This is a genomic window from Nocardia sp. NPDC006982 (assembly GCF_042869435.1).
Taxonomy (GTDB): Bacteria; Actinomycetota; Actinomycetes; order Mycobacteriales; family Mycobacteriaceae; genus Nocardia.
Genome location: NZ_JBIAFV010000001.1, coordinates 1,490,063 through 1,546,779 on the forward strand (window position 1 = coordinate 1,490,063; position 56,717 = coordinate 1,546,779).

The window sequence follows — 56,717 nt, forward strand, 5'->3', positions numbered from 1 at the left end:
CTCGACCGTGCGCCGCACCACTGCGGCGATGTCGTCGTCGGTCACGGTTTCGCCGAGCAGACCTTTTTCGCGGACCTCGCCGTAGGCCAGCATGCCGAACTGATGAGAGGCCGCGTCGACGTCGGCGATCGCCAGCGTGCCGACGTCACACTGCTTCTGCAGATAGTCGGCCAGAGTGCTACGGAAGCGAGTCATGGTGTCCCGGTAAATCGCAGCCAGCTGCGGAAACCGGGCAGCCTCGGAGACGATCAGCCGATAGACCCCGATCGCCTCGGGAGTAGCCCAGGTCTTCGCCACCTGTGTTGCGAAACCGGTCAGCACATGCTCCGGCTTTGCATCGGAATCGGTGATCGCCGTCAGGACGCCTTCGTACGACCGTGTCGCGAGATCACCGGCGACGGCCATGAGCAACGCGTCCTTGTTCGGATATCGGGCGTAGATCGTCTTCTTGGAGACACCGGCGTCGGCGGCTATGCGGGACATACTGGCTTCGGCGTACCCCCGGTTGACGAACTCCGCGGCGGCCACGCCGAGGATGTGGCGAAGACGCGCAGCCACGGCCGAGTTGGGTGGGCGGCCAGGGCTCACCCCGCGGGGCCGCGGCCGCGCCGGGTCGGCTGGATTCTTCGATGTCACAGGAATGAACCTTTCCATAATGCCCGTTTTCCGAAATCAGCTACCTCTTGACAAAGGAACTTTGCCGTTCCTTTAATGGACGATACCGGCGGGGATGCCGTCGGGATTCGAGAGGAATCACGATGGCTTTTCACATATCGGTGCAGGCCGGAGTCGCAACCTTCACCCTGGACAATCCGCCGCACAATCGGCTCGGCACCGACCTGATGCTCCGCTGCGCCGCAGCGATCGAGCAGGTCAACAGCGACGACAGTGTGCGTGTCGTCGTGATTCGCGGGGCGGGCGAGAACTTCTCCTACGGCGGCGAGATCTCGTCCTGGAACATGGCCGAACCCGATCAAATGGTTCAGTTGTTCGCGGTGGGGCTGCAGGTGAGCAATGCGCTCGAACAATTGTCCGTGCCCGTCATCGCGGCCGTGCACGGCAACTGCTTCGGCGGCGGCTTCGAAATCGCCCTGCGGGCCGATGTCATCATCGCGACCGAGTCCGCCCAGTTCTGTCACACCGAAGCGGCAATCGGCATGTTCACCCTGCTGGGTGGTGTGCAGCGCGTTGCTGAATGCGCCGGCCGCGGCCGGGCGGCGCGGTGGGCACTGACCTCGGAGAAGGTGTCGGCCGCCGACGCCATGGCTGCCGGAGTCGTCGCCGAGGTGGTCCCCGACGACCAGCTCGATGCGGTCACCGCGCAGTGGGCCGCACGCCTGGCACGCGGCGCCACGGTCGCTCATGCGACGCACAAGGCGCTGCTGCGTGCCTGGGCCAACGGCGGCGTGCAGGCTGCCGATGACCTCATTCTGGCACTGGCCGACAAGCTCATCCGATCAGAGGATGCGCGGTACGGCGTCGCATCAGCCGTGCAGGCCGACGAAACCGGGGCCACCCGCGCTGATCTCGAATTCACCGGCCGCTGAAACCATTCGATAGGAACTGACTGCGATGACCGCCAAGACCGACGATCCCGCCACTGCCGCTCGCGCCGAAGTGACCGCGTGGTTCTTCGAAGACTATTTGCCGCGTTGGGTCGCGGCGGCCCAGGGCGCGGAGGCGCCGGAGTTCATTCACCAGTATTGGGGCACCCCGATGCATGTCACCGGCCTGGAGCAGTCGTTCTGGTGCCTGGACGACGCGAGCGTGCTCGGCTTCCTGGACTTCAACTGGGCACCCCTGCGCGCGGCGGGCTACAGCCACACCGTCGTGCCGGATCGCCGTGTGTTCGTCTACAGCTCGGTGGGCGCCGCGATCGAGGTGATCTGGTCACGGCGCAGCGCAGATGAAGTCGAAATCCAGCGTTGGGCAACGCATTTCGAAGTAGCCAAGTCCGAGCACGGGTGGCGCGTCGTCGGTATCCAGGCAACAGCCACCGACAAAAACAGCCTCGACGAGGTCTGGCCGCGCGGATCGGCGGTGGGCATCGATGGCTGAGGAGGTCTACCCACCGCTGGTCATGCCCGATGGCGTCCAGCGACACCAGACCACCGTCTGGAGCAGCACCGGCATCGCACTCGACGCCGACGTGTACCGGCCGACGACGATCGGTTCGCACGCGGCCCTGCCCGCGGTCGTGCTCTGTCACGGCTGGGGCGGCAACAAGCTCACCGCCGAACGCTACGCAGCCCTTTTCGCCTCGGCCGGCATGATCACCCTGTCGTTCACCCAGGGCAGTTGGTTCGGCTCGGGCTCACCGCTCGAACTCGTCGGCGACGCGCCCGAGGCGGATCACGCGAATGAGACGGTCGCTCGCGTGCGATATGTCCGCGATCTGGTGGACCCCTTCGCATGGACGACCAATCTCCGGGCCGCCATCGACTACCTCGAGGGCGAGCCGAATGTCGACCCCGCGCGAATCGGCCTGTGGGCCACCAGTTTCGGCGCCGGTATCGCCGTATACCAGGCCGCTCACGACGACCGGGTGAAGGCATTGGCCCTGCAGGTACCCGCGGTCGCGCCCCTAGGCGGACCGATCGCCGACTATGCCCGCAAGCGGGCGATCGAGATGGCACGGGGCGACGCTGCCGCGATCCCACAGGGTGTCGACGCGTGGCCGAACCTGGCCGGGACACCGCACCTGGGTGCCCTGGCGCGCTTCAACCCGCTGGCACAGGTCGACCGGTTGCGGATTCCCACTATGATCCGCGATGCGGGCGAGGAGGAGATGTTCCCGACCGTCGACAACGGACAGGCAGCGGCACAGATCCTGCGGACCGTTCCCGGCGCAGCGGTCGACTACGAGGTGATCCCTGGCATCGACCACTACGGGATCTACTTCGATGGCTACGAAAAGGGCAGCCAGGACGCGCTGACCTGGCTGGAGCGTCATTTGTGAACCACCCGAACCGCGACATGTCCGTGCCGACCACGCTGGGGTCGCTCGCTGTGCACGATTCCGGTCCCGCGGACGGCGACGTCGCCCTGCTGTGGCCGAGCCTGTTCAGCGACGGTCAGACCAGCTGGGGTGGGCAACTCGCCGGGCTGCATGAGCTCGGATGGCGGACACTGCTGGTCGAGCCGCCCGGAACCGGCAGTAGTGCACCGGCGTCGCGACTGTTCACCATGGAGGAGTGCGCGGAGGCGGCCATCCAGATTCTGGACGCCGCCTGCGCCGACCGCGCCGCCTTCCTCGGCCTGTCCTGGGGCGGCTTCGTCGGATTGCGGGTAGCGCTGGCCGCACCCCGGCGTGTCACCGCGCTGGTGCTGTCGAATACGAGCGCGCGGCGCATGACTTTCGTCCAGCGTCAGCGCAGTCGGCTCGAAGCCAACCTCGTGCGAATCGGGGTACCGGGCGGCGTGGGACGCTTGGTCGCGGCCGCCATGCTCAGCGACCACTCGCGCCGCACATACCCGGCTTTGGCGAAGCGGTTCGCCCACGGTGTCGACTCACTCGACGCCGCAAGCCTGTCTCGTGCCATGCGGTCGGTACTGGTGAACCGCACCAGTGTTGTCAACGTGCTGCATCGGATCACTGCCCCCACGCTGGTGATCGTCGGCGGCGAGGATCAGGCGTTGCCGCGCATCCACTCCGAGGAATTGGCCGACCACATTCCGGGTGCCCGACTCGAGGTGCTGCCGCGCGTCGGGCACCTGGCTCCCTGGGAGGCGCCCAGCGCCGTGGCCGCGCTCCTCGCGCAATTTCTCACACCGCAAGGGACACACAAATCATGACCCAGCTGCACTACCAGGTACTCGTCTCGGACGGGGTGCCACGTCACCGCCCCCAGCGGCTGCCCGACGGAAGCCCCATCGTGTCATCTCCGCTCACCTCGACGCTGATCATCGGAGACCGCGATGCCGTGCTGGTCGATCCCCCGTTCACCCACGAACAAACGCGTCGGGTCGGCGACTGGGTCGAATCGTCCGGCAAACAACTGACCCACATCTATGCCACCCACGGCCACGGCGACCACTGGTTCGGCACCGGCGCGCTGCTCGAGCGCTTTCCCGACGCCATCCCGTACGCCAGCGCGGGCACCATCGGCGTCATGCGCCGCAATGTCGAAGCGCGCGAACAGTTTTGGGATTCGGACTTCCCCGGCCTGATTCCCGACACCCCGCTCGTCTACCGGCCTATCCCCGCGAACGGGTTCGAGCTGGAGGGGCACCAGATCAGCGCCGTCGAGGTCGGACACACCGACACCGACGACACCACCGTGCTGCACGTGCCCTCTATCGGCCTGGTTGTCGCGGGTGACGTCGTCTACAACGGCGTACACCAAATGCTGCTGGAAACCCCCGGCGGGGGATTCGAATCGTGGCTGGCGGCATTGGACATCGTCGAGTCGCTCAATCCTCGCGCCGTAGTGGCGGGGCACAAGAACCGGGACCTGCCCGACAATCCGGCAATCATCAACCAAACTCGTCGCTACCTGCGTGACGCACAACGGTTGCTCGCCGAGAAACCTACTCCGCAGCGCTTCTTCGACGAGATGATCGCCCGTTACCCGGACCGGCTGAATATCGGCCCCCTCTGGTATGGCGCCCATGGCCTCTGGAAGTCCGCCGACGAACCGGCCGCAGACAAATCCATCCGCGTGAATGAATAGCGGCAGCAGATGACGCGCCCAACCAAGACACCCGCCGACCGATCCGGAATGTCCGCGCCAAAGCCCCTGTCCCGCAACAGCTTTCCAACGGCAATAATGCTGCGCTCGGCCGACGTTGCGGCCACCAACCGACCCAGCGAAAACCTTGCGCCATCTGATGGCCGTTCAGAACCGGGTGATCGTTCGGCCCGAACATAGCCGAAAAGATTCGGATCACACTGCAACAAAATTACGAAGACTGAGTCACGGAACGGATTAGGCAATGAGTGCGGAAGCAGCACCTACCGAAGCAACTCCTCCGGGATCGCGGTCGACCGGGATGGCCATGTCGGTCTCGTTCGCGACCACTCTCGACACCCCCGAGTACATCCGTATCGCGGAGGATCTCGGATTTCACCGCGCGTGGTTGTATGACACCCCGCAGCAGAGTCCGGACGTCTGGATGATGCTCGCTTCGGCCGCCGGTCGAACAACACGTATCGGTCTCGGGCCTGGCGTTCTGGTACCCACCCTGCGGCACCCGATGGTCAACGCGACGGCGACCGCAGCTCTCGAGTCGATGGCACCCGGACGAGTAGCCGTCGCCTTCGGAACGGGCTACACCGGCCGCAAGGCGATGGGCCAGTCTCCCGTGACCTGGTCGTACCTCAGCGCGTACGTCGCAACCTACCGCGCCCTGCTGAGAGGTGAATCCGTCGAGTGGGAGGGCGGATGGCTGAAGATGCTGCATCCACCCGAGAGCCTTCCGACGACATCGCTGGCGTCAATTCCCGTCTATATCGCGGCCATAGGACCGAAGGGAACGCGGATCGCCGAGACGCTCGGCGACGGACTGTTCGCGGTGCAGGGTGTGCCGCCGAACGCGGCGAACTTCTCGCACGTGATCTTCGGAACGACGGGCACGGTCCTCGACGAGGGAGAATCGCTGACCAGCGACAGGGTTCGCGCCGCCGCGGGTCCCGGAGTGGTGCAGGCATATCATGCGACGTACGAGCTTTTCGGCGAGGCGGCGGTGGCAGGTGTGCCCGGCGGTCCCGAATGGTTGGCCGTAGTTGACGAGGTCCCCTGCCACCTTCGGCACCTGACCATTCACAACGGCCACCTCATGTGGATGAATGCGGCCGACAACATCGGGTGGGATGCCGGCGGTAGCGCACTGCTGACCCACACGACGATGACCGGCACCGCGGCGGAGGTTCGCCGAAAGGCCGACGAGTTGGCCGATCGCGGAGTGCACGAACTCACCTTCCAACCGATGGGCGATATCCGGCGCGAACTGGAAGCATTCGCCAGAGCCGTGAAGCTGTAGCCAGCACAGCCCGCCAGGAGTCGCTCGAATGCTCGTCGAGGTGGCGAGTATGCCGGGCACTCTGCTTACTTCCCGCTTGCGCGCCGCGCTAAGGCTCCCATCAGGCGTACAACCTGTCGCCTCGGCAAGAATTTGGTTGCGACCGCAAGCGGGCGTCCGTTCGTGATCACCGACGGCGGAGCAGAGCGGCGGTCGAGGGTGTTCAGAGCGATCTTCACCACCTGCTGCGGCGTGGCCCGCTTGGTTCCGTAATCGGCTGAAGCACCGGCAGTCTCGAAGAACTCGGTTTCCATCGCACCGGGGCAGACCGCCAGAACTCCCAGTTCGGAGTCGCGTGTCTCCTCCCACAGAGATTCGGTGAAGCTGAGTACGAATGCCTTCGTCGCCCCGTAGACGCTCAGGTACGGCGTCGGTTGAAACCCGAGCAAGCTCGCGACGTTGATCAGAACGCCATTGCCCTTGGACAGCGGCTCGATGTACGCGCGGCTCAGGTCGACGAGAGCGTTGATGTTCAAGGTGATCATCGACTGCAGCTGGTCCGGGTCCTCGTCCCAGAAGCTGTTGTGTGTGCCGAAGCCCGCGTTGTTCACCAGGCTCGTGGCGTAGATGCCTCGTTCTTCCAACTCGGCGCGCAGGGCGCGCCCCGCATCCGGTGCCCCGAGGTCGCGGGCGATGACAGTGACGGTGACTCCGTGCTCTCGCGTGAGCTGCTCCGCGAGCGCCTCGAGGCGCTCGACGCGACGTGCGACGAGAACGAGGTTCGACCCTCGGGCGGCCAGCTGCGCGGCGAATTCGGCGCCCAGCCCGGAGCTCGCCCCGGTAACGATGGTGGTCTGCTTGGTGTAATCGACTTTGCTCATGGAATTCAGGATATGCACGTACATGCACCCCGTGCAAGTTGCAGCCCTCAGTGAAATTAAATACTCTATGTGCATGTCTAGGTCTGCGATTCCGATCCGTGAACAGACGCGCACAGTCGTGCGGTCCCTTATCGCCCAGGCTGCCTTCACCCTCTTCGCAGATAAGGGGTTCGACAGCACCACGATCGAGGAGGTCGCCGCCGCGGCGGGAGTCTCACGAAGAACGCTGTTCAACTACTTCAAGAACAAAGAAGATCTCGCGCTGAGTGGCCTGTCCGAACAAGGCAACGTGATCGCCGCCCGGTTCGCCGAACTTCCCGCGGACGAGGATGTCTGGACATCGCTGCGTACGTCGTTCCACGTACTCGAAGAGATCGACTCGACGCCGGAACGCCGACTTCAGTTCGCGCAGTTCATCTTCGGGCACGATTCGCTGCGCGCCGGTCACCTGGAAAAACAAGCACGATGGCAGGACCTGCTGACGCCGCTCATCGAGGAACGGCTACCACAGGGTCCGCACCGCAAACTCCAGGCTCAGGCGATCGCGGCAGCGGCGCTCGCGTGCCTGCACGTCGCGATGGTTCAGTGGAGCCGGAGCGAGGGCCGCGACAACGTCTTCGATCTCTATGATGCTGCGGTCGCTGCGGTCCGGTCCGCCTAGCCCGTGCCCGTTGCACTAAGTGCATTCAAGGTGGACTCGGCAACTCCCCTTGCCGTGTTCGAGCCGAGATCGAGTCACCACGGTGAGCGGAAGTGCTGCGGGCGAGTGCGCGGGAACCGCTGGCGAGTTCGGACGCACGGCCTCGAGGCGCTGATACGGTTCGGACTGGCTCGGACGCGGATCCATGTCCCCCTTGTTCGGCCAGAACGCGAACGCGCGCTCGGCCTGCGCGGCGATGGTCAGCGAGGGGTTCACACCGAGATTCGCACTGACGGCGGATCCGTCGACGACAGATATCCCGGGGTAGTCCGAATTGACCGGGCGACGAATGAAAAGACTCGACGGGCGCGGTGACACCTACTCCGCGATCGAAGGGCATACATGGTCTCCGTCAGGCTCCGTCCTCGAATAGACCGCCGCTTTACACGCCCGGCGGGCGGCGTCCGAGTGATCATCGGACCGAGCGACTGAGCGCCGACAGCCGACATTCACAGCACGCGTGACCTACCACACGCTCTCCAGCCCACACATTGCACTTACACAGCCTTGGTGTCATTGTTCAAACTAACAGTTGTTAACTTACGACTGTAAACCAAGGAGAGGCATGCAGATCACACGCGCATTCGGCCGCCATCCGGGCACCTGGATACCGCCCCTGTTCATCCTGCTGATGCTGGCAGCGACCCTGCCGGCCATCTATCTGGGCGGAACCCTGAACCCAGTCGGCAATTTGCGTGACCTTCCGATCGGGATCGTCGTCGAGCCGCAGACCAGCACTGCGATCGATGCCGCCGAGCAGGTCAGCGCCGCCATTCAAAAGGGTGTCAACCACGACGAGATCCAGCTCGTTCCAATGACCGCAGAAGCGGAAAAGGACCAGATCACCGGCGGCAAGATATCCGGGGCGATACGTATTCCCGCCAACTTCAATGCCGAGATCGCGAATTTGGTCAGCGGCACCGAAGGTGCACCCGCCCACGCCGTCGTGCACCTGGACACGAACCCCGCAGCCGGTGCGATGAGCGTCAGCCTGTTCACCGGCAAGCTGACGCCCGTGGTCTCGGCCGTAAACACCAAGTTCGGCAGCCTGCTGCCGCAGCACGCGACAACGACCGCGGCAGCCACTGCGCTCGCCACGCCGTTCTCCATCGCGACCGCGCCATTGGTGCCGCTGGCTTCCCACACCGGATTGGGAACCAGCGCCTTCTACTACGCGATGGTGCTGGTGTTACTGGGATTCGTCGGCGCCTCCGCGATCCACCCGATCGTCGATTCGGCGGCCGGCTTCCAACCGAGCGAATTCGGCCCGAAGGTACAGCGCCGCAATTACATTCACCTGCCTCGTTTGCACATGCTGCTGGTCAAGTGGGGCGTGATGATTGCCGCGGCGCCGCTGAGCGCGGCATTTGTTCAGCTCGTCGCAGGCTGGGGGCTCGACATGCCGATTCCCGCACCGCTCGAGCTCTACCTGTTCTCCACCACCACCGTCGCAGCCGTAGGCATAGGAGCGCTCAGCGTATTCGCGGTGTTCGGGGCCGTCGGCCCGATCATAAATATGTTCTTCTTCGTCGCCATGTCGATGACGTCATCCGCAGGTACGGTTCCACTCGAGGCGACGCCCCCGTTCTTCCGCGCTATCGCCACGTTCGAACCGATGCGTCCAATCGTCGCGGGACTGCGGTCGATCCTGTACTACGACTCCTCGCCTCTTTCCGATCTGCCGTCGGCATGGATTCGGGTGATCATCGGAGGCTGCGTCGGGGCGGCGATCGGGCTCACCGTCACCTACCTGTACGACCGAAACCCAGCTTTTTCCAGGCATCCCAGCCCTGCCGTCCAAGGAGCGTGACCACCGGTTGCGCAAGCCTCGGGCGGACAAATTCTAACGCGCGTTAACTTACAGGCGTTAACATAGCGTTATGGCAACTACCGCACGTACGCGCAACGCGCGCGGACAAGGAGATGTTCTACGCCAGGAGATCATCAAGGCGGCGATGGGCCTCATCGATGAGGTCGAGTCCGAGTCGTTGGTAACCCTGCGCAGCATCGCACGCGCGGCCGGCGTCTCAGCACCGTCGATCTATGCCCACTTCTCGGATCGCGAGGCCATCCTGGACGCGGTCGCCGAAGCAAGCTGGGAGCAGGTCGTGCAAATGATCGAAGGCTCCCTCAACTCGCATGATCCCCGGGAAAATCTGATCTCGGGCTGCGCCGCGTACATCGGCTTCGCCCGGCAGTACCCGCTGCGATACACCGTAATGACCGACCGGGCAGCCGGAACACCCGCAGCGCAGGACTCCCTGAACATCCTTACGCGGGGACTCGTTCGCTGCCGAGGCGGCGACGCGACTCCACAATCCGGAGTCATCGCCGCAGGACTGTCCGTCGCATTACATGGCATCGCCATGCTCAACCGCACCGAGTCGCCCGGGCTGTGGATCAGCACGTACACGACCGATGATGTTCTCGCCAGCCTGATCGACGCCGCGATCAATCAGCCGATCGAGTAGCCATTCAGAGCAAAGAAAAGTGCGAGCATGGCCAGTGAGGTCGGCCCCATCAGGCCAGCCGACAGTGGGGCTGTCGGCTCCGGGCCTCCGGGGGCCGATGGCCAGCACATGCACAACCGCCCCAACCGCCGGCGATACCGGCCGGTCGAGGCGGCCTTTTCAGGATTGACGTCGTGCAGGTCCCTCTAGCATCAGTCGAGCGTAATGACGACCTTGCCGGCTTTGACTTTGCCGCTCTCGACATAGGCGAGCGCGTCGAGGGTCTTATCGAACGCAAAGGTCGAGTCGAGGACCGGACGGAGATGACCCGCGTCATACAGGGCGCCGAGCTCACGGAGCTGCGCGCCACTGGCCCGCATGAAGAAGAACGAGTAGCGCACACCGAGCTTCTTCGCGGCCCCACGGACCTTGCGGCTCAGGAACGACATCACGAGCTTGAAGGGCGCGGGGGCGCCGAGCTGCTTGGCGAATCCGGAATCGGGAGGGCCCGCGACTCCGATCGCCAGGCCGCCGGGCTTCAACACGGTGAGCGACTTCAACACGTTCTCGCCGCCGAGCGAATCCAGCACGAGATCGTAGCCGGAGAGGACCTGCGAGAAGTCCTGCTTGGTGTAGTCGATGACGACGTCGGCGCCAAGATCGCGGACGAGTTTCTCGCTGGCGCCGGTGGCGGTGGTCGCCACGTACGCCCCGAGGTGCTTGGCGAGTTGGATCACGGTGGATCCGAGGCCTCCGGCGCCCGCGTGGATGAGGACCTTCTGCCCGGGCTTGACCTGAGCCTTTTCGACCAGGATCTGCCAGGCGGCGAGTGCGACCAAGGGAACGGCGGCGGCTTCGTGCACACTGAGTGAGGCTGGTTTGGGCGCGACATCGCTCTCGTCGATCGCGATGTACTCGGCAAAGGTCCCGATGCGCAGGTCGCGGGGGCGTGCGTACACCTCGTCGCCGACTTTGAATTCGCGGACGCCCGCACCGACCTTGGTCACCACACCGGCGACGTCGTGGCCGAGCACGAAGGGGGTCTTGTACTTCAGCAGCTGTTTGAACTCACCGTTGCGGACCATCTTGTCCAGCGGGTTGATGCTGGCAGCCCGCACCCGGACCAGGACGTCATTCTTGCCAACCTTCGGCTCGGCTACCTCGGCGGCGCGGAGGCCGTCTTTGCCGTACTTCGCGACGACGAATGCCTTCATGTCTGCCCTTTCCTCAGCGACTCGGTTGGAGGCACCGGTGTGACCCCGCGATGTAGCGTCGTCCTGATGCCGACTCCAGCAAGTATAACTTCGTTATTCAGCCATGCGCAAGGCGGCCTCCATCATGTTGCCGAACGTGTAATCGACCTAGATGAATGCGGGTGACGCCAGGTATCCGGCCAGCTCTTGGCCGAGCAGTGCCGCGAACTCGATGGTTGCGAGGTCGCCTCCGCTCGGTCCCATTGCCTGAAGTCCAATGGGGAGTCCGCTCTTGCCCCTTCGCACCGGGATCGCCGTAGCCGGGCCACCCGGAGACATCGGCAACCTTACACCTGACCCCGCAACCGCCCGACCCCGAACTCGCGGCTATTGCCACGCTTCCTGTAACTTCGTTATGTTAGGTCTGTAACTTCATTATCGAACGTCCGACCTCGTTCATCGTGGTCGACGCCATCCCCAAGAACGCGGTCGGCAAAATCGACAAGGTCTCGCTCCGGGCATCCCATACCGGAGACGCATCACGGTCGTGACAACCGGTGGCCACTACCAGCGGTTCCGGACAACTCGGGTGGGGCGATACCGCATTCCAGTCGATCCTGGATCGGTCGCACTCCCAGACCTCGGGCGAGGTCTGCCAAGAGCTCGTGCAGCTCTGCGTCGCCCGAATCGCCACCCGCAGGTGGCTCTTTATCCGTTGCGCGATATGCGCGAAGTACCCCGCTCACTGAAGGAACATCTATGACCCTGCCGCCTATCCTGGCCGAACGACTGCGCCTGCCCGCGGTCGCGTCTCCCATGTTCATCGTCTCCGGACCGGAGCTGGTGATCGCGCAATCGCGGGCTGGGATCGTGGGCTCGTTCCCGTCGCTCAACGCGCGGCCGCAGTCACAGTTGCGGGAATGGCTGGTGCGGATCAATGAAGAGTTGGCCAAGCACGATGCCGACAATCCAGATCAGCTCTCCGCTCCGTATGCGGTGAATCTCATTGTGCACCAAAGCAATAACCGGCTCGAAGAAGATCTGGCCACTCTAATCGACTTTCAGGTGCCGATCGTGATCACCTCGCTCGGCGCGCGGCCGGACGTCAATGCGGCCGTGCACTCCTACGGCGGCATCGTGCTGCACGACGTCATCAATAATGTCTTCGCGCGCAAGGCCGTCGAGCGCGGTGCCGACGGCCTCATCGCGGTCGCCGCCGGCGCGGGCGGGCACGCCGGCGCGCAATCCCCCTTCGCACTGATTCAGGAAATCCGTGACTGGTTCGACGGTCCGCTCCTGCTTTCGGGCGCTATCGCTCACGGCCGCTCCATTCTGGCCGCCCAAGCCGCCGGCGCGGACCTCGCCTACATCGGATCCGCCTTCATCCCCACCGACGAGGCCAACGCCGTCCCCGGCTACAAACAAATGATCATCGACTCGACCGCCGCCGACATCGTCTACTCGAACCTGTTCACCGGAGTCCATGGAAACTACCTCCGAAACAGCATCGCCGCTGCCGGAATGGACCCCGACAATCTCGGCCAATCCGACCCGTCCAGAATGGATTTCGGCACCGGCGACACTCTCGGAGAGGGCGCGAAGCCGTGGCGCGACATCTGGGGCTCGGGGCAGGGCATCGGCGCAATCACCGCCGTCACGCCCGTGGCCGACGTGGTCGACCGACTTGCCCGTGAGTACGCCGATGCGAAGGCCCGCCTCAGGCAGCTCTAAAAGAGCACCAGGATCCTGACGGCGGATCCGCAGGCGGATTCGACCGCGAAAGCACTCTTCCCCCGGAAATTTCGGGGTATAGCCGCGGCCATACCGGAAGTAGCCCGAGCAGCACAGCAGAAAGTTCGCCCCCGACACCGGACTTCTCGGCTCCGATGATGAGGACATCAACGACCCCAGTGCCGTTGGTCACGGAAGCTATCTATTTTCTATAACGAAGTTATACTTGACGAGTGGTGGCTATCAACACTCCGAGTTCATCGGACCGCGCGAGCAACTTGCAAAACGATAACTCGGCGCCTGACACTTCCATTCACCCGTCAAGCGTCCCGATGGAATCGGGAATCCCGGCAGACACGGAGCTGACTGCCCAGGCAAGGGGTGCGCTCCGGCGGAGGAAAACACTCACCGCGGCGAATGAAGTTTTCGTCTCACGCGGATTCCACGCGACCACAATGGACGAAATCGCGCAACGCGCGGGGTTGAGCAAACCCATTCTGTATCAAGCGTTTTCGGGAAAGCTCGAGTTGTATCTGGCGGTGCTGCAGCTCCATATCGACAATCTGACCGACAGCGTGGAGCGTGCACTGCAATCGACGACCGTCAATCGCGATCGGGTACGCGCAGCGATCAGCGCGTATTTCGACTTCGTCGACGACGAGGCAGAAGGGTTCCGCCTCGTCTTCGGCTCCGAAGTACCAAGCGAACCTGCGGTGCAATTGCGTGTCGGACGTGCAACAGACACTTGCGTAACAGCGGTATCCAACGTAATTCGTCAGGATTCCGACCTGGACCGGCACCAGGCGCGCCTGTTCGCCGTAGGCCTGGTCGGCGCCAGCCAACTCGCTGCACAGTACTGGCTCGATACAGGTCGCTCCGTTCCGAAGACCGATGCGATCGCCACCGTCGTCGCACTGTGCTGGGGCGGACTATCGCAGGTGTCGTTGCGCGATACAGCATGACCGATGGTGCGCTGTCACAGCGCGCCCTTTCCTTGTCCACCGCTCGAATCAGCAAGGCGTCTCACGTCGATGTGAGTCGTTTCTGGTTGTCAGCGAATATTTGTTGCGCCGACCGATGTTTGGAAGCATGAAGATCGTGAAAGCTCGCCCTTTGGCCTTGATCGACGACACCGATCGCCTCATCGAGTATTCGACCGCCATGGACCGGATGCAGGCACTGTGGCACGAGCGTGTCGAGGACCGCCGGCCCGATACGCTGTGGCTGCTCAGCCACGAGCCGACCTTCACCGTCGGCCGTCGCACCCCCGAGGCGCATCTGCCCGCACCAGGGACCGCCATACCTGTGATCGAGACCAATCGCGGCGGGCAACTCACCTATCACGGTCCTGGGCAGCTGGTCGGTTACCTCATGGTCAAGTTGCGTCAAGGCGAAGGTGTCGTCGATTACATCCGCGAGGTCGAGTACCGGATCATCGCGGCACTGGACACGCTCGGCATCGCCGCCGAACGCCGGGAAACACCACCTGGTTCCGACCCACTGACCGGGGTGTGGACCAGTAAAACCGGTCGCAAGATCACCTCGATCGGCATGCGGGTCGGCCGCAACGTCTCCACACACGGATTCGCGATCAATGTCGCCGGCGACCTGGGCCCGTGGCAGATGGCCACCCCCTGCGGACTGTCGGATGTGGACATGACATCGGTCGAGCGCGAACTGGCCAACCAAGCCGCGCCCACTGTGGATGAAGTCGCGATAGCGGTCGCCACAGCATTCGAAGCAAGTGATGCCACCGGGCCGGCTTCCGACGAGTAGCTTTCTGCGGCCACTGATTTGATACGCGCGGAACGGTCTACTCGCACGTCGTAGTCGGCCCTGTCCTGCGTTGACCAGGGCCGGCCGCGAATCGCAGGACACCGTCGTCGATCCGGTCGGTAACCATTTCCAGGGCTCCGCTGCGAATGGCCCCGAAACGTTCGCCGTCGGGGGTCCGGCACAGCGGCTGGTCCCACGGGTTGTAGCGCGGAGTGAAGTTAGTGCCGATATCGAACCCATCGGGGGGGCCGACGGCGTTGCCGGTGGCGGATCCATGCGCATCAAGCCCGGATAACGCCGGGACAGTTCATAATTCGCCGTTTCCTTCACTATGTTCTTCGCACGCACCAACGTATGAGCGGTGCGCCCCGGCCACACTCGGCGCAACGCATCCGCCATACGATCCCGCCTGGGTATGGACATCACACAGGTGGGCGAACGCTGCAGGATGCTGACCTCAGCCCCGTGTTCGACCAGCGCTGGTCCCAATGTCATTGCGGTCGCCCCGGAGCCCATGATCACGATTCACCGATCGGCTACCGCCAGGTCCGCCGGCCACTGCTGGGGGCGATCGAGGGGACGTGCAGCACGGTGGTGGCATCGGTGTCGGTATGGCCGACCTCGATGGGCAGGAGGCGCTCGCCCTCGATGTCGAATCCATCCTCCGGAACCGATTGGTATACCAGCGGAGACTTCGGAATCAACCCGGGAAAGCCTTTGTCAAGGCATCCTTCACCTCGGCGCCAACTGGGGCGAGTGAACTTCAGACATACGCCCTCTCATCTCGTCGGTGGACAACCACCAAAAGGAACGATACAGTTCCATTAATTAGAGGAACCCGAAAGTCCCATCTGTCAAGGTCATCGCCTGTCCCGCAGGCGCGGCACTTCGCTGTCGGCGCCGAGAACGCCCCCGCGCCGAACATGCTCGCGGCAATTGCCGCCATATAGCCGGGGATAAGACACCGCGGGCTGGGTCGTGAGCTCGACCCAACTGCCCGCCACCGACAGCTTCCAGCCGACGAGGAGAGGACACCGATGTATCCGTCGACCGACTTCACCCGTGGACTACTGCTCGCCCGCCTCCTGCCACGCTCGATCTTCGTCGGTCCGCGCAGCCTGCGCTTGTTCCGACTAGCGGTCCGCCTCGCGTACCCATCCTGGAAACCCCGGGGCGGGGCAGTCGAGCGCCTGGACCCGACGGTCTCCGTCCGCGTCTTCCGGCCGAAGTCACCCTCGCGCCGGCCGATACCCGGCGTTCTCTATATCCACGGCGGCGGATACGTCTCGGGCAACGCGGCCACAGGAGACAAGTTCTGCCGACGCGCCGCACGCGAACTTGGCGTGGTCGCGGCCTCCGTGGAATACCGGCTGGCACCTGAGCACCCGTACCCGACACCCCTAGAGGACTGCTACGCCGCCCTGCGCTGGCTGGCGGATCAGCCGGACGTCGAAGCCGACCGCATCGCAATCGTCGGCGACAGCGCCGGAGGTGGACTGGCCGCGGCATTGGCGATCCTGGCCACCGAACGCGGCGACGTGCGACCGGTGCTGCAAATGCTGTCGTATCCGATGGTCGACGACCGCACCGTACGGCGCACCGATATCGACGGCAGCCGAATCCGCCTATGGAACCAGCGGAGCAATCGCTTCGGGTGGCGTTCCTATCTCCGCGGGATCGATTCCGCGGAGATGGCGCACGGAGCCGTTCCTGCCCGGTGGGATGATCTGTCCGACCTTCCGCCGGCTTGGATCGGCGTAGGCACCAACGACCTCTTCCATGACGAGGATCTCGCGTATGCCGAACGGCTGCGCGCCGCCGGGGTCAGTTGCACGGTACATGTCGTGCCAGGGGCCTACCACGGTTTCGACGCGTTCGAGCCTCGCGCGGCGGTGTCCCGCGAATTCCTGCAGGCTCGCCTATCGGTGCTGGACAAGTACCTCAACGGCGACAAACTGAGTGCTGCCGCGTCGTAACCCGTCGGAACCGCTGCTGCTGGCCTGGCCACGGGGCTACATCCAGCGGCGGGACGTCAAGGGTTGATCGCGCATAATCGAGAGTCTTTCAGGCAGTCACCACAACTTCTCGACACGGATGCCACGGAACGGCATTCGCAGCGACCGTGGACGATGAGCACGATCACGGTGATGAGAGCAATGAGATCAGTTGATGGCCATGCAAGCCACGTTTTCCAGGGTCCGTAGCGTTCGGGCAGGTCACGCCACGGCGCACCCGGTCCGCAGCTTCCGCAGGATCGCGTTGATCACCTGCCGGTGATCCCGCCAGGGCCGGCCACGACCCGACACCGGGAGCAACCATCGGGTCGATTCAGGAGGGATACCGGCAGGTACTTTCCGCCGGTCCGGACACGTTGGCAGATGTCGTCGACGGCTTCATCCGACATCAGCTGGAGTGGATCGAGGCCAATCCCGTTCGGGCGCGATTCCTGTACTCGCAGGGCCAGATCGACTGGTCCATCGAGTACGGACGGCGAGTCCGGTCGATGAACAGCGACATCGCCGAGGCGTACCGCGACTGGCTCACCCCGCTCATCGCCCGAGGCGAGGTACGCGATCTGCCGATGACTGTGATGGTCGCCATCGTCACCGGCCCCGCGCACGCCCTGGCCGCCCAGTGGTTGGCAGGGCAGCTTCCGGGCGCTGTCATCGATTTCGCCGACGATCTGATAGATGCCGCCGTCGCCGGTCTCCGCGGCGTTCCCGCTCCGGCCGGCGAGCATGTTCGCCGCCGCGCCGAGGGCCGGGTGCGCGTGCAGTTACTGGATGCCGACGGAGCCGTCCTCGCCGAGACCGAGATCGGCACGAGCTTGAACCCGTCGGCCTGAAGCGCTCACTATCGGATGCGGCCCACAGATTCTCATCGCGGGTCGGCTTCTCGCCGCGCTCGGAGCGGGGCGCACGGTCGGCGAGCCGCTTCGGCAGAGGTGAGGTCCACAGATCCTCCGTCCTGGCGCGGATAATTTCAGGAGCCGAGGCGCCGCTCGATCGAAACGCCGACCATCGCCGGAACGTAGATCACCAGCCCTATCCAGGCCACCCCCGTCGTCACTTCGACGACGAACGCGTTGCCGTCGGTGCGGATACTGGCAACCTGCCCGAGTACTCCGTAGGCCAGCCCAGAGAGCCCCCCGGCGATGAATGCGACACCGAGCCAGAAGACGGGAAGATCGCGCGTAGGCCGATCCGTGCGGGCGCGATTGCGCCGACTGTCGATCGCGCCCCACACCGCTGCCGCCACGACGACGATGCTCAAGGCGAGCCACCGGGTCACCACACTGAACGGCGTCCAATACGCCACCGTGTACGCCAGGCCGGTTCGTGCCAGCACATGCACCAGGGCCAGCACAAACGCGCGTGGTAGAAGAGCTGTGGTGATCGCGCGCCACATCGAGGCTCGCCTGTCGACGGCGACCGCACTGTCGGAGTGCGATACCGAAATCCGCTCGACCATCAGATCGGATCGAATCCGGAGACCAGCCAGTGGCCGTCGGACTCGGTCAGCTGCACCCGAACCGTACTCGCCATCGCCGACGGCTGCGGATCCTGAGCGGTGGTGGTGATCTGGTTGACGAATACGAGCACGACGGCGTTGCTGGAATCGGCGGAAACCACTGCCGCGCCGACGGACTGGGCGTGGGTGTTCACCGACTTCTCCCTAGCGGTCGGGATGACGACATCCTTCGTGTACTTGTCGTAATAGTCTTTGAAGCTGCCGGTCAGCTTGGACGAGGCCGACGCCAGATCCTTGTCCACCGTTGCCGCCTGATAGGACAGCAGCGCGACTGTGGCGTTCTGCGCGATATCCGGTGCGCTCGCCACAATCGTCGCGGTGTCACGATCGCTTCGATAGTCATGGGCGTACTGCGTCCCGGTGAGAGCAACGAGAGCAGCGGCGAAGAAGACGAAAATCGTGCATGCGATCCGCAGAGCCCGCGGGCGCGCTTCGCTCGAACTTGGTGCACTGTCCGCACTTACCCGGGTCTCGGCGAGCTTGTCGGCGAAGGAGCGGCCGTGTTCGTCCCACAGCGGCCACAACCAGCCGAGCAGCAACGGGACGGTGTCGACGATATGAGCCACCTCCCGCAGCAGCGTTCGCGTGATTCCCGGCGCAGCCACGGTGCCTGCCGCAATGGTGCGGATGCCGACGACCAGCTTGCCGATCGTTCGGCCCGTCTTTCCCTGGCGGTAACCGGTATTCCACAGCACGAAGGCTGCGACGGCGACCGCGGCAACTGTGGATCCGATCTGCGCGTAAATATCTTGTGGATCATCGAGCACGATGAGACACACCGCGGCCAGGGTCGCGGCCGGGCAGATCACGTCGATCGCGTAGGCAAGCACTCGGGCCCGCCACGACGCATTCGCGAGTTCGTTCCTACCCCGTGTCTCCGCGAACTCGGTCGCACGCTCGTCCTTGTCGGTTCCGGCCGACTCGATAACCGTGTCTTCCATATCACCGGAATGTGTTGTGCTGGAGTGATTCTCGAGCTCGACCGTCATGACGCCACGTACTCCATCTTCGAGATCTTGAGTCTGTCGCCGGCGGGCGCCACGGTCACTCGTACCCGGAAGGTACGCGGTTCCTCATGTGCGCCCGCAGAGTTCGACACCTTCGAGTGCGCGGTGAGTAGAACCAGGGCGCTTCCGTCGTCGTTCACGTGCTCCAGTCCGGCCCCGGCGATCTCGGCCGTGGTCACGACTTTCGCCTCGCGCACGGCGCCGGCGAAGGGCTGTGCCTGCGGGGCGAACTCCGCGCGCCACTGCCCCGTAGCGTCGTCGAGGATGCGTTGCACATCGCTGTCGGCCGAATCATGATGCACGGTAAGGACATTGAGCACTTCTTGCCGCGCCGACTGCACGAACGCGAGACGGCGGTCGCTCGCCGCCTGCGCCGTGCGGTGGTGGTGCGCCAGGTAGCCGCTGCCGGCGGCCGCGGCCGCCGCCACGAGCGCCGTCACCGCCACAACGGCGGTCAGCACCCGGATGCGGTTGCGTGGCACCCGAGGCTCTCCCACCGTGTCCTCCGACAAGGTGGTGTCGTCCTTCGCATCGCCATCGGATCGGTCCTTCTCCGACGCAACCGCATCCGTCCTGGAGTCGTCCTCGTCGATCGAAGCGGCGTCTGCCTCGGCATCGCTCACCGTGCCGGGCTCATCATCGTCTGCCATGTCGACTCCCTTCCTGAGTTGGTGGCGACATCGGTCTGCCGATACGTCCTTCCGTCCGCACCGGTGTATGTGCCGTCCGTGCTGTAGGTCGCGGTACTCACCCCGGGCACGGGTGGGCCGTTCGTCCCGCCGCCGGGGCTCGTGTAAGCGGAGGGGTGGTATTGCGGGTTGTCCACATAGGCCTGCGACTCACCGATCCACGGGTTGGTACCCAGTGGGCGGTACGGCTCGTCGCTGTCGCACATTTCGACGGTCGGTGCGCGCTTACCAGGGTGTTCGGCACACGGATAGTTCCGCGCCCCGCGCACCGCGTTCGGGTCCGACTGCGGCAGCGCGCAATACAACGGCTGGACGGGCCGGGTCGGCTCGTCCTCGGCGCTGGCATCTCGCCGCTGCGACGCCGGCAGGTAACCCACCGTGCACGGCGGTGGAACGTTCATACCGAGTTTGAAGGACATGAAGTCACTGGGGGTACCGTTCCTGTTCGGATACGCCATGGTGTCCAGCACGGCGGCTCCGGCCGGCAACAGCACCAGTATCTGTTCCAGTGCGGCGTTGTAGGTGACCGCAACCTGACCCAGACCGACCATATTGGCCAGCAGCACCGGCAAGGTGGGCCGCAACTTCTCGAACAGCGCTGTGGCCTGGTCGGCCGCCGCGCGACCCTGCACCAGCAGGTCCCGCAGCGTCGCATCGCTATCCGCCAGCTGGCCGGTGAGGGTCGCGACATTGCCGGCCCATGCCCTGATCGATGCGTCGGAGGCAACGGTCGCATCGAGCACGGGCCCGGCGTTCTCGATGAGGTTTGTCATCGGGGTGATGTTCTCGCGGCCGTCCTTGCTGAGACCGGATGCCGCATCGAGCAGGCGGGCGATACTGGGACCGGTGCCGTCGAAACCGCGGTAACTCTCATCGATCAGCTTGTGCAGATTGTCCGACGGCAGCGCGGCGAGGCTGCGGTTGACCGTGTCGAGCAGGGTGCCGATATCCTGCGGCACCGTGGTCCGATCGACCGGTATTCGGCTGCCGTCGCGTAGGTAGGGCGGCGCCGAGGTGCGGGGTACGAGATCGACGTACTGTTCCCCGATTGCGGAGCGACTGTGCACATGCGCATCCACGTCGTCGGGAATCTTGGTGTCGCTGTCCATACTCAGCGTCGCCATCACGCCGTCGGGCGCGGGTTCGATGTCGGCGACCCGCCCCACCGTCTTGCCACGGTAGGTGACATTCGCTGTCTTGTAGAGATTTCCGTTCGTAGCCAGCTCGATCGTGACCTGATAGCGGCCGATGCCCAGCAGAGCGGGTATCTGAACGAACTTCAGGCCCATCACGGTGAGGGATACGACGGTGAGAATCGTGAACACCGTCAGCTGAATCCGGACGAATCGCGTGAGTCTCATCATCGGCCTCCGGAGACCGGACCGGTCAGCGGGTTCGGTGTGCCCAAACCCGGCTGCCTGTCTTTCGTGCGACCCAGCGCGGTTTCGAGCGCGGTCAGCTGCCCCTCCACAGGTGTGCCCTGCAACAACGAGTTGTCGATGCGACCGAGGGTCAGGTCGATGACGGCACTGAGGTTCGCGTAGTCGCCGCGAATCCACTTGTCCAGGTTGCGTTCCGGCCAGGGATAGGTGGCATAGATGCCCAGTGACCGGGTCAGGTCCTGGCCCGCATCTCCCAGAGCCCGCAGTGCGGGCTCCAGGTTGCGGAGATTCTGCACCACATCGGCACGGCTGGCGACCACCACTTCGTTGGCCTTCCGGGAGAAATCGCCGATCGCTGTCACAGCCTGCACGAGCTTGTCACGCTGGGTGTTCAGCACCACGAGCGCGGGCGGGATCGAATCCAGTGCATGCGACAAGGTCTCGTTTTGGCGGCTCACTGTCCCCGCGAGATGGTCCAGCCCTGCCATCGCCGCGATGATGTCCTGCTTCTGTTCGTCCAAGCCCTGGGTGAAAGTCGACAGCTGGGTGATGAAGTCTCGCACCGTTGTTTCCCGGCCCGACAGGGCGGAATTCAGTTCTTTGTCGATCTGCTGCAGTCGTCCGATCCCGCCGCCGTTGAGCACTACCGACAGCGCCGAGAGGGTCTGCTCCGTCGTCGGATACTGCCCGGCCCGCCGCAGTGGGATCACATCCCCGTTGTGCAACTGCCCGACGGCGGACTCACCAGGAGGGGGCGACAATTCGATGTGCTGGCTGCCCAACAGGCTCGTCTGACCGACCTTGGCGACCGCGTTCTCGGGCAGCTGGACATCGCCGTTCACACGGACGGTGACCACGGCATGCCACTGCTCTAGGTCGATCCGCGTGATCGTCCCGACATTCACGTCCGCCACTCGCACCCGCGAATTGGGTTGAATTCCAGCGACATTCGGCATTTCGATACGTATCTCGAACGAACCGGCGCTCTGCCCCTCGGTCCCGGGCAACGGCAGCGAGTTCACCCCACGCCAGGCACCGCATCCGGCCAGCACGATCGCGCAGCCGGCGAGTGCTGCCAGTCGCGCCGGCCGAAAGGCCCCGGTCCGCGTCGCGCCGCTCATCGGTGACCTCCCGGCAGCAGTCCCGCCAGGCCCGTCCCGGGCGCGACGACCGCACCGGAGGGAGGCGGGCCGTCCGGATACGGGTTCAGCGCCGGTTCGCTGTAGTCCACCTGGTTGGGCCGGGCGTCCACACCGTCGGCCACGTTGACGCCGACCGGCGGATAATTGAACTTCAGACTCTGCAGCACGGGACCGAGGTACTGCACGCACAGCTTCGCCGCCTCCGCGGCGCCCAAGCGGCTGGCGGCCTGCACGGCGCCGCAGATGAACTGCAGCGGGTTCTGCATCTGAGTAACGGCCAGCGCACCGGTGAGAGCCCCCTGAGCCGGGTTGTAGATGTTGTTGAAGTTTCCGAATGCGTTCGGAGCCGCGTGCAACAGGTTCTCGATCGCCGGCTTGCTCTGGTTCAGCGTGGTGGTGAGGGTCGTCAAGGCGTCGGCGGCGTGCTGTACTCCGTCACTGTTCTGGCCGATGAACGTTTTCAGATCGTTTGCAACACCGTCGAGTTGGGCCAGCGCATCGGACAGGTCGTGGTCGGTCCCCGTCAGCAGACCGCTCACCGATGCGAGATGGCCGTTGATCTCGACGATCTGCTGATTGCTCGCGGCCAGTGCCGAAACGAAGACTTGGAGGTTACGCACGACGCTGAACAGGTCACGACGGCCGTTGGACAACGTGGTGAGAGCGTCGGACAACTGGGTGATCGTCTGGTGCAGGCGGGCGCCGTTGCCGTCCAATGCCTTCGCACCGGAGTTGACGAAGGAGCCCAAGGGACCGTTCGGCTCGGTCGAGGTCGGGCCGAGCGACGAGGCGAGGCGGTCGAGTTGTTTGCGGAAGTCGTCCCATTCCACGGGCACGGCGGTGCGGTCGATCGGTATCACCGCGTTGTCCGAGAGCTTCGGACCCCTCTCGTAGGCTGGAGTCAGCTGAATCGCACGCGCGGAAACCAGTGTCGGAGACAGGATGACGGCCTTCGCGGTCGCGGGGATCTTCACCGAGGATTTGTAGTGGAAGGTGACCCGCATTTTGTCGCCATCTGTGCGGATCTCGTCGATCGCGCCGATCTTCAGTCCCAGCAACAAGACATTGTCACCCTGGTACAAACCATTGGAGTTACTGAAGTAGGCGATGACCGTGGTGCGGGTCAGATGCTGGTACACGCGCGCTCCGAGCAACGCTACGGCGCAGACCGCGATCACCGCCCCGATGCGGAGTGCGCTGCGCCGCGTTATCGTGACGCGCCGCAGGATGTTGATCGTTGTCATCGCAATCACCTGGCTCCGGGGATCGGAAGCGTGGGTACGGGAGGGAATGTCGGGAACGGCGGGGGCGGTGCGGCGGGCACCGGCGTGTTCGGCCCAGGAGCGGTGTCCTCGGGTGGCACCGTGCCCGGTGGGTTGTTGTATCCGCCGTCGATCTTGTAGGTCGGCCCGCCCAGGATCGACGGGTCCACTCCGGCGTCCTTGAAGGCCGCGTCGATGAACGGCTGCAGGAACTGTCCGGGCAACAGGTTGACGATGTAGGCCTTGAAGAAGGGCCCCGACGCCACCGACTCGCCGAGGGACAGCGCGTACTGGCTCAGTGGAAGCAGGGACTGCTGTATCTCGGACCGACGCCGATCCAGCAGGTCGAGGACATTGTTGAACCGATCCAGGACGGGGCCGAGCTGCTCCCGGTTGTCAGCTACCAGCTGCCGCAGTTGCTGCGACACCTGGTTCACGTTGTCGAGCAAGGTTGCGATCGCGGCGCCGCGCGCATCCAGGCCTGCCAGCAGGGTGTTGCCGTCGACAACCAGCCGATTCAACTGGTCGCTGCGCTTGGCCAGCACCTGCGTGACTCCGGAGGCGTGCGAGAGTAGCTCGGTGAGCATCCGGTCGCGGCTGTCGACCGATTCCGACAGGCGCGCAACGCCGTCCAGCGCGCCGGCCAGATCCGGCTGCACCGCGTCGACGCTCGAGCTCAGCACATGCAATGCCTGGGTGATCTGGTCGGTCTTCAGCCCGCTGATCGACGTCGTGAGATCCCCGAGCGTATCGGGCAGGACGTAGGGAGTGGAGGTGTGCTCCAGACCGATCGCCGAATCGGGGCGCAGCGCCGCGGTTCCTCGCGGACGCAGTTCCATCATCTTGGAACCCAGCACCGTCTTGGTCTTGATGGCCGCCTCGGTCTGATCGCCGAGCCGGACGCCGTTCGCGGTGAACCGGACCAGAATTTTGTTGCCCCTCAGGTCGAGGTTCGTCACCTGCCCGACCGTGACGCCGGCGACCTCCACCGGTGCGCCGGCCCGCAGCCCGGCGGCCTCCGCGAAATATGCCTCGTATTCCCGATGTGCGGCCAGATAGGGGACGTGGTCGTAATTCTGCGCGCTCAGCACGCCTGCGATCACGAGAACCGCGCCGATCAGGCCTGCGCGGAACGAGTTGGATTCCAGCATTCCGTTCATTTCGGTGGAGTACATCTTCCTGCGCGTTGGCCGACAACATTGATATAAACCGGATCACCCTTGGGGCCGTTGACCTTCAACGTCGCATCGCACAGATAAAACGAGAAGAAGTCGCCATAAAGACCCAGTCGGCTCAGGCGTTGATATCTGTCCGGCAATTGCGACAGCAGATTGTCCACATAGCTCCGGTCGTTGTCGATGTTCGTGCTTACCCGACCCAATTCGCCGACATCGGACCGGATCGTGCCGTGCGTTACGTCCAGCAATTGGGCGACCGAACTCGACACGCCGTCGACATGGGTCAATGCAGAACCGATCGGGTCCGTCTGCGCGGAGATTCCGCTGACCACTTTCTGCAGATTGTCGATCATCGAATCGAACCGACCGTTCTTGTCATCGATCGTCCCGAGCAGGGAATTCAAGTTGCCGATGACACTGCCGATCAAGGCGTCGCGGTCGGCCAGCGCCGAGGTAAGACTCGCCGTGTGGGCCAGAAAGTTGGAGATATCCGCATTCTGGCCTTGCAAGACGGCAATCAGTTCACTGGACAATTGATTGACCTGGTCCGGGTCCAGCGCCTTGAACAGGGGCCTGAATCCTCCGATGAGCGCGTCGATATCCAGAGCCGGAGCCGTCTTGTCCACTCCGATCGTCGCGCCCTTCGGTAGCGGCCGAGACGATCCAGCCCCCTGTGTCAGCTCCAAATACCGGTCGCCGACGAGGTTTTCGTAGCGCACCATCGGATGTGTACCGTCGGTGAGCACCACATTCTTGGCCACCGAGAAGGTGACCAGAGCCTTCGAGTCATCGACGACCGAAACACTGCGCACACGTCCGGCCTCGACTCCCGCGATTCGTACGAACTGGCCCGCCCGCAAACTCGAGACATCGCTGAAAATAGCGCGGTAATCGGTCTCCCGATCGAACCTCAAATTGCCGAATACCGTAACGATGGCGAACAAGAAGAAACTCATCGTAGCGATGAACAGCGTAAATTTTACGGCCGGGCCGGTGATCCGCATCAGCGACCACCTCCGGGCAAGGTGAATCCGAACATGAAATCGACGATTGTCGGATCCGCAGGGCGCGGATGATCGGTTCCCGGACCGTGGAGTGGAGCTCCGTTGTCTATTCTCAGATAGGGTGCCGGATACGTGTCCCAGGTGACCGGCGGGTAACATCCGGGCGTACCGCGCGGACCGCCCTTGCCCGCCACCACGGGCAAATTCTCGGGATATTTGTATGGATCGTCACCCAGCAACAGACCGGCATCCAGCCGCACCGAATAGTTCGTGACGTCGACCGTATCGGCCATATTTTCCGCGTCCATTGCGCCGAGGTGCAGCATGCAGACGAACTCAGGGCTGTATTTGCTCAACAGCGCAGTCGTGGGCGTCAGCAGCCGCAACGTGTCGATGATTCCTCGGCCGCTGTCGCCGAATATCGACCTACCACTGCGCCCCAGAGCCGCCGCGGAGTCGAGTACGCCGTCCAGGTCATCGCGACGGGCGACGACCGTATCCGAGGTCACCGACGCGTCTCGGAGAATCGTCATCAGATTCACGCCCGCGTCGCCCAGATTGGTTGCCGCATCGGCCGTTTCGCGCAAATCGGCCCGCAGCGCAGGCAGCTGCGGATTGAGCGCTACCAGCAACGCATCCGCATCGGTGAGAGTTCGGCCGAGCTGCGCTCCCCTGCCGCTCAGCCCCTCATCCAACGCCGCCAGCGTGGCGCTGAGCTTCTCGGGTTCGATCTGATTCATCACGCCGGTGAGGTTCTGGAATACCGTATTGACCTCAGTGGATACATTGCGCGCCGGTATCGCCGCGCCGGCGCTCAGGTGCGACCGCGCCGGGCTCTCCGGCACAACCAGCTCGATGTATTTCGAACCGAAGACTGTGGTCGGCTTGATCTCCGCCGCGACGTTCGAAGGAATCAGCGTCACCTTGCCGGGCTCGAGCTCGATATTCACCGTCGACCTCCCCGCTGCGAGGGAAACCGATTCCACGGTTCCCACTGGGACGCCATGCAGTTTGACCTTGGATCCGGGTTCCATGACCAAACCGGAACGATCCGAGACCACCTGCGCGCGGACGACCGAGTGAAACGCACCGCGGAAGGATGCCAGGCACAGCCAGACGACGCCGAGCAGCGCCGCCAGCAACAGGACACCGGCGCGCAGTACAGGCGGCTTCTTGTACTTCCCTTGGCGCGACTTTCGCAGAAATGCCACAGAAATCGTCCTCATCCCGCCAAGTCGAAGTTTCCGGACGTGCCGTAGACAGCCAGTGACACGAGCAGAGTTACCGAGACCACGGCGATCAGCGAGGCTCGTACAGCGCGGCCGACAGCGAATCCGACTCCCGATGGACCGCCCGAGGCGTGATAGCCGTAGAAGCAGTGGATCAGCATGACGGATATCGACATCACGATCGCCTGCAGGAAGGAGAACATCAGATCGGCCGGTCGCAGGAACGTATAGAAGTAGTGGTTGTAGACGCCGGCCGACTGGCCGGCGATATAGGTCGTGTACAGCTGCGCGGAGAGAAACGACATCAGCACTGCCATCGAATAGACCGGGATGATCACGATCAGGCCGCCGATGACGCGGGTGGATACCACGTAGGCGATCGACCGGATCGCCATGACCTCCATCGCGTCGATCTCCTCGTTGATGCGCATCGCTCCGATGCGCGCGGTCGCACCCGCACCGATGGTGGCCGCCAAGGCGATTCCGGAAGTGACCGGTGCGGCGATCCGCACGTTGATGAATGCCGCAAAGAATCCGGTCAGCGCTTCGACACCGATATTGCTGAGGGACGCGAATCCTTGGATGGCCAGGAGCGCCCCGGCCGAGAGCGTCATGAAGGACACGATCACCACCGTGCCGCCGATGATCGCCAATGCTCCTGTGCCCATACCCATTTCAGCGACGATGCGCAGCGTTTCCTTGCGATAGGCGGACAACGCATGACCGATCTCACGGAAAGCGCGGAAGTAGAACACGCCGTGTTCACCGACGAGACGAACACTGCGTCCCAGCCCGGACAATCGGCGAAAGTACCTCGGGTACCTACTGCGGACGGTGGCGATATTCGACATGGCGCTATCGCACCGTCGCTTTCACTCCGATGGCGGTGACGACGACGTTCACCGCGAACAGTGCCATGAACGCGTAGACGACGGTTTCGTTGACCGCATCGCCCACACCCTTCGGACCACCCTTCACATGCAATCCCATGTAGCAGGCCACCAGTGAGGCCACCAGCCCGAACAGCCCCGCCTTGATCTCGGAGATGACGACCTCGGGAACACCGGTCACGAAAGTGAGGCTGGCGACGTAGGACCCGGGCGTCACGCTCTGCACGAAGACCGAGAACAGGAAGCCGCCGACCAGCCCAACTGTTACGACCAGGGCGTTCAACAGCACCGCGACAAGCGTCGAGGCGTAGACACGAGGCACGACCAACCGGTGGATCGGATCGATTCCGAGGACCCGGACGGCATCGATCTCCTCCCGGATGGTTCGCGAGCCGAGATCTGCGCAGATGGCGGTAGCACCGGCGCCGGCAACGATGAGCACTGTCACGAGCGGGCCGACTTGTGTCACCACACCCAGCCCGGCACCGGCACCCGACAAGTCCTGCGCGCCGAATTCGACCAGCAGGATGTTCAACGTGAAGATCACCAGAACCGTGAACGGCAGGGCGACAAGCAAGGTCGGCAACAGCGCGACACGGACCAGAAACCAGCCCTGCTCGAAGAACTCGGCCCATTGGAACGGTCGGCGTACCGCACAGCGCGCGGTCGTCGCGCACATGTGGAAAAAGTCTCCAACTGCCCGCACGGGGGTATCGAGCGGAAGCCGCACTGTCCCTCCTTGTCATTGAAATGTGCGCCCAGTCACACAATCGGCGCCCATCTTGACAGATTATTTAACTGATTGCAATGGCTGTGCTACTCAACAGCATTCGGTCACTCGACCAGCACGCGAGCTGAGACCCGATTGGCCGAATCGAGCGAGGATCGGAGCGTATCTCACCGAAAGGCCTGTCCCACCAGAATATTTAGGATACTTCCTCGGTTTAACCTCGCGCCGCCCTCGGACTCTCCCGTCGGAGTCCGAACCATTCACCTGAACCGACCAGCCACCTTTGCACGGTTCCAGCACATCCATCGCTACCGAATCCGACGACACGGCGCTCCACGCGGAACCACACTTATAGATATATGATCTGGTGGATTCGGCTCGATTTCACGTCTTCCCCCGATTCCGCCGACCGCAAGACTGCATATTCGAGCCGGATGCCTTCTCTTGCAAGGATTCACGGAGACATGAGAGCTGGAAAAGCATATGACCTTCGATTTGGTGAACCCCATCGAGCAATTCGTCACCGCCCTCGCGTATGTGCTTCTGCGAGGCCAACTTCCACCGACTCCATGAGCGGTCACATGCGGACCCCGCATGGAACCGATCCGAATGCGGCCGGTTGTTCGGACGAGCCCCGACGCAAAGGAGGGCCCGCATATCGCGGACCCTCCTGGCAACGCCGACCTCACCGTCGACCGAAGCTTCGCTCGGCCAGGTGACCTCAGGTATCGGTCATCGGGGTCTTTCGTCCTGCTTTGCCTGCGGCCGAAGCAGCACCGGCGCGGACCATGTGTTGAGCTGCCCGCCAACCGAAGACGAACGACGCGCCGATACTGGCACCCGCGCCGGGATAGGTCCGGCCCATGACCGAGGCCGTGCAATTGCCAGTGGCGTAGAGACCGCCGATCACCGTGCCGTCGGCGCGCAGGACTCGCGCGTCCGCGTCGGTGACCAGCCCGCCGCAGGTGCCCACGTCGCCCGGATACAGCGCCACGGCATAGTACGGCGGCCGGTCCACCGGCGCGACACAAGGATTCGGCCGCACTCGCGGATCGCCGTAGTACCGATCGTAGGCGCGTTCTCCCTTGGCGAAGTCGGGATCCGTGCCGTGCGCAGCGGCGGCGTTGTACCGCTCGAGGGTCTTCTCCAGCGCGGCCTGCTCGACGCCACACCGGTCGGCCAGCGCGGCAATCGAACTTGCCTTGATCATATAACCGCTCGAAATCCATTGCCGCGGCGTCACACCACCAGGCGCCATGCCCCACAGGTAGCGACGCCGGTTGCGGCTGTCCATGATCCACCAGCTCGGTATCGCCGGTGCGACGGCGTTGCGCTCGTACATCGCCTGGCCAACCTCCATGTAAGAGGCAGCCTCGTTGACGTACCGCTCGCCCGTGCCGTCGACCATGATCGCGTGTGGTTTGGACCGCTCGAAAACCGCGTACAGTGGCGACTGGTCGGGCTGGACCGAGGAGGGGATCCACCACGCCTCGTCCATCAGGTCGGTCGCCGCGCCGAGATCCATCGCCGCTTGCAACACTTCTCCGGTATCGCCGGGATTGGCGACCGTCCACTCGGTCGAGGCGGGGCAGCGGCCGTACTTCGCACGCATCTCCGCGTTGTGCGAGAAACCACCGGAATTGATCAGCACGCCGTCGCGCGCCCGGATCCGGATCGTGCGGCCGTCGCGGACGGCGTGTACGCCGACGACGACCCCGTTTTCCTCGATCAGGTCGGTGACTCGGGTCGAGGTCCAGATCGGAACGTCGGCACGAGCCGCCGCGAGCAACATCCAGCCTTGCAACGCCGCGCCGGACCCCCGGACCGATCGGCGCCGCAGGGCCGCCGTGACGAGCCGGGCCCCGACCTTGCCCATCGTCAGAACCGATCGCCACGTCCGAACGCCGAGTGACATCGCGGCCACCTCGGCCGTGTACATCGGAATGGCAGGCAGGGTCTCGCTGATCCGGTACCGCTTCTCCCACGGACCGAGTTGCGTCGTATCGAACAGTTCGGTTTCCAGCGACCGTCCGCGCGCCTTGCCGCCCGGCCGGTCGTCGTAGTAGTCGGAATAGCCTTCGCAGTGCCGGAACGGAATGCCTTGCTGCTCCAGGAATTCCACCATCGGGCCGATGGCGTCGAGAAACGCCGTCACCCGCTCGGGCGAAGCCGAGCGGGTGTCCCGGCCGACAACCGCATCGAAGTATCGCAGGGCGTCGGACCTGCTGTCCTCGACACCGGCGCGGGCGGAGACCGGGTTGTCCGGCAACCACAGCACTCCCCCGGACATCGCGGTAGATCCGCCGACCACATCGGTCTTCTCGATGACCAGGACCTGCCGGCCGGCCGCGGCGGCGGCGAGCGCACCACACAGCGCGCCCCCGCCACTGCCGACCATCAGGCAATCGGTGACGGCATCCCATTCGGCGGTCATGACTCGCCCTCGATCTCGGCGACCAGGGTGCCCACCGGATACGTCTGCTCGACCACGCCGATCAGCCTGATCTTTCCCGAGACCGGCGACTCGATCTCCTGCTCCACCTTGTCGGTGGCCGCGATATAGATCGGCGAACCGGCCTCGACCCGGTCGCCGTCGGAGACCAGCCACTCCGACAGGGTCGCTTCGTCCACGGCCATACCGAGTTTCGGGATCTTGATCTTGTGAACGAGCGGCATCACATCACCTCACGGATCGCCGCGTCGATGCGGGCGTCGCTGTACATGAATTCCTGTTCCAGCACCCGAGCAAAAGGCACCGGGCAATTCCGGGAGCCGACCCGGACCACCGGTGTGCGCGCGTCGCCGCGCAGTTCCTCCGCGATCATCGCCGAGATCTCGGCGCCCACCCCGAATCGCGTCACCGCCTCGTGCACCACGACCGCGCGCCCGGTCCGCGCTACCGACGCGAGCACGGTGTCCTTGTCCAGGGGGGAAATCGTCCGCAGATCGACGACCTCGACACCGATACCTTCGCCGGCCAGGCGTTCCGCGAGCGCGAGTACCTGGGCCACCGGCCTGCCATAGCTGATGACGGTGACGTCGCTGCCCGGACGCGCGATATTGGCCTTTCCCAGCGGGATTCGCAGGCCGGGCTCGGGTGCGGGACCCTTGTCCCAATACGTCGGCATCGTCTCCAGGAAGATGCACGGGTCGTCATCGAAGATGCACGACAGCAGCAGACCCTTGACCTCGGCGGGGGTCGACCCGGTGACGACCTTGAGGCCCGGAACGTGTGCCAGCCATGCCTCGGGCATATCGGAATGCTGTCCGCCCGAACCCATTCCGGCACCGCTCATGGTGCGGATCGTCAACGGCACACCCGTTTGCCCGCCCGACATGAAGCGAATCTTTGCGGCGTGGTTGACGATCTGGTCCATCGCGACCGCCAGGAAATTCGCCAGCATGATCTCCGCGACCGGGCGCATACCCGCCAGCGCCGCGCCCACCGCGGCGCCGGCGATCGCCTGTTCACTGATCGGCGTGCTGCGGACCCGGTGTGCCCCATGCTTTGTCGACAGCCCCGCGGTCACCTTCGCCACACCGCCGCCCTCGCGGTCGGCGATGTCCTCGCCCAGCAGAAATACCGAATCGTCGGTGGCGAGGGCCTCGTCCATCGCCATATTGGACGCCTGCGCGAAGGTGATCGTTCCCGCGCTCATACCGTGACCTCCTGGGCATACACATCGCGGCCGAGCTCATCCACAGCGGGATAATCGCCGGCCCTGGCGAATTCGATCGCGTCTTCGACCTCGCGCCGCACGTCCGCATCGATCGCCGCGAGCTGCGCCTCGTCGGCGGCACCGGAATCGATCAACCGAGCACGCAAACCCGGAACCGGATCCGCGGCCAGACGCTGCGCGTAGATCTCCTCATCGATATAGCTGCTGTCGTCGCCGAAGAAATGACCCATGAACCGGAAGGTCTTGGCCTCCAGCAGAGTCGGGCCTTCGCCGGCTCGTGCCGCTGCCACGGCACGCGTTGCCGCAGTGAACATGTCGGCGGGATCATCGCCGTTCACCGTCACCCCGGGCATGCCGTAACCGGCCGCTCGATCCGCGACATTCGCGCAACTCGTGCCGTTGGCGTAGGTGGTGTGCTCGGCGTAACCGTTGTTCTGGCACAGGAACACCACCGGCAGCTTCCAGACCGAGGCCAGGTTCAACGCCTCGTGGAAGGCACCGATATTGCTGGCCCCGTCGCCGAAATTCGCCACCACGGCGCGATCCTCGCCACGCAGTTGCGCGGCCAGCGCCAGGCCGTTCGCGATGGGCAGGCCGCTGCCGACGACACCGGTGGTCAGCATGACCCCGGACTCGGGATGCGTGACGTGCATCGGGCCGCCTTTGCCCTTGCACGATCCCGTCACCTTGCCGAAGTACTCCGCCAGCAGCAATCGCAGCGGCACGCCCTTGGCGACTTGATCATGCAGGCCGCGATAGGTCGTGACGACGTAGTCCGTCGGGCGCAGCGATACCGCGGTCGCGGCGGCGACGATCTCCTGGCCGCGCGGGGAGTAGTAGGACAGGGCGATCTCACCGGACATGAGCAGTGAACGGATGCGTTCGTCGGTGTGATGGATGCGCTCGGCGATTCGGTAGATCTCGACCAGTCGCTCGGAGGACATCGCGGCGGACACCGCGGTCTGTGTGGATGGGGCTGGTGTCGTCATCGAAGGTCGTCTCCGGTGGTATCCGTGCCGAGATAGCGGTGCAAGGTGCGGTGAAAGTTCGAAATCGGCTTCTCCTGAACGGGATTCGTGCGCGAGCCGGCAAAGCCCCGCGACTTCATGCCCTGCTGTACCTGATGCAGGTTCTGGAAATCCTGGGGAAGGATTCCGCCCCAGTCGTCGTGGTCTCGCCAGTCGGTGAAGAACTGCCGTTCCAGCGGCGGCTCCTGCCCCTCCGGATAGCGCGCCAGTGACCACACATCGAAGACGCAGGAATCGGGATCGTCGCCGTTGGGGCGGGCCCGGTACCAGAGCGCGGCGTCCATGTAGGGCAGCACGATCAGATTCGGGAACATGTGCCAGTCGACTCCGGCCCGGACGATGTTCTCGAAGCTCAGACCGTCCGGCCAGCCCGCACCGTCGCCGACGGCGGCTTCGCGCTGAAACATCATCAGTTTCATCAGGACGGTGGTGGGCTCCTCGTCTTCGGGCACCTCCGTCAGCAGGCGTTTGGCCGCTTCGAAGTCCCGCGCGCTGTAGATGGCGCGCAGGTCCTTCTCCATCATCTCCAGGAAGCCGAACAGACCGTGCCGGAGGTCCTTGGGCACTTCACCGCCCAACCGCTTGGACGGGAACCCCAACGGCCGATTGTCCGGTGGATAGGTGAACATCGAGTGCTTTCCGAAAGCCTCGCTCACCGTCCAGTCGTCGGAGAACCGGAGGATCTGAGGGTGTGTCGCCTGGACGTGGTAGCCCTCGTTGAAAGCCTCCAGGGCAACCTTCCAATTGCAAGGCAGAATTACGGACTTGTACCAGCGGTATCGCATCTTCTCGAACTCGTAGCCGTCGAAGATCTCGGGCACCGGCGCGAGGTAGTCGCGCAGCGGCTCGGGATCGGCTGCCATGCAGACGAATACGAACCCGCCCCAGGTGTCGACGGCGACGGATTTCAGCCGGATCTCCGGATCCTGCAGGACCCCGTTGTAGTCGTCCCGGTCCACGACTTCCTTCGGATTGCCATTCAGATCCCAGCGCCACCCGTGGTAGCGGCAGTAGAAGTTCTTGGCGTTGCCACACCCTTCGGTGAGTCGGCGTCCTCGGTGCTGGCATACGTTGTAGTACGCCACGACGTCGGTTTCATCGACCCTGCTGACGATGATCGACTCGTCCGCGATGTCGTAGGTGACGAAATCGCCGGGATGCGGAATCTCCTCCAGCCGGCATGCTACCTGCCAAATCTCCGGCCACAGTCGCTGCTTTTCCAGCTGTGCGAATTCGGGTGCGTAGTACGGAGCTTTCGGCACGAAGTCGTCGCGCACACGCTCGTCGAAAGTCCGGATTCGATCGGAGGTGTCACGCTGCGCGGAGAGCTCTGTCAGATCAGTCACTATCGGCCTCCTTTGTGTTCTAGGCCACTTTGTTAGATAGTGATTACTGTATAGCGACCTGCGGTAAGGTCTGTCAACGTCCGAATGAAGACCCTCCGACCGGAAGCGGGGACGACGTGGCGGTGGGCGGCATATGACTACCGGCGCCGGTCGCACCACGCGCGGGCGTCGGACCGGCGACGAAATCCGCGCCCGGTTGCTCGATTCCGCGCGCGAGGTGTTCGCGGAGCAGGGCTATGCCGGCGCGTCGACCAAGGAGATAGCGCGGCGGGCCGACGTCACCGAGGTGCTGCTCTTCCGCCATTTCGGCAACAAGGCGGGCCTTTTCGACTCCGCTGTCCTGGATCCGTTCGAGACGTTCGTCGACCGGTGGTCGTGGCATTGGTCCCATCACGGCCTCAGTGGCGAATCGGTCGAAGAATTGGCCCGCGATTACGTGACGCTGCTGTACGAGTTCTTCGACGACAACCGCCAACTCGTCACGGCGCTGCTCGCGGCGCGAACACACCATCCGGCCGCTGCTGAGCGGATCGAGTCACTGTTCACACGGTTGGAACGAACCGTCCGCGACGGCGTCGCGGAGCACGGCCTGCCCACCCGCGACCCGATGATGACGGTGCGCCTCACATTCGGCATGGTGCTCTCTGCGGTGATTCACGCGGACCTGCTGTTCGTCGGCGGCTCCGCCCCCGCGCGCGCGGACGCGATCACTGAGCTGACGTACTATGTGCTGCACGGCATTTCGCATCCCACCGACTGAGGCTGGGGAGAAAATCGCCCCCTCACGGCGACTGAATTCTGGGTTCCCGATGACGGCGCTCCTCGGCCGCCACGGAGAACACGACGTGCGCCTCGCGCACCACCGCCCTCTGCCCCACGGTGCCGGCCGTCACGGGTGAGAGGCGCAATTCGGTCAGCTCCGGCAGTTCCTCGATCATCCATGCGGTGCGCAGAATCGCATCGACCAAACCGTCCACGTCGAACGCCTCGAGCAGCGGGAAGGCGCGCACCGAACGCACCATCCGCGCGGCGTCGAGGTCACTGACCGGCGTGATGTGAAATGCGATGTCTCCGAACAGACTGATCGGCTCACCGAGCACTCCGAAAGCGATCAGCGGGCCGAAGGTCGAGTCGGTGACAATCGAGATGGTGACTTCCGGACCCGAGACATCGTGGTCCGGCTGCACCGCCAGGCCTACGGCATCCAGAAGTTCGGCGACGTCGGCGCCGGCGGCGACACCGACCCCGGCTCGATCCACGACGGCACGCACGCGCGGCACATCGATACCTTTCGGCTGCTGCTGCACACCGGCGGGCTGGCGCCGCCAGAGCCCATAGGCGGTTGCCCGCCCGAGGGCGCTGGCTGCAGTCTCCGGGAAGGTGTAGCTGGGTACCGACCGACCGCTCACCTCCGGTGCCGACAAAACCCCTTCCACCCCATCGAAGCTGGCGACAAGAGTTTTGTGGGGCGCGACCGAACCGGCGCGCACCAATGCAGTAGCAATAGCGTCCGGGTTCTGCGCGAGCGGTGGAGTGAAGAGCGCGATGACGGAATCGACTCCGTCGTCTTCCAGAAGCGCCCGAACCGCCGCCTCGTACCGATCGGCATCCGCTCGGGGAGTCAGGTCGAAAGGATTGACCGGTTCGCTGCTCGGCACCAGCTCGCGCAGTGTCGCCAGCGTCGCATCACTCACGGCGGCCAATCGAAGGCCGGCAGCGCGGCTGGCGGCCCCCGTCAGCACACCCGGCTGGCTAGCATTGGTGACAATGCCGACGCGCTCTCCCCGCGGCACCGGCTGGTGCTCGAAAAGCCTTGCGACGTCGAACATCTCGGCGAGCGTTCGCGTCGCGACAATCCCGGTCTGGGAGAACAGTGTATCCGTCACCGCCCCCCGATCGATCGTGCGCATGTCGAGGGCCCCACCGAATGACGGCTGCACCGCACTGGTTACGGTCACAATGGGCTTTCGTGCGCTGACCCGCCGCGCGAGGCGAGCGAACTTCCTTGCGTTGCCGAATCTTTCGAGATCCAGCAGGACCACCGAGGTGGCCGTGTCCTCTTCCCACCACTGCAACAGGTCGTTCGGTGAGACGTCCACCGAACGCCCCAGCGACGCGAAGCTCGACAATCCGAGACCGATCCGGCAGGCGTGCTCCAGAACCGCGAGGCCGAGGGTGCCCGACTGGCTCGCCACAGCCACGACTCCGGGCGGCGGCAGCGACACGGAGAACGTCGCGGCCAGGCGCCGCGAACCCTGCTGCGCGAGAATCCCCATGCTCGCGGGCCCGATCACGCGCATCCCCCGGGCACGTGCGTACCGGACCATATCCCGCTCTGCGGCGCGGCCGGCCGCGCCCAGCTCACCGAATCCGACGGACACCACGATCACCGCGGCCACCGCGGCGGCAGCACAGTCGCGCATGATCTCGGGGACGAGGTCGGCGGCAACCGCGATCACCACGAGGTCGATCGGTTCGCCGATCGAACTGACGGTGGGATGGGTCGAGAGCCCCATCACGGCCGTGATGTTCGGATTGACCGCATAGACGCGCCCCGGAAACCCGTGCGTCACCAGGTTTTTCACCACGGCGCGCCCCAAGTTGTCCGTACTGAGGCCCGCTCCGACCACGGCAACGGTGCGAGAATCGAAGATTCGCTGCATCGACGAGCGAGTCGACAGATGTTCCCGGCGATCCGAGCCCGCGACCACCTGCGCCCTGGGGTGAATCGCGATGTCGGCGTGTATCACCGAGCCGGGCGGCCCGAATTCGACGAGATAACCCGAACTCTCGAGCGTACGGATCATGGCGATGTTCTCGGCGAGAATGTCGGCTTCGAGCACCGTGATCCCACTGTCGCGAGCGGCTGCAGCGATGTGTTCGAGCAGCAATCCGCCCAGTCCGTTGGACTGGAACTCGTCTGCGATCGTGAAGGTCACCTCGGCACGGTCGTCCCTGCCGGCGATTCGTGCGAAGTCGCCGACACCGACCGCTCGATTCTCGTAGATCGCCACGAGCGCCACCTGATCTCGGGTGCCGAGGTTCATGAATCGCGCCAGACCTGCGCGATCCAGCGTTACGACCGGCCCGAGCATGCGCATCGATACGGTGCGGCGCGACAGTCGATGACTGAAATCGACTATGAGATCCAAATCGGAGGCGTCGAGGCGCCGCACGAGCACCGAACGCCCATCCCTGAGCAGCCCCGGTGTCCCTTTGTCCGCATCGTCCTCATCGTGTGCCACGCCGTCGCCTCTCGACCGGAGAACCTCGCACGACTCAGGCGCTCACCCACCGCCGCCGGCGAGGGTGAGCGCCGCCCTCAGAATTCCACCAGAATGGTGTCGCCCGCCGTCCTCACCTGTCCTGAAAGACCCGTCGGAACATCGATGATCCGCGCGGTCCGGGCGGCGGTGGCCGAGACGACCAGGTACCCGCCCTTTTCGTGGACATCCCATTCCGCTCCGTCGACTCGCAGCACTTCCGGGGCGTCGGGTCGAGCCAGCGCGAGTGCCGGGCCGAGAAAGGCCATGAGCGTCGAATTCACATTCGCGGCAACCAGTTCGGCGTGGGCGTCGGGCCGGGCCCAGATCACCCGCACCTTCTCGAATACTGCCGCGAGATCCGGGTTCTGTGCCTTCACCGATCCCAGAGTTTCCGCGCACAGGCCGATCACCACCGTGATCGGCATGCGAGTCAGCACCGAAAGGAACCGCGCCGAATCCCAGTTGTAGGTTTCGGCAGGAGTGTAGGTCGCACCGATCCGCCGCAACGCTCGGATGACCGGGCTCAGCCACGGCCCCTCATGGTTCGGCGTGGTGATCAACACGTGGTCGTCCGCTGTGACGCCCGCGGCGACCAATCGCTCGTGCGCCCACACGACATCGCGTTCCAGATCTTCCCAGCCGATCTCGTAGTCGACGAATCCCTCCCCCGCGCGGCATACACCGATGCCGTAAATGGGGGACCGAGGAAACCTGCGCACCGCTTCCAACATTGTCTTCCGTGTCATCCCTTGACCGTCCTCGGGAACTTGGCCACGCTCGAGCTGTACTGAAGGATCTCCTCCACCGTGAGCATGGTGATATCGACGCTGACGTGCAGCTCGGACTCCAGGATTGCGAGGAGCCGTTGTTCGAGTTCCTCGACGTCCGCGGTTCGCTCCGGCGCATAGCCGACGCGCAGGCGCAACCGGGTCATCTGATCGTTGGACCGGATGATCTGGAACATGCCGTCGGTCAGTTCCGGCTGTGATTCCACCAGCCGCCACACATCGCCCACCACGATCGCCTTGCCGCCGACGACCGTCTCGTCGCCGCGGCGACCGGCGAACCACATCCGGGCGTGGGTCCGGCCGCTGGGTGACGGTTCATGGGTCATCCGCACGAGGTCGCCGGAGCGGAACCGGATGTAGGGCGCCACGCGGTTGTCGAGATCGGTCGCGATCAGCTCGCCGATCTCTCTATCGCCGACGGGCCGGTCGGTCACCGTGTCGACCACCTCGGGGAGCATCGTGTCCTCCCACAGCGTGAAGCCATCGAGTTCCGGTCCCTCCCAGGCGGTTCCGGTGTCACCAGCGCTGGTGTAGGTGACGATCTTCACGCCCCAGTCCTCGGTGACCTTACGCTTGAGCGCGGCACCCATCGGCTGCCCCGCGAAGGCGAAGAATTTCACCGACGTGAACGCTTCGCGCAGGTCGTATTTCGCCTCGAGCTTCTCGAACTCCATGATGGCCGGTAGGTGCACCTGCATGTACGCGACCTTGTGCTCGCGGATGGCTCGCACCAGGGCCTCGCCCTGTCCCAGCCAGCTATCGGCGAACACCGGGGTGAGTCCCATCGCGAGGTAGAAGTCGTCCCAGTAATTGCGGAATGTCCCGACCGGGACGATCACCCGGTCACCGGGCCGCAGGCCGTGCGCGTAGAGATCGCGGGCGGAGATGGCGGGCAGCGGCGGGGCGTCCGTCCAGACCTCAGGCAGAGGTTCGGGCTCCGAAGTCGTACCCGAGGTTGTGGTCACCGAAGTCAACGTCTTCGGGTCAACGCACAGCAGACCGCCGTACGGGTCGCCGGTGCGTGCTCGAAATGCCTGAATATCGGCCTTGGTCAAGGTCGGAATCTTCGTCGTGAAGTCTTCCAGGGTCTCGATATCGTCCGGCGACACACCGGCCGCGCTCCAGAGCTCGCGGTACAGCGGCGAGTTGTCCCACGCGAACCGGACCAATTCCACCACCGCGGCTTCCTGAGCCGCCCTGATGGCGTCCCTGGAAGCCGTCTCCACATCGGGCTCCAGGAACTCGTGGACATTACCGTCGAGTGTCCTGCGCGGGTCTTTCAGCCCACTGCTAGTCAATGTCTCCTCCATCGCCGAGGCCTCCGCACGCTCGATCATCCGAACGGTCCATTGACTCGACCGCAGACCGAAGCGTGATCCACCACACAGCATACAGCATAAATATTTAGCTATATATCCAAGGTTCCCGGGGCAGACCGCGCACAACCTTCGCCCCCGCGAGCGCCGCTGGTCAGACCGTCACAACCCGTCGGGCCGAGGCGCTCCGGACAGCGCGAGGAAGGTGTCCACCACCGCCGCGAGGTCGACAGCGAAGCCGCTGGACGCACCCCCCGACCACTGCGCGACGACCGTCAACGCGCCCAGAAATGCCGCCGCCAGTACTCGCGGGTCGGCATCCGCAGCGAATTCCCCTCGCGCGCAAGCGCGGTCGAACACGGCGACGACACGTTCGTTACCGGGGAGGATCACCGTCCGCTGAACGTGGGCATACAGTTCCGGATGCCGGGCGGCCTGACCGGCAAAGGTGAACAGGACCTGCAGCCCGGGCCATGCATCCGGCCTGTCGAATGCCTCGATCAGGAGGCTCAGCTCCTGCCGGAGATCACCCAGATCAGGGATTTCGGGCCACGTCGCGATCGATGCCAGCGCATCGACGATGAGCTCCTGCGCACTCGACCAGCGGCGGTAGAAACCGCTGTTCCCGACTTTCGCGCGACGAAGGGTGGCGGTGAGACTGAAGGCGTCGACTCCCGAGGAGATGAGTTCGGCCCTGGCTTCTCGTAACACCCGCTGTTGCACGGTGGCGTCGGATGGACGGCCGGTGCGCCGAGGTTCGTCGTCCGACGATCGAGCCGGTGTCCGAGTCGCCATCCGTCGACTCTAAGTCATCTACCCGGGCCAGCGGCCACGCGAACTTTCACCGGTCACGAATCACCAGCGGCGACGTTCACCGTTCCCCGGAACCGACTCGCCCCACGCCATCCAGACGTCGGGGACCCGGGTGTCCGAGACCCGGTGAATACGGCCCTCCTGCTGCGGGTTGGGAATCCGCCCGAGGCCCTCCATACGGCCGTTCGGATCCGGTTCGCACACCCACGGGTCACCGTTGATCGTGTAGTCGATGCCGTCGTGCCAGTAACCATCGGCATCGCGGCGGATCACCGCGTCCATGGTGCGGGCTGTCGTGACCGTGCCGTCGCTGTGACCGATGACTCCGACGTGGAAATCACCGTTGCCGAACAGGAAGTGCCCGACCTCCGAGGTGCCGTCGTCGAAGTGGTTGGCCCACGAGTACCAGGTCGTGTACTCGGCATCGTGTAGTGGATCCTTGTCCACGTACAGGCGGCCGCCCTCACGCATCCAAGCCTCCTCCCAGAACAGGAATCCGCGCACGTGCTTGCCCGCCAGGTCGCCCTCGACCAACCACGTCTGGGTCAGATACAACAGCGAGGAATCCGGGCCCGGAAGGAACCACTGCAACGGCGGCGCGGCCAAGGTTCCGGTCACCTCGATGACATCGGTCTCCTGATAACGCAGCGTCTGCGCGGACAGTTCCAGGGTCACGGCCCGCCCGTGATCGTTTGCCGGTGACGTGAACTCGACGGCACCGGTGCCGAGAACGCGCCGGCTCAGCTCGTTGCTCTCGGGCGCGTGGCGCGGCTCCCGGCGCAGCTGCATCTGTTCGGTGCCGCCCGCGCTGGAGAGCAGGATCAGCTTGCCGCCCAGGGAGCGAATGTCGGCGCCCGCCTTCTTGTCGTCCCGAACGGCGGGCACGCGCCGCATGATCGAATGCAGTCCGCCGTCGTCGTCGCGCACCGTTCCCCAGATATAACCGGCCTCGGGTGCGAGGCCGTGGACGCTGGTGTCCGGCGAGAGGACAGCCGCCGGCTCGAAACGCCGACCCGAACTGATCGCCGCGTGATTGAACGAACCTGTCGGTGACAGATTTGTGAGGGTAGAGGTCATGATCCAGTCCTTATATGAATGCCGACAGCAGACGCCGACGCACTGAACACGAAACCGGCTTCGACGGCACGGAGGTGTTCGTCACGAATCCACGAAGTCGCCGTGAACTCGCCGACCGCACTTTCGGTCACGCTAATTACCGTAAGTCGGAGCGCGTCGGAACGCAATGCCGGCGAAGGTCTTACTCCTCCAGCAGGATCGCCCGCTCCGGGCACGCACTGACGCCTCGGTGCGCCCGATCGGCATCGGAGTCCGCGACCTCGACCGACTCGAGACTCGAGTAGCCGTCGTCGTCGATCGGGAACAGGTCGGGATCGGCGGCGTGGCACAACGCATGCCCGACACACTGGTCACTGTCGAGCCGAAGTCTCATCGCAGCACCACCGGAAGGTTCGTCACGGCACGGACAGCGATGTTGTCGTAGGTCAGGGCGTCGATGTCGATCTCGTACTGCGGGATCCGAGTCAGAATCTCCCGCAAGGCGATTCGCAACTCCAGCCGGGCGAGATGCGAGCCGAGGCAGCGGTGCACGCCACTGGCGAACGTCATGTGCGCCGTGCGCTCCCGATGGAAGTCCACGCGCAATGGATCTTCGTGATAGGTCGGATCCACATTCGCCGCGGCCCAGAACGCGTTGATCTGTTCTCCCTCAGGGATGACGAGACCGTCGCCGAGATCGATATCGCGCTGCGCGTATCGCATCCCGGACGGGACCGGCGACTCGAATCGCATCAGCTCTTCGATAGCAGGCATCAGCAGATCGGGCGAATCGACCAACGCCTGCCGCCGTTCGGGATGGCGGCCGAGCCACGTGATCAGACACGACAGCGACGCGGTGACTGTATCCAGGCCGGCGAACATGAGCAGGAAGAGGATGTTGATCAGATCGAACTCGGCGAGCGGCTCCCCGGCGACCTCGGCACGAAGCAACTCGGCGATGACATCGTCGTCCTCATCGATGCGGCGGCGCTTCTCGGCGAGGAATCCGTTGAAGTACTCGAGCAGCTTGCCTCCCGCCGCGGCCATGTTCGCATCGATCTCCTCGGTCGTCTCCCCCTTGGGGTGAATGACTCCCTCTTTGAACTCCAGAAAGAAGTCGAGGTCGGCGAGCGGAGCACCGACGAGACCGAGAAACGTCTGGCACGGCAACGGGGTACAGAAGTCGCGATACAGTTCGGCGCCACCGGCCTTCCGAGCCTCGCTGATCAGCTCGGCGGCCAACCGGCGGATACTGTCTTGGAGGTGCTGCACACGTTTGGGAGCGAAGAGCGGGTCGAGTAGGCGCCGCCACTTCTTGTGGTCAGGCCCGTCGATCTCGAGCGGTATCAGGCGCCCGTCGTGGCCGAAACTCCCACCGCGCCCGCCGTTTCCGAGTACGTCCTGGTGCTTGTTGACAGCGAGGATGTCTTCGTGGCGGTAGAGATGCAGCGCGCCGTCGAGATGTTCGGCGCGGACGTCCCGGGCCTTCTCGAAGTAGACGTGTTGCGGTTCGGCGAGATCTTTCACACGCTGGGACAGTCCCGACACGCGAGGGTCGAATCTTGTACTGGCAGGTTGCATCGAGCCCTCCATGGGCAAGGGCCGGCGCCGCCGACTTCACGGTCGGCGCCGGCGCAACGATCAGGTATGGGTCGGAATCAGCGGTCGATCTGTTCGCGCAGGTCGTCGGGAATGGAGCCCGAGGTGATGTCCTCACTCTTGCCGAGGTCGGTCGGGAAAATGATCGACGTCCGTGCGAACTGTCCACCGTCGGCGGAGGCAACGGTCTGGCCGGACATGTAGCCCGACTCGTCCGAGGCCAGGAACAACGCGAGGTTGGCGTTGTCCCGCAGCACCGGCGGGCGTTCCAGGCGCAGGGGCATGGCTCGCTCGTCGGGGTTCCACGGCGACATTTCTTCGTAGGACTTGCCCAGCACTTCGGCCTCGAGAGGAAGAGCGAAGTTCACCGACATACCGTGCGTCGGACACAGGGCATTGGCACGGATCCCGAACTTGCCGAACTCGAGCGCGGCCGCACGCACCAGACCGTTCACCGCCGCCTTCGAAGCGGTGTACATCGGAAAGCCGGGGTAGGCGGTCAACGACGCAGCCGACGACGTTGCCAGCAAAGCCCCGCCGGACTTGCTGGCGATCATCCACTGGGCGGCGGCTTTCCAAGCCAGATAGATTCCCGTGCTGTTCACCGCGAAGATGTTGTTCCAGTCCTCCAACGACGACTCCGCCAGCGGTTGCATACCGAAGCCGGGCTCCGGGATTCCCGCGTTGGCCCACATCACATCGATCCGGCCGTATGCCGAGACCGTGGCCTCCACCAACCGATTCATATCGGCCTCGACGCGAACATCGGCGTCCACCGCGGTGGCGGTGCCACCCTGCGCCTCGATCTCACCGGCAACCTTCTTCGCACGGCCCGGGACCACATCGCTGACCACCACTCGCGCGCCCTCGGCCGCGAACAGGAGGGCTCCCTCGCGGCCTAGTCCGGAACCCGATCCGGTAATCGCTACTACTTTGTCCTGCATGCGCATTGAACAACTCCTCGAATCGGTGCGAATCAGTACTCGGGGCTCGCGATGGACTTGATTCGCAGGTACTCCCGGAATCCGGCGACACCGTGCTCCACACCGTCACCGCTGATGCCGTAGCCGCCGAAGGGCGCGTCCGGCGAGAGATAGAAGGAGTTGTTGATGTTGACCGTTCCGGCCCGCAGCTTGTGCGCGACCTTCCAGGCTCGTTCCTCGTCGGAGGACTGCACGTAGGCCGACAGGCCGTATCGAGAGTTGTTTGCGACTCGCACGGCCTCGTCGTCGCCGCCCTCGTAGCGGATTACCGACAGCACCGGACCGAACACCTCCGTCTGGGCGATCTCCGCATCCTGGTCCACGTCGGCCAGCAAAGTGGGCTCGTACCAGAAGCCACGGTCGTGGCGGTCGCCACGCTTTCCACCCGCCAGCAGCCGTGCGCCGGCGGCAACCGCTCGATCGACCAATCCCTCGATCCGCTCGAGTTGTTCTTCGCGGATGATCGGCCCGACCATGTTCGCCGGATCCGTGGGGTCACCCCAGGCCAGGTTGGCGATCATCGGCTGCAGCCGGGCGAGCACCTCGTCGTAGACGTCCGCGTGCACGACCATTCGTGTCGCCAGCGCACATCCCTGACCGCTGTTGGACATGCACATCACCATGCCGAGGCCGCACGCCAGGTCCAGATTCGCGTCCGGCAGAATCACATTCGCCGACTTGCCGCCCAGTTCGAGCACGGTGTGCCGGATGCCGTTGGCTGCTCGCTCGGCGATCCGCTGGCCGACGCCGGGCGATCCGGTGAAGTGGTAGAGGTCGATGCGCTGGTCCGCGGTCATGGCATCCCCGACGATGGCCTTGTCCGCGGAACTGATCGCGTGATACGCACCCTTCGGGATGTCGGTGGATTCGCTCACGATCTGAGCGAGCAGCGCTGCTGTCAACGGCGTATCCGGTGCGCTCTTGAGGACAACCGCGTTACCGGTGGCCAGTCCGTGGTGCACCTTCCAGATCGCGGTCATGAACGGGGCATTCCACGGCGTGATGGCTCCGACGACGCCATAGGGCTCGTAGCGAATCCGGCGTAGGCTGCGATTTCCGAGGATGTCGAAGGCCGGAAGGTCCTCTTCCCACTCGAACGACGTGATGAGGTCGTTGAAAAAGTCCATGCCCTCGACCATCACGTCGACGTGAGTAGGCATGTTCTGCACGCAGATCCCTGCTTCGGCGGTAAGCAGCGCCTTGATCTCGTCGGACCGCGCGCGTAGCCCTTCCTGCAGTTGCACCAGGCACTTTCGCCGGAACTCGTGATCATTTCCCCAGTCGGAACTATCCGCGAAGTGCCGGGCCGCGGTGATCGCATCGTCGACGTCCTCGACGCCGGCATCCGCCGCCTGCGCGATCACCGACTGGTCCGCCGGGTTGATCACGTCGTAGCGGCGTCCCGATCGCGCTTCGCGGAATTCTCCGTCGATGAATAGCCGACCTTCTAGCGTGGGCATCTACCGATCTCCTCACATCTGTACTTGATGAATCGAGCAGTCGCGTCAACGAAAATCGCCGCGTCCGCGCATGCAGGACCGAACGATGGGTCGCTGATCGAGGGATCGTCAGGCATTCAGGAAGAGTGACGCGAATCTCATAAATCATCTAACTGTAATCGAGGTCACGTTGTCAAGGGAGTTCGACTCCCTAACTCGGCTGTGCGACGATCGAAGCATGGGCACAGTCAGTACCGGCCGAAAACGACGATCATCCGCAGAGGTCAGGAGGCTTATTGCCGACGCCGCCTCGGCGGAGTTCATCGAGAACGGTTTCGAGCGGACGACCATCCGCTCGGTGGCACTGCGGGCAGGAGTGACCGAATCCATGGTCTTCCGCCACTTCGACTCCAAGCCGGAACTTTTTCGTTCGACCGCCGCCGCACCACTTGTCGAGTTCATGAACAATTTTGCCGACACCATGGGCGACACACCGCAAAGCCCCCGCGATATCACCGTCCGCTTCGCCCAGGGTCTGTACGACCTGTGTTCGGCAAATCGCCACATTCTCGTATCGCTGGCGGCTGGCGCCAGCGAACATGCGCCCACGGCCGAAGAGTCACCGCTCGCACCGTGCCTGCACGCTCTGATCGACGGCGTTCACCGATACATGGCCGCCAACGGAACACAAGCCACGAACGACATCCAGGCATCAGTCCGCATGACAGTGGCCCTCGTTCTCGGCACCGCACTCGCGGGCGACGCTCTTTTCCCGCCGGATACCGAGGAGACCGAAATCCCCATGGCGCTGGCGCAATACATCCTCTCCGGCTCCGGCTACGCCGCAGAACCGGGAACGGGTAGAGCCCGGCGAGGACAGGCGGCTCGCACACCCGCCGACGAGGCTACTGGCCCAGCCTTCGCGCATGCAGTAGAATTATCTATCTGATTGGCATGAGTGAGGTGCAAAGGTGCAGCCGTTCGCCACCACTTGCGACATACGCGAGTTCGAGACGACCGAATACACACCGTCGGCGCGGGACTCCGAAACGCGGAGGATCCTCACCGCGGCCCGGCGTGTACTCGAGCGGTCCCGGTTCCGGTCGCTGAAGGTCCGCCAAGTTCTCGCGGCATCCAGCACCTCGGCGAGTCACTTCTATCGCCGGTTCCCCAGCAAAGCCCACCTGATGCTCGCCCTGCTCGAGGATGAGGTCCGACTCGTCGACCGCCGGCTTCGGGACCGGATCGACCCCGCGGCACCGGTCTCCGAGCAACTGCGCACATGGCTGCAGTACAACATCGGCACCCTCTACGACCAAGCTCGCGTGCATCGCACCCGCCTGTTCCTGGACCAGGACATGTTGGACCTCCTTCCCGAGCAGGTCACGATGCTGTACGGCATATTCGACAAGCAGCTGGCCGAAATAGTCCGGCGCGGTATGCGCAACGGCGAACTGCGGCCGGGAAACCCCGCCGGCGATGCGTTACTCGTCGGATACCTCGTTCGCGGGCTGCTGACCAGCGGCGTCAAGCAGGGACTTCCGCCCGGCCAAGACGAGCTGATCACTCATGTCCATGCCTTCGTGCTGCGTGCCCTCGGCCACCGATAATCCGGTCAGAGCAAAGCTTCGGCCCGGCCCGAGTCGGCAAGGGAGAGAACGTATTCCATCAACGACAGCAGCACGTTCTTGACCGAATCTCGCTCGCGCGCGTCACACAACACGACCGGCACGCCGGCATCCAGGTCCAAAGCCTCCGTGATTTCCTCTGCTGTATACACATCGGCTTCGTCGAAACAATTCACTGCCAGAATGAAGGGCACTCGGCGGCTTTCGAAATAGTCCAACGCCGCGAACGAGCCACTGAGGCGGCGAGTGTCCGCGAGGACGACGGCGCCGAGTGATCCCCGAGACAATTCGTCCCACAGAAACCAGAACCGGTCTTGTCCCGGAGTCCCGAACAGATAGAGGACCAGGGCATCGTTGAGCGTGATTCTGCCGAAGTCGAGCGCCACCGTGGTGGTGGTCTTCGATTCGACGCCGTCCACATCGTCCACACCGACGCTCAGCTGGCTCATCACCTCCTCCGTGCGCAGCGGAGCCACCTCACTGATCGCTGAGACCAGTGTCGTCTTGCCGACTCCGAAACCTCCTGCGACCAAGATTTTCACAGCAGTCATCGGAAGAACTTTCGATCCACCGAGATCAGAGTGCGCGAATTCCATCCAAAACCGTCCGAAGTAGGTTGACATCGGTCGCATCCGTATTGGCCGGACCGGGCGACCGAAAAGCGATGTAACCGTCCGCGATCAAGTCACCGAGAAGGATCTTGGTGACGCTGAGCGGGCGGCGTATCTGTGCGGAAATCTCTGCGACCGACTTCGGTGCGATACAGAACTGAAGTATCGCGCGATACTCCGCGTCCATCCGCGCGTGGCTGCTGGGCCCGCGGGAGGTGGTGACCACCAAGGTGATCATGTCGAGCTCGTAGGGGCTCCCCCTCGTCCGCCCACGCGTGACGGCATAGGCCGGTACGAGCGGACCAGCATCCTCGTCGAACCACGGCCCCCGGGTATCGGTCATGGCAATCTGTGACCCGTCCCGTGGGCACCGTTCGGACGCGATGTCGTCGACAGGAACGACCCCACGCGCACCACGGTCTGATTCATCTCGTACGCCACCATGCCCATGTTCATATCCTCGCCCGCCAGCACCGCCAGACACGCGTTGTCGCCTGCCGAGGTCACGAACAGCACAGCTCGGTCGAGTTCGATGACCGACTGACGGACTCCGCCGACCTCGAAATAGCCGGCCGCGCTCCGGGCGAGTCCCTGCAGTGCCGACGCCATGGCGCAGAAGTGTTCGGCCCGTTCCCGTGACATGGCACTGGATTTGCTGATCAACATTCCGTCGGTGGAAAGCACGACAGCACAGTCGATTCCCGGCATCCGATTGATGAAGTCATCGATCAACCAGTCGAGGTTCTTGGTGATATTGGAGGAAGTCGTCACTGCTGTTCCCATTCCACATGCGTTGTCGTGAACTGATGTGGCCCCGACGGCGGTGCCGCTCGGCCTTGACGAGTACCGCTCTCTATCGCGGAGAAGAGGTCTCGCGCCTGCTCTGCGGAGCGCTGGGCCGGGGGTTCCGAAGATTCGTCCGGAGGGGCGGTACGGTTCGCCAACTCCGGCGACAGGCTGGCCTGGCGCAGCCGCCGTGGCAACGCCGGCCGCCTCCGGGACGGCTCACGCTGATCTGTGGTCTGCCCCCGCGGTTCCCACGCGGCAGCGTCGGCGGCCACAGCCGGCGATGCCGTATTCGCCGGCCCGGAGCGCCCCTCTGTATTCGCTCTCGCGTAGGTGAGCGCCTCGGTCGCCGGGGACGGCTGGGCAACCTCTTCTTCGGCCAGCAGCGACAGCGGAACCAAGACGATCGCCTTGACACCACCGTATTCCGATTCCGCCAACCGGACCGACACATCGATCCGGGCCGACAGCCGCGCTACGACGAACAGTCCCAGCCGATTCTCCTGCGAGAGCGCCGCGAACGCGAAATCCGGTGGGTTGGACAGCGTCTCGTTGAACGAGTCCATTCGCTCGACCGGCATGCCGAGCCCTTGGTCGACGACTTCGACAACGATACCCTTGCCGACCGCATTGCCCGATACGCCCACCTGCGACTCGGGCGGAGAGAACGACGTCGCATTATCGATCAATTCAGCCAGCAGGTGCAGGAGATCGGCCACTGCGCCACCGGACACGCTGACGTCCGGCAATCGCCCCACATGCACACGGGCGTAGTCCTCGGTCTCCGCAATGGCGCCGCGCACAAGCTCATCGAGGCGGACCGGCTTGCGCCACTGTCGTCGCGGCTGTTGGCCACCGAGAATGATCAGATTCTCGGCGTTGCGGCGCTCACGATTCGCCAGGTGGTGCAGCCGGAAGAGCAGGTCGAGGACCTCAGGGTCCTCTTGCTTGTATTCGGCCTCGTCCAGGAGTTTCAGGTGCCGATGAAGAACGACCTGGCTGCGGTGGGCGATGTTCACGAACACGGAGTTCACGCCCTCGCGCGTTCGTGCCTCGGTCGCGGCCGCGTTGACGGCCGCAAGTTGCGCGCGGTTGAACGCATCGGCGACTTGCCCGATCTCGTCAGTGCCGAAATCGAGTTTGGTCATCTCGTTCTCGATGTTCACCTGCTCGCCGCGATCCAGGGCCGCCATGATGCCGGGGAGTTGGTCGTCCGTCATCCGGGTGGTTTCTGTGCGCAACCGGTGCAGACGGCGAATCATGCGCCGCGACAACTGCAGAGTGGTGGCGAAGGCCGCCAGCGTGACGATCAGAACAGCGGCGCCCGCAAGCAGCGAGTTCCGTGAATTGTCTTCTCCCATCCGGCGACTCAGCGTAGAGACGTATTCACCCTCACCGGTCCACATCCGCAGCATGTCATTGGAGACCTTCGTGATTGCGGCATTCCAATCGGCTGTCGATACGGGCGGCGCATCCGGGTCTCCGTCGCTCACCCCACTCGAACCGCCCGTGCGCGAGGCATTTTCCCGGTTCTGGGATGTCGGCGCTGAACTGCCTGGATTGTAGGCACTATTCGCGGGCGGGGTCACGCCTCTCCGAATCAGGACGTTCTCGATATCACTCAGTCTTCTGAACTCCGGTGACGCGCTGAGCGCCTGCCACTGCGCGCGCACCTCAGGCGTCATACTCGTCGTCAGATGCTGCAGTTGAGCGTGATAGAAGCCGACTTGACCGGCGAACTCATCGAACTCCGCAGGCGACAACGCACCCGCCGCTTCGGCCGCGACCGCAAGGTCGTGTCCCCGGGCCATCGCATCGGCGGCGGTGAACAGGTCCGTGACGGTACCGAGCGCGAGGGCGAGTTCGCTGTCGGGCGCACTGTGTGCGAAGGACACCATGGTCTCTCGAACCACTCCGGTGAGGCGATTGAAGAACGCATAGGCGTCCATCACCGAAATGGCATTCGCCTCGACCTTGGCACGCACTGCGGGTAGTTCGCTCGCCAGCCCGGCCAGGGCATCCTCGGTACCGGAGACAGAACCGGGATCCATATCGTTGAAAGTGCGTGCCGCGGAGGCGATCTGCTGCAGCGACCGGTCCACCTTCGGCCGCACGTCTTGCAGCCCGCCTACCATTTCGGGATGGCCGGCCAGACGCATCAGCGTCAACCGCCGCTCCTGGGCGACTGCTATACCGAACTCGAGGCCCGGCTTGGCGGCCGAAGCCTGCTCCTTGCCCCAGTTCCGCAATTGCTGGCCTTGCACCACGAGGTAGACGGCGCCTCCGCCACCGATGATGAGTAGCACGATGCTCGGGACGAGCGCGATCGCGAGCACTCGCGCCCGGAGGGTGCGTAAAGCCTTGAACACGCGCATCAACCTAGCCGAACCGTGGCGAAAAATGAGGTGAATCAACAGAATTCTTTAATTATTTGCCCTAATCATCTGGTATCGGCTTCATAAAAACGCGGTCTACCAGCGGCAACCGCGAAGCATCCGCTCGGCAAGCCGCCTACTGGCGGGAACGACGTTCCCGCCGCGGAGCCTTTCATGCAGCGGTGAGCCCCACGAGGATCGAAGCGTCACGCGCAAAAGCATTGCGGGACACCGAGTTGACGTCGCCACACTCACCAGGGAGAAGCCCTGCTGCTGTCCGGCAAAGTCGCATTCATCACCGGCGCGGCCCGGGGCCAGGGTCGCAACCACGCGGTCCGGCTCGCCCGCGAAGGCGCTTCGATCATCGCGATGGATGCGTGCACCGCCGTGGCGTCAGCCAACAGCTACCCCGCCGCGACCGAGGAAGATCTGGCCACCACCCCGTGGGGGTCACCACGCCGATGGGCGAGGACCCGGCAGTGGCGACCGTACTGTCCGAACACCCCAACTTCCTCGCGTCGTTCGCCTCGCTGCTGCCGGGGTTGCCGATCGCCGAATCCGATGACATCTCCGATGGTGTGGTCTGGCTCGCCTCGGACCTGTCGCGCGCGGTCACGGGAACCCAGCTGACTCTCGACATGGGTGCCACCAAAGTCTGAGATATCATCCCGAGGCCCGGTGGACTCACCGATTCGGCGACCACGGCCTCAGCATGATCGCCTCCAGGCACGGTCTGGCTATCCCTCGGGAAACATCAGCGCTATCGTGTGTGAGGCGGTCGGCGAGGCCCTCACCGGCACCGGCCGCGCTCCGACGGACTACAGTCGTCCTGACAAGGCAGCCGAGGTCCGATGTGGACGAGGCCACGACACAACGGGATATGTCCAGCGGGATCGCGAGTGAGCTACTCGCGGCAGGTTTCGGCGACCCCGTGGAGATCGGCCGCGGCGGTTCGGGCATCGTCTACCGTTGCCGGGAGTATGCGCTGGATCGGGACGTCGCGGTCAAACTGCTCCGGTCCGAAGTGCGCGGCGATGAACGTGAGATGTTCGTGCGCGAACAGCGTGCCCTGGGCCGATTGTCCATGCATCCGCACATCGTGCCCGCGCTCCAGGTCGATATCACGCCGACCGGCCGCCCCTACATCGTGATGCCGTACTTCCGCCGAGGGTCACTGGACGAGCGCATCCGACAGAAAGGCCCACTGCGCTGGTCACAGATGTTATCGATCGGCGTGAAAATCAGCGGCGCGCTGGCCGCCGCCCATGCCGCCGGGATGGTGCACCGCGACGTCAAACCGGGCAACATCCTGCTGACCGACTACGGCGAACCTCAGTTGTCGGATTTCGGCATTGTCCACCTCGGCGAGATCACGGCGACATCGGAGCCGGTAGTGCACGGTACGCCCGCTTTTACGGCGCCCGAAGTACTGCTGGGTGCGACTGCGACCGGTGCAGCCGACATCTACAGTTTGGGCGCAACGATGTTCTGCCTACTGACCGGGCGTCCACCGTTCGGCCGCCGTACCGACGAACCTCTCGAGGTACAGCTGGCGCGTATCGCGCGCGGCGAATTGCCCGACCTCCGCGAATACGAAATTCCGGACGCCGTCCGGGCGGTAGTCGAGACCGCGATGGCCCGCGAGCCCGCGGACCGCCCCGCATCTGCCATCCGCTTCGGTGAGCGACTTCGGGACGTGCAGCGCAGTACCGGGCAGCCGGTCGACGCCATAATGGTTCTGTCACCGGACGAAAGCGCCCCGGGAAGCAGCGGTTCTCTGTCACCGAGTCTTGCTTCTTACTCGGCAGGCTCGATCACCGCACCGCCACCGCCCTCCGCGGCAACGAAATTCCGGCCACCAACCGCCGCGCGCACGGCGATCGGTCGCCCTCGCCTGACGAAGATATTGAACACCGGCGGCAGACGACGGGTCGTCCTGATCCAGGGACCGGCCGGTTTCGGCAAGACCACACTGGCCGCGCAGTGGGCTGCCGACCTGCAATCCGGCGGTGTCCCGGTAGCGTGGCTGACAACCGACCACGACGACGACAATGTCGTATGGTTTCTCGCCCACCTGGTCCAGGCGATCCGCCGAGTCCGGCCGGAACTGGCCGGTGAGCTGGGCTCGCTCCTGGAGGAACGGTCCACCGACGCCACCCGAGCTGTGCTCTCGGCGCTGATCGACGAGATTCACGACAGCGACCAGGCAATGGTGCTCGTGGTCGACGACTGGCACCAGGTGCGCGGCGAAAACACCCTGTCCGCGATGAACTATCTCCTCGAACACGGCTGTCATCATCTGCGGGTCGTGGTGGTGACTCGTGAGCGCGGCGGGCTGGCGCTGACCAAGCTGCTCGTGCAGGACGAGGTGGTCGAAATCGACGCCGGCGCATTGCGTTTCGATTCCACCGAGGCCACCGCGTTCTTGGTCGGGATGAACAAGCTGCGGCTGGCAGCCGAGGACGTGGACAAGATTCGGGAGTCGACCGAAGGCTGGCCGGCGGGCCTGCAGTTGGCGCAGCTGTCGCTGGCCGGCCGCGATGACCCCGCCGAGTTCATCGACAACCTCACCGGCCGCCATCATGTCATCGGCGAGTATCTCACCGAAAATGTTCTCGGCTCGCTGGAGCCGCCGCTGCTCCAATTCCTCATGTCGACGTCGATCACCGGAACGACATGTGCCGATTTGGCTGCCGCACTATCGGGTCGATCCGACAGCCAGGAACTGCTCGAGCTGGTGGCCGATCGCAACCTGTTCCTGCAGCGAATGGACGACAGCAATCAATGGTTCCGGTATCACCGTCTGTTCGCCGATTCTCTGGCACGCAAGCTCGAATATCGAGGTCCGGATCGTGTCCGGCAGTTGCATTCCCGCGCGTCGGCCTGGTTCGCCGAACACGACATGCTCACCGAGGCCGTCGACCACGCCCTGATCGCCGACGATGCCCAGAGGGCAGTGGAATTGGTCGACGCGCAGGCCGTCAACCTTATTCAGACCTTCCGGACGGCCACCTTCCTGGGCCTGATGGCCAAACTGCCTATCTCGCTGACGGAATCACGGCCCCGGCTACAGTTGTGCGTCGCCTGGGCAGGTCTCGGGCTCGAGCGGCCCGCGCAATTGCATGCCGCGATCGACCGAGCTCTCGCCGCCATCGAGGTGGGCGATACCGATGAGCGAACCGCAACAGTACTGCGCGCCGAATCAGCGCTGCTGATCAGCCTGGAACAGTATGACCTCGACCGCATCGACGGTGTGCCGGAGCTTGTCACCGCACATATCGACGACCTCGCGACGCCGACGATGTCCGTCGCCGCGGCCGACCTGCACGCCGCCGCCGCACTGAACCGATTCGACTTTCCGGCGGTCGAGCACTGGCATCGATCGGCCCTCCGATACGGCTCCGAAACGGGCGCCGTCGTGGTCCAGCACAGTCACTGCGTCGCCGGTCTCGCCGCCTTGGAGCAGTTCGACATCGCCCGCGCCGAGCAGCATTTCGCGGTCACGCCGCCGGTGCCGAGGGGTGCGGATCTCGGAACCCGCATTTCGCTGATGTCCGGCGCACTGTTGGGCGATCTGCGGTATCAGCAAGGCCACCTCATCGAGGCAGAGCAACTGCTGCGGGCGAGTACCACATTGCACCGGCAGGGCGGCATGACCGACTTCCTGCTCGCCACCTACGGTACCGGCGCCAGGCTGGCCGCCGTGCTCGGCGACCTCGCCGAAGCGGAACGGTTGCTCACCATCGGGGTGCAGATCGCCGAGGAACGCTCGTTACCCCGGTTGGTCGCACGAATCGTCAATGAACGCATACGAGCGAACCTTCCGATTCCCGATGACGTCCGCGGACGCCTGACAACTCTTCCTCCCTACCACGTACAGGTCACCAGAACACACGCCATAACAGCAGAATTGGATCAGGATTCCGCTATTCGACTCCTGCTCGCCGAACAATCACCCGTCGCGGCGTCCGAAGCGTCGAACAAAGCCGAAATGCTGACGCGTGAAATAGGAAAGCAGCCACGGCCGAAGGCATTGATCCAGGCACAGCTGTTGTACGCCTGCTGCCTCTGGGCGGCCGGACACCGCGCGGAGGCGAGAAAGACTGCCGGCCCCGCGATCTCTCAATGTCTCACACAGGGAGTGCCGAGACTGGTGAACGACTCCGGACCCGGCATCAGCGATATCGCTGCCACCCTGTCGATCGGCTGAGGTCACTTCGCTTCTTCCGGTATCGGTGACCACGGCGCCGGACCGGGAAACCGCACGCGAACGCTGTTCCTGTAGCGGAACCGTGGGTTTTCCGAATCCGTCGGTTACTTTCGAAGTGGAAGGCATCCAGCTGGTTACCGATACATCCTGGATCGAGATATCGAAAGCGAGAGCGACGGTGGGCGAACGATTTCGCGATCAGGTAGCGCTGGTCACCGGTGCGGGCTCGGGGATCGGTCGCGCATCCGCCGTGCTCTTCGCCAGAGAACAGGCCGCCGTCGTGGTGAACGACGTTTCGCCGGAGAAGGCCGCCGAGACCGCGGAGTTGATCCGCACCGTCGGCGGAAATCCGCATATTGTCGCCGGCGATGTCACCGTATCGGGATTTATCGACGAAATGTTCGACGCGGTTCTCGACCGGCACGGCCGAATAGATATCGTGCACAACAACGTCGGGTTCGGCGGGAACAAGTCCATCGTCGATACCGACGACGAGGCCTGGCGGCACGGTCTCGACGGAAATCTCGGCGCCACCTTCCGCGGGGTGCGAGCAGCGATACGAGCGATGACCCCGCAACGGCGCGGGGTCGTGGTGAACACCGCTTCGGCGGCCGGCCTGCGCAAAGTTCCCGGCGTTGTTCCCTATTACGGAGTGGCCAAAGCCGGTGTCCTGCAGTTGACACAAGAGGCCGCCGTGGAGGCCGGTGAATTCGGCATCCGGGTCAACGCGGTGATTCCGGGCGCGGTCCGCACCCCGAGTTTCGAGTCCTACCTCGGCGCCGAACGCCTGCAGAGATATATGGAGCAGTTACCGCTGCGCCGTATGGCCGAGCCCGCCGATATCGCCAACGCGGTCGCATTCCTCGCGTCGGCCGAGGCGGCGGCCATCACCGGTGCCGCCCTTGTCGTCGACTCGGGCATCAGCGCTGTCATGCATCAGCCGGTGGTGGGCTGACGTGAGGGTGAACACGCTCATGCTGACCGGAGGCGAATGATGGACCGATCGAGTCTGGAACGGCGGCTCGAGCTGGCAGAGGCGCGATTCGAGATCGGACAG

At 64.3% G+C, this 56,717-nt stretch carries 53 protein-coding genes and 3 pseudogenes (2 of these 56 running past the window's edge); 21 read left to right on the top strand and 35 right to left on the bottom strand.

Going from position 1 to position 56,717, the window contains the following annotated elements; genetic code table 11:
* A protein-coding gene (locus tag ACFYOW_RS06720; RefSeq protein WP_387285158.1) for a TetR/AcrR family transcriptional regulator crosses the window boundary here: on the bottom strand, window positions 1-558 show its 5' portion. 60 nt of this gene lie to the left of the window's left edge; the window shows 558 of its 618 coding nt (coding positions 1-558); it begins with the start codon at window positions 556-558; the stop codon falls past the left edge of the window.
* Between the two features lie 200 nt (window positions 559-758).
* Between ACFYOW_RS06720 and ACFYOW_RS06725 the strand changes: the two genes are divergently transcribed.
* From ACFYOW_RS06725 to ACFYOW_RS06750, 6 genes are all read left to right on the top strand, one after another.
* Entirely contained in the window at window positions 759-1,547 is a 789-nt protein-coding gene (locus ACFYOW_RS06725; RefSeq protein ID WP_387285160.1) for an enoyl-CoA hydratase/isomerase family protein, read from the top strand.
* A 25-nt stretch (window positions 1,548-1,572) separates the two neighbouring features.
* Window positions 1,573-2,058, top strand: coding sequence for a hypothetical protein (locus ACFYOW_RS06730; RefSeq protein ID WP_387285162.1), 486 nt, complete (start codon window positions 1,573-1,575; stop codon window positions 2,056-2,058).
* Window positions 2,051-2,959 (top strand): alpha/beta hydrolase, encoded by a 909-nt coding sequence (locus tag ACFYOW_RS06735; protein ID WP_387285164.1) that lies wholly within the window; start codon window positions 2,051-2,053, stop codon window positions 2,957-2,959. Before ACFYOW_RS06730 ends, ACFYOW_RS06735 begins: the two co-directional genes overlap by 8 nt.
* Window positions 2,956-3,795, top strand: a complete 840-nt coding sequence (locus ACFYOW_RS06740) for an alpha/beta fold hydrolase (protein ID WP_387285166.1) — start codon at window positions 2,956-2,958, stop codon at window positions 3,793-3,795. The genes ACFYOW_RS06735 and ACFYOW_RS06740 overlap by 4 nt, the downstream gene beginning before the upstream one ends.
* Entirely contained in the window at window positions 3,792-4,673 is an 882-nt protein-coding gene (locus tag ACFYOW_RS06745; protein ID WP_387285168.1) for an MBL fold metallo-hydrolase, read from the top strand. The genes ACFYOW_RS06740 and ACFYOW_RS06745 overlap by 4 nt, the downstream gene beginning before the upstream one ends.
* A gap of 325 nt (window positions 4,674-4,998) precedes the next feature.
* Entirely contained in the window at window positions 4,999-5,982 is a 984-nt protein-coding gene (locus tag ACFYOW_RS06750) for an LLM class flavin-dependent oxidoreductase (protein ID WP_387285170.1), read from the top strand.
* 65 nt (window positions 5,983-6,047) lie between these two features.
* Here ACFYOW_RS06750 and ACFYOW_RS06755 read toward each other — a convergent pair whose 3' ends face one another.
* The gene (locus ACFYOW_RS06755) at window positions 6,048-6,842 is read right to left on the bottom strand and encodes an SDR family NAD(P)-dependent oxidoreductase (protein ID WP_387285172.1); all 795 of its coding nucleotides are present in this window, start codon (window positions 6,840-6,842) and stop codon (window positions 6,048-6,050) included.
* A gap of 22 nt (window positions 6,843-6,864) precedes the next feature.
* Here ACFYOW_RS06755 and ACFYOW_RS06760 point away from each other — a divergent pair, with 22 nt between their 5' ends.
* Window positions 6,865-7,503 carry a TetR/AcrR family transcriptional regulator gene (locus ACFYOW_RS06760; RefSeq protein WP_387285174.1) on the top strand — a complete coding sequence of 213 codons (639 nt, stop codon included), beginning with the start codon at window positions 6,865-6,867 and terminating at the stop codon, window positions 7,501-7,503.
* 15 nt (window positions 7,504-7,518) lie between these two features.
* Here the strand turns inward: ACFYOW_RS06760 and ACFYOW_RS06765 are convergent.
* Window positions 7,519-7,809, bottom strand: a pseudogene (locus ACFYOW_RS06765) (hypothetical protein); the annotation flags it as partial.
* A gap of 298 nt (window positions 7,810-8,107) precedes the next feature.
* On the opposite strand from ACFYOW_RS06765, the gene ACFYOW_RS06770 reads away from it, so the two are divergent.
* Both ACFYOW_RS06770 and ACFYOW_RS06775 read left to right on the top strand, forming a co-directional pair.
* A complete protein-coding gene (locus tag ACFYOW_RS06770; protein ID WP_387285176.1) occupies window positions 8,108-9,352 on the top strand; it encodes a YhgE/Pip domain-containing protein in 1,245 nt (414 codons plus the stop codon).
* 70 nt (window positions 9,353-9,422) lie between these two features.
* Window positions 9,423-10,013 carry a TetR/AcrR family transcriptional regulator gene (locus tag ACFYOW_RS06775; RefSeq protein ID WP_387285178.1) on the top strand — a complete coding sequence of 197 codons (591 nt, stop codon included), beginning with the start codon at window positions 9,423-9,425 and terminating at the stop codon, window positions 10,011-10,013.
* 191 nt (window positions 10,014-10,204) lie between these two features.
* On the opposite strand, the gene ACFYOW_RS06780 is transcribed toward ACFYOW_RS06775, so the two are convergent.
* The gene (locus tag ACFYOW_RS06780) at window positions 10,205-11,206 is read right to left on the bottom strand and encodes an NADP-dependent oxidoreductase (RefSeq protein WP_387285180.1); all 1,002 of its coding nucleotides are present in this window, start codon (window positions 11,204-11,206) and stop codon (window positions 10,205-10,207) included.
* A 738-nt stretch (window positions 11,207-11,944) separates the two neighbouring features.
* Here ACFYOW_RS06780 and ACFYOW_RS06785 point away from each other — a divergent pair.
* The 3 genes from ACFYOW_RS06785 to lipB all read left to right on the top strand — a co-directional run bounded on the left by ACFYOW_RS06785 (window position 11,945) and on the right by lipB (window position 14,692).
* Complete coding sequence (locus ACFYOW_RS06785; RefSeq protein ID WP_387285182.1) at window positions 11,945-12,916, top strand: NAD(P)H-dependent flavin oxidoreductase; 972 nt, start codon at window positions 11,945-11,947, stop codon at window positions 12,914-12,916.
* 332 nt (window positions 12,917-13,248) lie between these two features.
* Entirely contained in the window at window positions 13,249-13,878 is a 630-nt protein-coding gene (locus tag ACFYOW_RS06790) for a TetR/AcrR family transcriptional regulator (protein ID WP_387286049.1), read from the top strand.
* Between the two features lie 127 nt (window positions 13,879-14,005).
* Window positions 14,006-14,692, top strand: coding sequence for a lipoyl(octanoyl) transferase LipB (lipB, locus tag ACFYOW_RS06795; RefSeq protein ID WP_387285184.1), 687 nt, complete (start codon window positions 14,006-14,008; stop codon window positions 14,690-14,692).
* A 536-nt stretch (window positions 14,693-15,228) separates the two neighbouring features.
* Here the strand turns inward: lipB and ACFYOW_RS06800 are convergent.
* Window positions 15,229-15,396 (bottom strand): hypothetical protein, encoded by a 168-nt coding sequence (locus tag ACFYOW_RS06800; protein WP_387285186.1) that lies wholly within the window; start codon window positions 15,394-15,396, stop codon window positions 15,229-15,231.
* Window positions 15,397-15,729: 333 nt separating this feature from the next.
* Here ACFYOW_RS06800 and ACFYOW_RS06805 point away from each other — a divergent pair, with 333 nt between their 5' ends.
* Entirely contained in the window at window positions 15,730-16,668 is a 939-nt protein-coding gene (locus tag ACFYOW_RS06805; protein ID WP_387285188.1) for an alpha/beta hydrolase, read from the top strand.
* Between the two features lie 182 nt (window positions 16,669-16,850).
* Here the strand turns inward: ACFYOW_RS06805 and ACFYOW_RS06810 are convergent.
* Window positions 16,851-16,986: pseudogene (locus ACFYOW_RS06810) on the bottom strand (transposase); the annotation flags it as partial.
* Between the two features lie 77 nt (window positions 16,987-17,063).
* Between ACFYOW_RS06810 and ACFYOW_RS06815 the strand changes: the two are divergent.
* Entirely contained in the window at window positions 17,064-17,537 is a 474-nt protein-coding gene (locus tag ACFYOW_RS06815) for a hypothetical protein (protein ID WP_387285190.1), read from the top strand.
* 137 nt (window positions 17,538-17,674) lie between these two features.
* Here ACFYOW_RS06815 and ACFYOW_RS06820 read toward each other — a convergent pair whose 3' ends face one another.
* The 16 genes from ACFYOW_RS06820 to ACFYOW_RS06895 all read right to left on the bottom strand — a co-directional run bounded on the left by ACFYOW_RS06820 (window position 17,675) and on the right by ACFYOW_RS06895 (window position 34,790).
* Window positions 17,675-18,163 (bottom strand): hypothetical protein, encoded by a 489-nt coding sequence (locus tag ACFYOW_RS06820; protein ID WP_387285192.1) that lies wholly within the window; start codon window positions 18,161-18,163, stop codon window positions 17,675-17,677.
* A complete protein-coding gene (locus tag ACFYOW_RS06825; protein WP_387285194.1) occupies window positions 18,163-19,212 on the bottom strand; it encodes an RDD family protein in 1,050 nt (349 codons plus the stop codon). Before ACFYOW_RS06825 ends, ACFYOW_RS06820 begins: the two co-directional genes overlap by 1 nt.
* Window positions 19,209-19,880: a hypothetical protein gene (locus tag ACFYOW_RS06830; RefSeq protein WP_387285196.1), complete on the bottom strand. Its 672-nt coding sequence runs from the start codon at window positions 19,878-19,880 to the stop codon at window positions 19,209-19,211. The genes ACFYOW_RS06825 and ACFYOW_RS06830 overlap by 4 nt, the downstream gene beginning before the upstream one ends.
* A complete protein-coding gene (locus ACFYOW_RS06835; protein ID WP_387285198.1) occupies window positions 19,850-21,283 on the bottom strand; it encodes an MCE family protein in 1,434 nt (477 codons plus the stop codon). Before ACFYOW_RS06835 ends, ACFYOW_RS06830 begins: the two co-directional genes overlap by 31 nt.
* The gene (locus tag ACFYOW_RS06840; protein ID WP_387285200.1) at window positions 21,280-22,422 is read right to left on the bottom strand and encodes an MCE family protein; all 1,143 of its coding nucleotides are present in this window, start codon (window positions 22,420-22,422) and stop codon (window positions 21,280-21,282) included. Before ACFYOW_RS06840 ends, ACFYOW_RS06835 begins: the two co-directional genes overlap by 4 nt.
* A complete protein-coding gene (locus ACFYOW_RS06845; RefSeq protein ID WP_387285202.1) occupies window positions 22,419-23,687 on the bottom strand; it encodes an MCE family protein in 1,269 nt (422 codons plus the stop codon). The genes ACFYOW_RS06840 and ACFYOW_RS06845 overlap by 4 nt, the downstream gene beginning before the upstream one ends.
* 5 nt (window positions 23,688-23,692) lie before the next feature.
* The gene (locus ACFYOW_RS06850) at window positions 23,693-24,865 is read right to left on the bottom strand and encodes an MCE family protein (protein WP_387285204.1); all 1,173 of its coding nucleotides are present in this window, start codon (window positions 24,863-24,865) and stop codon (window positions 23,693-23,695) included.
* Complete coding sequence (locus ACFYOW_RS06855) at window positions 24,862-25,887, bottom strand: MCE family protein (RefSeq protein ID WP_387285206.1); 1,026 nt, start codon at window positions 25,885-25,887, stop codon at window positions 24,862-24,864. Before ACFYOW_RS06855 ends, ACFYOW_RS06850 begins: the two co-directional genes overlap by 4 nt.
* Window positions 25,887-27,113: an MCE family protein gene (locus ACFYOW_RS06860; protein ID WP_387285208.1), complete on the bottom strand. Its 1,227-nt coding sequence runs from the start codon at window positions 27,111-27,113 to the stop codon at window positions 25,887-25,889. The genes ACFYOW_RS06855 and ACFYOW_RS06860 overlap by 1 nt, the downstream gene beginning before the upstream one ends.
* Complete coding sequence (locus ACFYOW_RS06865; RefSeq protein WP_387285210.1) at window positions 27,110-27,967, bottom strand: ABC transporter permease; 858 nt, start codon at window positions 27,965-27,967, stop codon at window positions 27,110-27,112. Before ACFYOW_RS06865 ends, ACFYOW_RS06860 begins: the two co-directional genes overlap by 4 nt.
* Before the next feature lie 4 nt (window positions 27,968-27,971).
* Entirely contained in the window at window positions 27,972-28,685 is a 714-nt protein-coding gene (locus tag ACFYOW_RS06870) for an MlaE family ABC transporter permease (protein ID WP_387286051.1), read from the bottom strand.
* Between the two features lie 772 nt (window positions 28,686-29,457).
* A complete protein-coding gene (locus tag ACFYOW_RS06875; protein WP_387285212.1) occupies window positions 29,458-31,170 on the bottom strand; it encodes an FAD-binding protein in 1,713 nt (570 codons plus the stop codon).
* The gene (locus ACFYOW_RS06880) at window positions 31,167-31,412 is read right to left on the bottom strand and encodes a biotin/lipoyl-containing protein (RefSeq protein ID WP_387285214.1); all 246 of its coding nucleotides are present in this window, start codon (window positions 31,410-31,412) and stop codon (window positions 31,167-31,169) included. Before ACFYOW_RS06880 ends, ACFYOW_RS06875 begins: the two co-directional genes overlap by 4 nt.
* Complete coding sequence (locus ACFYOW_RS06885) at window positions 31,412-32,395, bottom strand: alpha-ketoacid dehydrogenase subunit beta (protein WP_387285216.1); 984 nt, start codon at window positions 32,393-32,395, stop codon at window positions 31,412-31,414. Before ACFYOW_RS06885 ends, ACFYOW_RS06880 begins: the two co-directional genes overlap by 1 nt.
* Complete coding sequence (locus ACFYOW_RS06890) at window positions 32,392-33,405, bottom strand: thiamine pyrophosphate-dependent dehydrogenase E1 component subunit alpha (protein ID WP_387285218.1); 1,014 nt, start codon at window positions 33,403-33,405, stop codon at window positions 32,392-32,394. The genes ACFYOW_RS06885 and ACFYOW_RS06890 overlap by 4 nt, the downstream gene beginning before the upstream one ends.
* Window positions 33,402-34,790 carry an SRPBCC family protein gene (locus ACFYOW_RS06895; protein ID WP_387285220.1) on the bottom strand — a complete coding sequence of 463 codons (1,389 nt, stop codon included), beginning with the start codon at window positions 34,788-34,790 and terminating at the stop codon, window positions 33,402-33,404. The genes ACFYOW_RS06890 and ACFYOW_RS06895 overlap by 4 nt, the downstream gene beginning before the upstream one ends.
* A 133-nt stretch (window positions 34,791-34,923) precedes the next feature.
* On the opposite strand from ACFYOW_RS06895, the gene ACFYOW_RS06900 reads away from it, so the two are divergent.
* Window positions 34,924-35,550 carry a TetR/AcrR family transcriptional regulator gene (locus ACFYOW_RS06900; protein ID WP_387285222.1) on the top strand — a complete coding sequence of 209 codons (627 nt, stop codon included), beginning with the start codon at window positions 34,924-34,926 and terminating at the stop codon, window positions 35,548-35,550.
* A 22-nt stretch (window positions 35,551-35,572) separates the two neighbouring features.
* On the opposite strand, the gene ACFYOW_RS06905 is transcribed toward ACFYOW_RS06900, so the two are convergent.
* The 9 genes from ACFYOW_RS06905 to ACFYOW_RS06945 form a co-directional block, all read right to left on the bottom strand.
* Window positions 35,573-38,035 (bottom strand): GNAT family N-acetyltransferase, encoded by a 2,463-nt coding sequence (locus tag ACFYOW_RS06905; protein ID WP_387285223.1) that lies wholly within the window; start codon window positions 38,033-38,035, stop codon window positions 35,573-35,575.
* 77 nt (window positions 38,036-38,112) lie between these two features.
* On the bottom strand, window positions 38,113-38,802 hold the full coding sequence (locus ACFYOW_RS06910; protein WP_387285225.1) for a hypothetical protein: 690 nt from the start codon (window positions 38,800-38,802) through the stop codon (window positions 38,113-38,115).
* Window positions 38,799-40,181 carry a phenylacetate--CoA ligase family protein gene (locus ACFYOW_RS06915; RefSeq protein WP_387285227.1) on the bottom strand — a complete coding sequence of 461 codons (1,383 nt, stop codon included), beginning with the start codon at window positions 40,179-40,181 and terminating at the stop codon, window positions 38,799-38,801. Before ACFYOW_RS06915 ends, ACFYOW_RS06910 begins: the two co-directional genes overlap by 4 nt.
* Before the next feature lie 141 nt (window positions 40,182-40,322).
* Window positions 40,323-40,955, bottom strand: coding sequence for a TetR-like C-terminal domain-containing protein (locus tag ACFYOW_RS06920; RefSeq protein WP_387285229.1), 633 nt, complete (start codon window positions 40,953-40,955; stop codon window positions 40,323-40,325).
* 60 nt (window positions 40,956-41,015) lie between these two features.
* A complete protein-coding gene (locus ACFYOW_RS06925; protein ID WP_387285231.1) occupies window positions 41,016-42,050 on the bottom strand; it encodes a hypothetical protein in 1,035 nt (344 codons plus the stop codon).
* Between the two features lie 181 nt (window positions 42,051-42,231).
* The gene (locus ACFYOW_RS06930) at window positions 42,232-42,423 is read right to left on the bottom strand and encodes a ferredoxin (RefSeq protein WP_387285233.1); all 192 of its coding nucleotides are present in this window, start codon (window positions 42,421-42,423) and stop codon (window positions 42,232-42,234) included.
* Window positions 42,420-43,556 carry a cytochrome P450 gene (locus ACFYOW_RS06935; RefSeq protein WP_387285236.1) on the bottom strand — a complete coding sequence of 379 codons (1,137 nt, stop codon included), beginning with the start codon at window positions 43,554-43,556 and terminating at the stop codon, window positions 42,420-42,422. Before ACFYOW_RS06935 ends, ACFYOW_RS06930 begins: the two co-directional genes overlap by 4 nt.
* Window positions 43,557-43,687: 131 nt before the next feature.
* The gene (locus ACFYOW_RS06940) at window positions 43,688-44,578 is read right to left on the bottom strand and encodes an SDR family NAD(P)-dependent oxidoreductase (protein ID WP_387285238.1); all 891 of its coding nucleotides are present in this window, start codon (window positions 44,576-44,578) and stop codon (window positions 43,688-43,690) included.
* Between the two features lie 26 nt (window positions 44,579-44,604).
* Window positions 44,605-46,071 carry an aldehyde dehydrogenase family protein gene (locus ACFYOW_RS06945; RefSeq protein ID WP_387285240.1) on the bottom strand — a complete coding sequence of 489 codons (1,467 nt, stop codon included), beginning with the start codon at window positions 46,069-46,071 and terminating at the stop codon, window positions 44,605-44,607.
* 217 nt (window positions 46,072-46,288) lie between these two features.
* On the opposite strand from ACFYOW_RS06945, the gene ACFYOW_RS06950 reads away from it, so the two are divergent.
* Window positions 46,289-46,999, top strand: a complete 711-nt coding sequence (locus tag ACFYOW_RS06950) for a TetR/AcrR family transcriptional regulator (protein ID WP_387285242.1) — start codon at window positions 46,289-46,291, stop codon at window positions 46,997-46,999.
* Between the two features lie 22 nt (window positions 47,000-47,021).
* Window positions 47,022-47,660, top strand: a complete 639-nt coding sequence (locus ACFYOW_RS06955; RefSeq protein WP_387285244.1) for a TetR/AcrR family transcriptional regulator — start codon at window positions 47,022-47,024, stop codon at window positions 47,658-47,660.
* Between the two features lie 5 nt (window positions 47,661-47,665).
* Here the strand turns inward: ACFYOW_RS06955 and ACFYOW_RS06960 are convergent, their stop codons facing one another.
* From ACFYOW_RS06960 to ACFYOW_RS06975, 4 genes are read right to left on the bottom strand one after another with little or no spacing between them, the layout of a single operon-like run.
* The gene (locus ACFYOW_RS06960) at window positions 47,666-48,229 is read right to left on the bottom strand and encodes an ATP/GTP-binding protein (RefSeq protein WP_387285246.1); all 564 of its coding nucleotides are present in this window, start codon (window positions 48,227-48,229) and stop codon (window positions 47,666-47,668) included.
* Window positions 48,230-48,254: 25 nt separating this feature from the next.
* Complete coding sequence (locus ACFYOW_RS06965) at window positions 48,255-48,632, bottom strand: DUF742 domain-containing protein (protein ID WP_387285248.1); 378 nt, start codon at window positions 48,630-48,632, stop codon at window positions 48,255-48,257.
* Window positions 48,629-49,060 (bottom strand): roadblock/LC7 domain-containing protein, encoded by a 432-nt coding sequence (locus ACFYOW_RS06970; RefSeq protein ID WP_387285250.1) that lies wholly within the window; start codon window positions 49,058-49,060, stop codon window positions 48,629-48,631. The genes ACFYOW_RS06965 and ACFYOW_RS06970 overlap by 4 nt, the downstream gene beginning before the upstream one ends.
* Window positions 49,057-51,444, bottom strand: a complete 2,388-nt coding sequence (locus ACFYOW_RS06975; RefSeq protein ID WP_387285252.1) for a nitrate- and nitrite sensing domain-containing protein — start codon at window positions 51,442-51,444, stop codon at window positions 49,057-49,059. Before ACFYOW_RS06975 ends, ACFYOW_RS06970 begins: the two co-directional genes overlap by 4 nt.
* 276 nt (window positions 51,445-51,720) lie before the next feature.
* Here ACFYOW_RS06975 and ACFYOW_RS06980 point away from each other — a divergent pair.
* From ACFYOW_RS06980 to ACFYOW_RS06995, 4 genes and pseudogenes are all read left to right on the top strand, one after another.
* Window positions 51,721-52,109, top strand: a pseudogene (locus tag ACFYOW_RS06980) (hypothetical protein).
* A gap of 221 nt (window positions 52,110-52,330) precedes the next feature.
* On the top strand, window positions 52,331-55,660 hold the full coding sequence (locus ACFYOW_RS06985) for a protein kinase (RefSeq protein ID WP_387285254.1): 3,330 nt from the start codon (window positions 52,331-52,333) through the stop codon (window positions 55,658-55,660).
* A 178-nt stretch (window positions 55,661-55,838) separates the two neighbouring features.
* Window positions 55,839-56,615: an SDR family NAD(P)-dependent oxidoreductase gene (locus ACFYOW_RS06990; RefSeq protein WP_387285256.1), complete on the top strand. Its 777-nt coding sequence runs from the start codon at window positions 55,839-55,841 to the stop codon at window positions 56,613-56,615.
* 36 nt (window positions 56,616-56,651) lie between these two features.
* Window positions 56,652-56,717, top strand: partial view of a nuclear transport factor 2 family protein gene (locus ACFYOW_RS06995; protein ID WP_387285258.1) — the start only. The gene runs 516 nt beyond the window's last position; only the first 66 of its 582 coding nucleotides appear in the window; its start codon is at window positions 56,652-56,654; its stop codon lies beyond the right edge, outside the window.

What these genes read in the sequence shown, in the direction of transcription:
- ACFYOW_RS06835 (WP_387285198.1), bottom strand. Translation starts at nt 21,283, where the DNA reads ATGATGAGACTCACGCGATTCGTCCGGATTCAGCTGACGGTGTTCACG.
- ACFYOW_RS06875 (WP_387285212.1), bottom strand. Translation starts at nt 31,170, where the DNA reads ATGACCGCCGAATGGGATGCCGTCACCGATTGCCTGATGGTCGGCAGT.
- ACFYOW_RS06965 (WP_387285248.1), bottom strand. Translation starts at nt 48,632, where the DNA reads ATGACCGATACCCGGGGGCCGTGGTTCGACGAGGATGCTGGTCCGCTC.
- ACFYOW_RS06840 (WP_387285200.1), bottom strand. Translation starts at nt 22,422, where the DNA reads ATGAGCGGCGCGACGCGGACCGGGGCCTTTCGGCCGGCGCGACTGGCA.
- ACFYOW_RS06755 (WP_387285172.1), bottom strand. Translation starts at nt 6,842, where the DNA reads ATGAGCAAAGTCGATTACACCAAGCAGACCACCATCGTTACCGGGGCG.
- ACFYOW_RS06880 (WP_387285214.1), bottom strand. Translation starts at nt 31,412, where the DNA reads ATGCCGCTCGTTCACAAGATCAAGATCCCGAAACTCGGTATGGCCGTG.
- ACFYOW_RS06910 (WP_387285225.1), bottom strand. Translation starts at nt 38,802, where the DNA reads ATGACACGGAAGACAATGTTGGAAGCGGTGCGCAGGTTTCCTCGGTCC.
- ACFYOW_RS06785 (WP_387285182.1), top strand. Translation starts at nt 11,945, where the DNA reads ATGACCCTGCCGCCTATCCTGGCCGAACGACTGCGCCTGCCCGCGGTC.
- ACFYOW_RS06870 (WP_387286051.1), bottom strand. Translation starts at nt 28,685, where the DNA reads ATGTGCGCGACGACCGCGCGCTGTGCGGTACGCCGACCGTTCCAATGG.
- ACFYOW_RS06735 (WP_387285164.1), top strand. Translation starts at nt 2,051, where the DNA reads ATGGCTGAGGAGGTCTACCCACCGCTGGTCATGCCCGATGGCGTCCAG.
- ACFYOW_RS06890 (WP_387285218.1), bottom strand. Translation starts at nt 33,405, where the DNA reads ATGACGACACCAGCCCCATCCACACAGACCGCGGTGTCCGCCGCGATG.
- ACFYOW_RS06920 (WP_387285229.1), bottom strand. Translation starts at nt 40,955, where the DNA reads ATGGCGACTCGGACACCGGCTCGATCGTCGGACGACGAACCTCGGCGC.
- ACFYOW_RS06790 (WP_387286049.1), top strand. Translation starts at nt 13,249, where the DNA reads ATGGAATCGGGAATCCCGGCAGACACGGAGCTGACTGCCCAGGCAAGG.
- ACFYOW_RS06885 (WP_387285216.1), bottom strand. Translation starts at nt 32,395, where the DNA reads ATGAGCGCGGGAACGATCACCTTCGCGCAGGCGTCCAATATGGCGATG.
- ACFYOW_RS06930 (WP_387285233.1), bottom strand. Translation starts at nt 42,423, where the DNA reads ATGAGACTTCGGCTCGACAGTGACCAGTGTGTCGGGCATGCGTTGTGC.
- ACFYOW_RS06780 (WP_387285180.1), bottom strand. Translation starts at nt 11,206, where the DNA reads ATGAAGGCATTCGTCGTCGCGAAGTACGGCAAAGACGGCCTCCGCGCC.
- ACFYOW_RS06960 (WP_387285246.1), bottom strand. Translation starts at nt 48,229, where the DNA reads ATGACTGCTGTGAAAATCTTGGTCGCAGGAGGTTTCGGAGTCGGCAAG.
- ACFYOW_RS06775 (WP_387285178.1), top strand. Translation starts at nt 9,423, where the DNA reads ATGGCAACTACCGCACGTACGCGCAACGCGCGCGGACAAGGAGATGTT.
- lipB (WP_387285184.1), top strand. Translation starts at nt 14,006, where the DNA reads ATGAAGATCGTGAAAGCTCGCCCTTTGGCCTTGATCGACGACACCGAT.
- ACFYOW_RS06805 (WP_387285188.1), top strand. Translation starts at nt 15,730, where the DNA reads ATGTATCCGTCGACCGACTTCACCCGTGGACTACTGCTCGCCCGCCTC.
- ACFYOW_RS06850 (WP_387285204.1), bottom strand. Translation starts at nt 24,865, where the DNA reads ATGAACGGAATGCTGGAATCCAACTCGTTCCGCGCAGGCCTGATCGGC.
- ACFYOW_RS06730 (WP_387285162.1), top strand. Translation starts at nt 1,573, where the DNA reads ATGACCGCCAAGACCGACGATCCCGCCACTGCCGCTCGCGCCGAAGTG.
- ACFYOW_RS06725 (WP_387285160.1), top strand. Translation starts at nt 759, where the DNA reads ATGGCTTTTCACATATCGGTGCAGGCCGGAGTCGCAACCTTCACCCTG.
- ACFYOW_RS06865 (WP_387285210.1), bottom strand. Translation starts at nt 27,967, where the DNA reads ATGTCGAATATCGCCACCGTCCGCAGTAGGTACCCGAGGTACTTTCGC.
- ACFYOW_RS06950 (WP_387285242.1), top strand. Translation starts at nt 46,289, where the DNA reads ATGGGCACAGTCAGTACCGGCCGAAAACGACGATCATCCGCAGAGGTC.
- ACFYOW_RS06900 (WP_387285222.1), top strand. Translation starts at nt 34,924, where the DNA reads ATGACTACCGGCGCCGGTCGCACCACGCGCGGGCGTCGGACCGGCGAC.
- ACFYOW_RS06860 (WP_387285208.1), bottom strand. Translation starts at nt 27,113, where the DNA reads ATGAGGACGATTTCTGTGGCATTTCTGCGAAAGTCGCGCCAAGGGAAG.
- ACFYOW_RS06745 (WP_387285168.1), top strand. Translation starts at nt 3,792, where the DNA reads ATGACCCAGCTGCACTACCAGGTACTCGTCTCGGACGGGGTGCCACGT.
- ACFYOW_RS06925 (WP_387285231.1), bottom strand. Translation starts at nt 42,050, where the DNA reads ATGACCTCTACCCTCACAAATCTGTCACCGACAGGTTCGTTCAATCAC.
- ACFYOW_RS06770 (WP_387285176.1), top strand. Translation starts at nt 8,108, where the DNA reads ATGCAGATCACACGCGCATTCGGCCGCCATCCGGGCACCTGGATACCG.
- ACFYOW_RS06985 (WP_387285254.1), top strand. Translation starts at nt 52,331, where the DNA reads ATGTCCAGCGGGATCGCGAGTGAGCTACTCGCGGCAGGTTTCGGCGAC.
- ACFYOW_RS06830 (WP_387285196.1), bottom strand. Translation starts at nt 19,880, where the DNA reads ATGGCAGACGATGATGAGCCCGGCACGGTGAGCGATGCCGAGGCAGAC.
- ACFYOW_RS06825 (WP_387285194.1), bottom strand. Translation starts at nt 19,212, where the DNA reads ATGACGGTCGAGCTCGAGAATCACTCCAGCACAACACATTCCGGTGAT.
- ACFYOW_RS06820 (WP_387285192.1), bottom strand. Translation starts at nt 18,163, where the DNA reads ATGGTCGAGCGGATTTCGGTATCGCACTCCGACAGTGCGGTCGCCGTC.
- ACFYOW_RS06760 (WP_387285174.1), top strand. Translation starts at nt 6,865, where the DNA reads ATGCACCCCGTGCAAGTTGCAGCCCTCAGTGAAATTAAATACTCTATG.
- ACFYOW_RS06750 (WP_387285170.1), top strand. Translation starts at nt 4,999, where the DNA reads ATGTCGGTCTCGTTCGCGACCACTCTCGACACCCCCGAGTACATCCGT.
- ACFYOW_RS06855 (WP_387285206.1), bottom strand. Translation starts at nt 25,887, where the DNA reads ATGCGGATCACCGGCCCGGCCGTAAAATTTACGCTGTTCATCGCTACG.
- ACFYOW_RS06845 (WP_387285202.1), bottom strand. Translation starts at nt 23,687, where the DNA reads ATGACAACGATCAACATCCTGCGGCGCGTCACGATAACGCGGCGCAGC.
- ACFYOW_RS06915 (WP_387285227.1), bottom strand. Translation starts at nt 40,181, where the DNA reads ATGATCGAGCGTGCGGAGGCCTCGGCGATGGAGGAGACATTGACTAGC.
- ACFYOW_RS06945 (WP_387285240.1), bottom strand. Translation starts at nt 46,071, where the DNA reads ATGCCCACGCTAGAAGGTCGGCTATTCATCGACGGAGAATTCCGCGAA.
- ACFYOW_RS06940 (WP_387285238.1), bottom strand. Translation starts at nt 44,578, where the DNA reads ATGCGCATGCAGGACAAAGTAGTAGCGATTACCGGATCGGGTTCCGGA.